The organism is Pseudomonas sp. CC6-YY-74 (assembly GCF_002025205.1).
In the GTDB taxonomy this organism is placed as follows: domain Bacteria; phylum Pseudomonadota; class Gammaproteobacteria; order Pseudomonadales; family Pseudomonadaceae; genus Aquipseudomonas; species Aquipseudomonas paeninsulae.
This window is the reverse complement of sequence record NZ_CP019947.1, coordinates 4407853-4464929: the sequence shown is the minus strand read 5'-3', so window position 1 is coordinate 4464929 and position 57077 is coordinate 4407853. Positions and strand designations below refer to the sequence as shown.

Below are 57077 nucleotides of genomic sequence, written 5' to 3'. Positions count from 1 at the left end.
CGCCGCCGAGATGCTGCACATCTCCCAGCCGGCGGCGACCCGGCTGATCGGCGCGCTGGAGGAGGACATCGGCTTCGCCCTGTTCGAACGGACCAAAGGCCGTCTGCAGCCCACCCCGGAAGCGCTGGTGCTGTACGAAGAAGTGCAGCGCTCGCTGCTGGGGGTGGAGCGCATCGCCCGCACCGCCCGGGAAATCGGCAACCTCACCCGCGGCTCGCTGCATATCGCCTGCGCGCCAGCGTTGGGACTGTCCTTTCTGCCGCGGGCGATCAGCGCTTTTCTCAAAGCGCACGAGCAGGCGCAGATCACCCTGGTGGTGCAGTCGTCACGCGAAGTGGTGGACCTGGTGGTGGGCCAGCGCTGCGACCTGGGTTTTATCGTGCAACCCAATACCTACCCCAGCCCGCGCAGCGAGAAGCTGCTGAAATCGCGCCTGCTGTGCGCCTTGCCGGTCGGTCACCGGCTACAAGACAAGGCACTGATAGTGCCCGAAGACCTGGAGGGTGAAGCCTTCATCTCCTACCCGCAGGCGATTGCCTCGCGCCAGCATATAGACGCGATTTTCGCCGCCCATGACGTGCAGCGTGAACTGCGCCTGGAGACCCAGTTGTCGATCCCCATGTGCATGTTTGTCGAGCAGGGCGCCGGGGTCGCCCTGGTGGATGCCATCAGCGCGCTCGAATACCGGGGAAGCGGCGTGCTGTTTCGTGCCTTCGAGCCGGTGATCGAGATGGATTTCAGCATGCTGATTCCCACCCAAGCTCGGCTGTCTAAATTTCATCAAGGCTTTTTGGAGCATATGCGCCACTTCGTGGCGCTTGAGATACCCGACAGCTACAAAATCCCTTAAGCGGCCTGCCGATCCGGCCAGGCCTCGGCAACTGCTCGCTCGAGAACCGGGCCGTTATGCGCCCTCAAGCCGTCACCTGATTAGCCTGCCTGCTCGGCCCAGGCGCGCACCTCGGCGTAGGGGTAGCTGTCCAACGCGGCGAAGCCGGCAATCCCGCGCGCCTTGAGTTTGCTCAACAGCGGCACGCTGATACCGCAGAGGAAGCGGGTCAGGCATTCGGCGCTCGGTGTGTGGCCTTTCAACTCGGCGTGGCGCTGGATAAAGCTGCCGCACAGGCGTTGCAGGTCATGTTCGGCCAATGCGGGCAGCGGCGGCGGCTCCGGCAGGTGGGCGACCTGGCCATGGCACACCGAGCAGTGACCGCAACGCTCGGGCGCCTGGCGGTCACCGAAGTAGGCGGCCAGGCGCTGACTCAGACAGTGCTCGGTGGCGAACAGTTCGAGCATGGCGTGGATGCGGGTGATTTCACTGCGTTCCTGCTGCTTGAAGTAACCATGCAACTCGGCGCTCAGTGCTTCAGGATCGAAGCCGGCATCGAGCAGCGCGTAGACCTCGGTCATCTGCTTGCTTTCCAGCTCGATCCAGCCCTTTTCCTGGAAGTAGTCCAGCGCCTTGACCACCCGCCCGCGGTCGGCCTGGTGCTGCTGGTAGAGCGTGTCGAAATCCAGGGTGCACCAGGTGCGGGCGCGCTGTGAGCTAGTGAGGATGGCCTCGACGAACTGGCGGCGTTCGCCGTCGAACTTGGCCAGCAGGGCCTCGGGCTCGAGCAGGAGTTTGAAGCGGTATTCGGCGAAGTAGGCGTAGCGCGGGGCGATGATGCCGCGCAGCTCCAATTGCACCAGCAGGGTTTTCAGCGGCAGTTGGCGGATGTTGCTCTGCTCGGACAGAGCATTGAGCAGCAGTTCCCACTGACCGTCCTGGCTGCTGGCCAGCAGTTCGTCGAGCACGCAGCGGATGCCGCCCTGCTCGGGCGTGTCGCCATAGACGAAGTTTTCCAGCACGTTGAGGCTGTCGCGGTTGGCCAGCACTAGGCAGTCGGACGGCTGGCCGTCGCGCCCGGCCCGGCCGATCTCCTGACTGTAGTTCTCGATCGACTTGGGCAGGTCGAAATGCACCACGTTGCGGATGTCGCTCTTGTCGATGCCCATGCCGAAGGCGATGGTGGCGACGATGCAATTGATCTGCCCGCCCATGAACCGGCGCTGGATCGCCTCGCGTGCTTCATGGGCCATGCCGGCGTGATAGGCGCTGGCGGCGATTCCGCGCTGGCTCAGGCGTTCGGCGACCTGCTCGGCGGTCTTCTGCTGGGTGACGTAGACGATGCTCGGCTGCTCGGCCTTGGCCCCCAGCCACTCGACCAACCGGCGCTGCTTGTCGGCGCCACTGACCGGCTCGACCAGCAGGTTGAGGTTGGCCCGGTAGAAGCCGGTGGTGATCACATCCGCCGGCGCGATGGCGAACTTGGCCTGCATGTCGGCGATCACCGGAGGCGTGGCGGTGGCAGTGAGCAGCAGCACCTGGGGAATGCCGAACTGGCGCTGGTAGTCGGGCAACTTGAGATAGTCGGGACGAAAATTGTGGCCCCACTCGGAGATGCAGTGGGCCTCGTCGATCACCAGCAGGGAGATCGGCACCTGGCCGATGAAGTTGCGGAAACGTTCATTCTTCAGGCGTTCGACCGAGATCATCAGGATCTTCAGTTCGCCGGACTTGGCCCGGGCCATCACCGCGCTGGCGTCTTCGCGGCTCTGCGCCGAGTCGATGCTGGCGGCGCTGATGCCGTGGCGGGCGAGAAAAGCCAGCTGATCCTGCATCAGCGCCAGCAATGGCGAGACCACCAGGGTCAGGTGCGGCAGGTGCAGCGCCGACAACTGGTAGCACAGCGACTTGCCCGAACCGGTGGGAAAGATCGCCGCCGCCGAGCGCCCGGCCAGCACGGCGCCGATCGCCGCTTCCTGGCCGGGACGCAGTTGCTTGAAACCGAAAACACGTTCAAGAGTTGTGTACATGAGCTGTCACTCCGTTGACCGCTGGATGGCCTGTGACCATATCGCGGTGAAGGTGCCTTGGGTAGGGTGCGCCGTGCGCACCACAATGCCTGGGGGCAGAAGAATCGGCGGCGGTTTGCTCGCGACCACGCAGCACCTAATCGGCATAACGAAAAAGCCGCCCGAAGGCGGCTCTGTCGCAGGGCGCGCTGCAGCTTAGAGCTGCGGGCCGGCCTGCTTGATGGCGTCGCTGACATCGAACTTCTTGAAGTTTTCGACGAACAGCTTGGCCAGGCCTTTGGCTGCTTCGTCGTAGCCGTTCTGGTCTGCCCAGGTGTTGCGTGGGTTGAGCAGGCTGGTTTCGACGCCCGGTACCGACGTCGGCACGCTGAGGTTGATGATCGGCAGTTGCTCGGTCTCGGTGCCGATCAGCGCGCCGCTCTGGATCGCGGCAATCACGCCACGGGTAGTCGGAATATTGAAGCGCTTGCCGACGCCGTAGCCGCCGCCGGTCCAGCCGGTGTTGACCAGGTAGACCTTGGAGTTGAAGCCGCGAATGCGCTTGATCAGCAATTCGGCGTATTCGCCAGCCGGGCGCGGGAAGAACGGCGCGCCGAAGCAGGTGGAGAAGGTCGACTTGATGCCGCTGCCGCTGCCCATCTCGGTGGAACCGACCAGCGCGGTGTAACCAGACAGGAAGTGGTAGGCCGCCTGCTCTTCGCTGAGGATCGACACTGGCGGCAGCACGCCGGTCAGGTCGCAGGTCAGGAAGATCACCGCGTTCGGCTCGCCGCCGAGGTTCTTCTCGCTGCGCTTCTCGACGAACTCCAGCGGGTAGGCGGCGCGGCTGTTCTGGGTCAGGCTGTCATCGGTGTAATCCGGCACGCGCTCGTCGTCGAGGACGACGTTTTCCAGCACGGTACCGAACTGGATGGCTTTCCAGATTACCGGTTCGTTCTTCTCGGACAGGTCGATGCACTTGGCATAGCAACCGCCCTCGATGTTGAACACCACGCCCTCGCCCCAGCCGTGTTCGTCATCGCCGATCAGGTAGCGCGACTCGTCGGCCGACAGGGTGGTCTTGCCAGTGCCGGACAGGCCGAAGAACAGGGTCACATCGCCCTCTTCGCCGATGTTGGCGGCGCAGTGCATCGGCAGCACGTCTTTTTCCGGGAGCAGGAAGTTCTGCACCGAGAACATGGCTTTCTTCATCTCACCGGCGTAACGCATGCCGGCCAGCAGAACCTTCTTGGCGGCGAAGTTGATGATCACGCAGCCGTCGGAGTTGGTGCCGTCACGCTCGGGCACGCACTCGAAGTTGGCCACGTTGAGCACCGTCCACTCGTCCTTGCCGGCTTGGTTGTAAGTCTCGGGGTTGATGAACAGCTGACGGCCGAACAGGTTCTGCCAGGCCGTGGCGGTGGTCATCTTGACTGCCAGGGAGTGTTCCTCGGCGGAGCCTACATGCACGTGGGAAACGAAGGAGTCCTGATCACGACTGAACGCCTCGACGCGATCCCACAGGGCATCGAACTTGTCGGCTGGGAACGGGCGGTTGATCGCGCCCCAGGCGATTTTCGCCTCGGTGCTCGGCTCCTGCACGATAAAGCGATCAGCCGGCGAACGACCAGTGCGGTGGCCGGTACGGACGACCAGGGCGCCACTGGCAGCCAGTTCGCCCTCACCGCGGCGAATGGCTTCTTCGACCAGTTGTGCAGCGCTGATGTCGGTGTACACGGCGTTGTTAGCTTGCGTCATGAGGGTCCCCGTCGGCCAAAGGGCCGAGTTTCCAAACGGTTTGTAGTAAAAGCAAAGACACTACTACAGCGAGAAAAAAGTGCCGGGATTATGCCAGAAAGCCCGTCCCTTGGCAGCACTCGACCCGCCAAGGGATCGATAGGCGCAAACTATCGGCGTCAATGCAGCGTGTCCGCAGGCCCTGCGCTGCCGCCGCCGATGAATAGCTGGACGATGTCGGCCGCGTCAAACGCGTAGCGCTGGTTGCAGAACTGGCAATCGATCACCACCTGGCCGGCATGTTCGCTCAGCAGCAGCTCGGCATCGGCCTGACCTAAACTGACCAGCGCATTGGCCGAACGTTCACGCGAGCAGCTGCAACGAAACTGCAGCGCACGCGGCTCGAACAGGCGCAGCGACTCTTCATGATAGAGACGGTGCAGCAGGGTTTCATTGTCCAGGCCGAGCAGTTCTTCGTGGGTCAGGGTGCCGGCCAGGGTCGCCGCATGCTGCCAGCTGGCCTCGCGCTCTTCCGGATCGTGCAGTCGATCGGCGGGCAACTGCTGGAGCAGCAGGCCGCGCGCGCGCTGACCGTCGGCACACAGCCAGAAGCGGGTGGCCAGTTGCTCTGACGTGGTGAAATAGTTGGTCAGGCAATCGCTCAACGTGGCGCCGTCCAGGTCGACGATGCCTTGATAGCGCTGCCCCTGGGCGGGGTCGATGGTCATCGCCAGCACACCATCGGGCATCAGCTCGGCCAGGCCGGCATCGGCACTGATCTGTTCGGCCTGGTAGCGGGCGATCCCGCGCAGTTCGCCGGCGCTGGAGCATTCGACCATCAATAACGGCAGCGCACCCGAGGAGCGCGCCTGCAAAATCAGCAGGCCGTCGAACTTCAGGGTGCCAACCAGCAAGGATGCAGCGGCCATCAGCTCGCCAAGCAATTGCGCGACCGGCTGCGGGTATTCATGTTTGGCCAGCACGTGCTGGTAGCTCTCGCCCAGGACGACCAACTCGCCGCGAATGTCGGTGTCGTCGAACAGAAAGCGTTGGGTGAAATCGGGCATAGCGGGCTCGCCTGCAAGGGGAACTGCGAAAATCAGGCGATTTTATGCACAAATGCCGCGCTAACCAAGGACCGCACGCCGAATGACCGCCACGGGCTTGCCGATTGACGATCAATCTTCGGGGGGATTTGCGGCTCAGGTCACATGCAAACCCCAACCAGCTCCCCTACAATGCGCGCCGCCTGGGAAGGCACACCATTATTTCCACCAAGGAGCGGTAGCATGCCCTGCACTTTCGTCAACAGCCAATGGCGCCTGCGCCCCCTGCTGATCTGCCACATTAGCGCCATGCTGCTGCTCGCCAGCTGGCTGTGGCAGCCAACCCGCCAACTGTGGGATCGACTCGACCTGCTACTGTTCGCCCTGCTCAACGAACCGGTGCACGCGGCCGGTCTGTGGGCGCACATCTGGGCCATCGGCAGCATGCGCCCGACGGATATGGGCGTCGGCCTGCTGATGCTGGCAGTGATGCTCAAGGCCGACCTGGTATTCAGCGGTGCCCAGGTGCGCCGAGCGCTGTTCGCCTTTTTCGCCGTCCTGCTGGTAATGCTGCTGATACGCGTCGGTTTCGCCGATCTGGTCAAACTGATGGACTGGCAACGGCCGAGCGCCTCACTGGTGGTAGAAGGCAGCGCGCGCCTGACCGAACTGTTCCCCGCCTGGGCAGAGCGCTGGGACATGAAAGACAGCGCCAGCCGCAGCTTCCCCGGCGACCACGCCTCGGTGCTGCTGCTCTGGGCGCTGTTCATGAGTTTCTTCGCCCGCGGTTGGAAGCTGCTACTGGTCTGGAGCATGGCCGTGCTGTTCATGCTGCCACGCCTGGTCGCTGGCGCCCATTGGGCTTCGGACGCGCTGGTTGGCGGGGTGTTCCTCAGCCTGCTGGCGCTGGCATGGGGCTGCTATACCCCCTTCGCCTGCGCGGCCAGCGCCTGGCTGGAGCGCATCAGTGCACCGCTGAGCCGGCAACTGACGCGCCTGCCGCTGCTGGGGCGAATCAGCGTGATTTCGGGGCGCTGAGAGGCGCCACGCGGCGAAAGCCGGCCTGCCCTGCAGGCCAAAAGTATCGCGCCGAGGTCAACCCGCCGACAAAAGCAGCAGACACTCCCTGTGCGGGCCCCGGCCGCTCGCGCTACAGCAGATGTTCCAGCACGCTGGTCGCCGATTGGAAGGGCAAGCCATGGGCTTCGGCGACGCTGCCGCAGATAATCACACCCTTGGCCACGTTGAGGCCATTGCACAGATGCGGGTCGTCCTCCAGCGCGCGGCGCGTCCCTTTCTCGGCGAGGGCGATGACGAACGGCAGGGTCGCGTTGTTCAGCGCCAGGGTCGAGGTGCGCGCCACCGCGCCGGGCATGTTGGCCACACAGTAATGCACCACCTCATCGACCACATAGGTCGGATTATCGTGGGTGGTGGCCTTGGAGGTCTCGGCACAGCCACCCTGGTCGATCGCCACATCCACCAACACCGAACCGGGCTGCATCTGCCTGACCATCTCGGCGCTGATCAGTTTGGGCGCGGCGGCACCGGGAATCAGCACGCCGCCGATCACCAGGTCGGCCGCCAGAATCTGCTCGCGCAGCGCGGCGCGAGTCGAATAGAGGGTGGTGATGCGGCTGGCGTACTGGGTGTCCAGCCGACGCAGGGCATCGACGCTCTTGTCCAGCACCGTGACATCGGCGCCCAGGCCTACCGCCATGGCCAGGGCATGACTGCCGACCACGCCGCCGCCGAGAATCACTACCTTGCCCGGCGCCACCCCCGGTACGCCGCCGAGCAGCACACCGCGCCCGCCCCTGGCTTTTTCCAGGCAATTGGCCCCGGCCTGGATCGACATGCGCCCCGCCACCTCGGACATCGGCGCCAGCAGCGGCAGCCGGCCGTGACTATCGGTGACGGTTTCGTAGGCGATGCAGGTGGCACCGCTGGCCATCAGCTCGTCGGTCTGCGGCCGGTCCGGCGCCAGGTGCAGGTAGGTGAATAACGTGTGTTCGGGGCGCAGCCGCGCGCGCTCGGCGGTCAGCGGCTCCTTGACCTTGACGATCAACTGCGCCTCGGCGAACACCTGCGCCGCGTCCCCGGCGATCTGCGCGCCGGCCGTCTGGTAGTCGCCGTCGCTGAAGCCGATCGCGGCGCCGGCCAACGTCTCGACCCAGACCTGATGGCCAAGGCTGGTCAGTTCGGCTACCGAATGTGGGGTCAAGCCGACGCGGTACTCATGGTTCTTGATCTCTTTGGGAACACCGATACGCATGATTCTCTCCTTAAGCCGACGAGTAACTTGAAGTGTAGAAGAGCGATGGCGCCGACCTCCCTGTATATCCGCCGCACTTCAGGGGAAAGCCCCGATTCGCTCCCGTGTCACGGCGCGTTCTGCGCAACTTGGCGCAGAACGCGACAGTTTGTCCGCAGCCTGTCAGCTGCGCGGATGCAGCCAGGCCGGCGCCAGGGTGGTCGGATCGATCGCAGGCACCTCAGCCAATTCGACGCCCTGGGCACGCAACAGCGTGGCGAGCCGACCATCGGCATAGGCGCCAAACAGTTCATTGCAGCCCCCGACCAGTTCGCCACCGACGAATATCTGCGGGATGCTGAGCATCCCGCTCTTGCGCCGCAGCGCCACACGCAGGCGGCCGCCGAGGTCGTCCTGCTGGTACTCGACCGAGTCCAGGTCGACCGAGCGGTAGGCCACGCCGAGGGCGTTGAACAGCTTGCGCGCCGACCAGCAGAACTCGCACCATTCCAGGGCAAACATCACCAATGGCTGCTGGCGGTCGGCGAGGATCTGCGCCAGCAACGCCTCGATCTTGGCATCGACTTCTTCGCCGATAGGCTCTGGCTGCGCCGCACTTGGCGTGGCGGGGCTGACGTCGAAGCGGTAGTTGGGCGTCGAGCTGGCCAGCTGCTGTTCCTCCTCGCTCATGTCGACGGCGATGTCGTCGAACAGCGGCGTGGACAAATAGCGCTCGCCGGTGTCCGGCAGCATGCACAGGATGCGGCTGCCGGGGCAGCAGCGGCGGCCACAGCCATGGCGCCAGCGAAGGTGGCGCCGCTCGAAGGCCCGCAGAAGATGCCCTCCTGGCGCGCCAACTGGCGGGCGTAGTGCAGGGCCTGGCTACCGTTGATCGGCACGATCCGGTCGATCAGGCCAAGACGGCGGGCGTCTTCGGTGAGTTTGGGGATGAAATCCGGGGTCCAGCCTTGCATCAGATGGGGCGAAACGCCGGGTGGCTGTTCAGCGGCCGACCGTCGGCGTCACGCGTTTGTTCGATACCGCTACCCAGCAACGGCGAGTTATCCGGCTCGCAGACCACGATGCGGGTTGCCGGACGGTACTCGCGCAACACCCGCGCGTGCCCTTGAGCGTGCCGCCGGTGCCGTAGCCGGTGACGAAGTAGTCGAGCGAGCCATCGGCGAAGGCCTCGAGGATTTCCAGGGCGGTGGTGCGCGTGTGGGCGTCGGCGTTGGCCTCGTTCTCGAACTGGCGCACCAGGAACCAGCCATGCGCCGCCGCCAGTTCCTCGGCCTTGCCGAGCATGCCGCTGCCTTTGAGCGCCGCCGGGGTAAGCACCACTCGGGCGCCAAGAAAACGCAGAATCTTGCGCCGCTCGATGCTGAAGTTCTCGGCCATGGTCACCACCAGCGGATAACCCTTGGCCGCGCAGACCATGGCCAGGCCGATGCCGGTGTTGCCGCTGGTGGCCTCGATCACCGTCTGCCCGGGTTGCAGTGCACCGCTGGCTTCGGCCGCCTCGATCACGCTGAGGGCCATGCGGTCCTTGACCGAGCCCATGGGATTGAAGGCTTCCGCCTTGACGTACAACTCGACGCCAGGCGGCGCCAGGCGATTGATACGGATCACCGGGGTGCGGCCGATGGTGGCCAGAATACTCTCGTAGCGAATGTTCATCGCAGCCTCCGTCAGCAGCCTCGGCCACAGCGCAGAAACTCGCACGCCGCGAGCCCCAGCGCTGTGGCCGGCTAATTATTGCCCTTGCGTTCGGCCATGCCCTGGAGCAGTTCGATCGGCAGCGGAAAGACGATGGTCGAGCTCTTGTCGCCGGCGATATTGCTCAGGGTCTGCATGTAGCGCAGCTGCATGGCGCCTGGTTGGCGGCCAAGCATCTCGGCGGCTTGCATGAGTTTTTCCGAGGCCTGCAATTCACCCTCGGCATGAATCACCTTGGCCCGCCGCTCACGCTCGGCTTCGGCCTGCTTGGCGATGGCGCGGATCATCGATTCGTCGAGGTCGACGTGCTTGATCTCGACATTTGCCACCTTGATGCCCCAGGCGTCGGTTTGTGCATCCAGCACTTGCTGGATATCGACATTCAAGCGCTCGCGCTCGGCGAGTATCTCGTCCAGTTCGTGCTTGCCGAGCACCGCGCGCAGAGTGGTTTGCGACAGCTGGCTGGTGGCCGCGTGGTAATCCTCGACCTGGATGATCGCCTTCTGCGGGTCAAGCACGCGAAAGTAGATCACTGCATTGACCTTGACCGAGACGTTGTCGCGGGAAATCACGTCCTGGGTCGGCACATCCATCACGATGGTGCGCAGGTCGACGCGGACCATCTGCTGGATGCCCGGAATGATGATCACCAGGCCCGGCCCCTTGACCCGCCAGAAGCGCCCCAACTGGAACACCACGCCGCGCTCGTATTCGCGCAGGATACGAAACGCCGAAACCAGCAGCGCCATCAGCAGCACCGCCAGCGTGGCAAAACTCAGTTCAAAACCCATGTCAGTCTCCTTGTGGCGATGTTGCTTCAGTGGTGGCGACGTCCAGCATCGAGCCTTTGCGCGCCAGCACCCGCACCTGCTGGCCGGGTTGCAGCGGCACCTGGCTGACGACCTGCCAGTTCTCGCCTTGCAGTTGCACCCAGCCGCCCAGCGGGTTGCTCGGCTGCACCGCCTGGATCCGCGTCAGACTGCCGATCAGTTCGCTGTCGCCGCCGACCAGGGCGCGACGCCTGGCGCGCAAGGCCATGCTGACGATGGCGAAAATAATCGCTCCCGTGGTCAGGGCCAGGGTCACGATCAACGTCAGGGGAATGCCGAAGCCGGGCACTTCGGTGTCGATCAGAATCAAGGCGCCAAAGACGAAGGCAACCAACCCGCCAATCCCGAGCACACCGAAACTCGGCATGAAGGCCTCGGCCGCGATAAAGGCGATGCCGAGCAGGATCAAGGCCACTCCAGCGTAGTTGACCGGCAACAACTGCAGGGCGTACAGCGCCAGAATCAGACAGATGCCACCGAGCACGCCGCCGACGCCGCTGCCCGGGTTGGAAAATTCGAAGAACAGACCGTAGACACCGATCATCATCAACAGCAGCGCCACACTGGGATTGGTGATCACCGCCAGCAACCGTGCGCGCCAGTCCGGCTCGCGGCTGACCACCACGGCATCGGCGGTCTGCAGCGTCACCTCGACGCCGGCGGCGGTGAAGCGTTTACCGTCCAGCTGTGTGAGCAGATCGGCCAGGTCACGGGCGAGGTAATCGACCACCTTGAGCTCGAGCGCTTCTTCGGCGGACAGGCTGACCGACTCGCGCACCGCCCGCTCGGCCCACTCGGCATTGCGCCCGCGCAGCTGCGCCAGGCCACGGATATAGGCGGAGGCATCGTTGATTTGTTTTTTACTCAGGGTATCGGTCGGTGCGCCGGCCTTCTCGGCCTCGGCGGCGCTGCCGGGCGTGTCACCCTTATCGGCGCTCTGCGGCTTGTCCGGTGCTGGTGACGGCGAACCGGGCGTGCCGCCAATCTGCACCGGGGTGGCCGCGCCGAGGTTGGTGCCCGGCGCCATCGCCGCAATATGGCTGGCATAGAGGATATAGGTGCCGGCACTGGCGGCCCGCGCACCACTGGGTGCAACGAAGCTGGCCACCGGAATCGGGCTGGCGAGAATCGCCTTGATGATCGAGCGCATCGAGGTGTCCAGGCCGCCGGGGGTGTCGATGCTCAGCACCACCAGTACCGCGCCCTCGTTCACCGCGCGGGCCAAGCCGCGCACCACATAGTCGGCGCTGGCCGGGCCAATCGCGCCATCGACGCGCAACTCCACCACCACCGCGGGGGCCGCCGTCAGCCCTGCGGGCAAGAGCAACAGGGCCAGGAGCAGGAGCAGGAGCAAACGCTGTATCGGGAAAACCTTCACGGCCCTCTCCACGACAGCCGTTACGGGTGGCAAAAGACTGGCAAAGTACGGTTGTCTGCTTAGAGGATAGTCCATGCGTTTTCGCGCAGAGTCGGCGTCTTCGCCCCGAGCTGGCAGACCGGCCACAAAAGCTGTCATCAATAGGGTGCCAGACGCCCGCATACTCCGTTAGTCTGCTCACTATTACCGCTGCACAAGGTCGCCCGGATGCCCGCCAGCTCTTTTCGCCACTCCCTGCGCCGCCTGTGGGCGCTGGATAAATTCAGCTACAGCCTGCGGGTGCTCATCGCCCTCAGCGGCAGCCTGTGGCTGTGCTGGGCGCAGGACTGGATGCAGGCGTTGACTCCGCTGTTTCTCGGGGTGATCGCCAGCGCCCTGGCCGAGACCGACGACAGCTGGCAAGGCCGCCTGACCGCACTGCTGGTGACCCTCGGCTGCTTCAGCGCGGCGGCCTACACAGTCGAGTGGCTGTTCCCCTACCCCTGGCTGCTCGTCAGCGCCCTGGCCCTGGCCAGCTTCGCCCTGACCATGCTCGGCGCCCTCGGTGAGCGCTACGCCACCCTGGGCTCGGCCACCCTGATCCTGGCGATCTACAGCATGATCGGTGTGGAGCAGCGCGGCGGCATCGCCGGCCTGTGGCTGGAACCGCTGATAATGGTGGCGGGAGCGGCCTGGTACGGGGTGTTGTCGGTGATCTGGAATGCCCTGTTTGCCAACCAGCCGGTGCAGCACAGCCTGGCCCGGCTGTTCCGCGAACTGGGCCAGTACCTCAAGCTCAAGGCCGCCCTGTTCGAGCCGCTGCGCCAACTCGATGTGGAAGAGCGGCGCCTGGCCCTGGCCAAGCAAAACGGTCGGGTGGTGGCGGCACTGAATGCCGCCAAGGAAATCATCCTGCACCGCGTCGGCGGTGCTCGGCCAGGCAGCAAGGTCAGTCGCTACCTCAAGCTGTACTTCCTCGCCCAGGACATCCACGAGCGCGCCAGTTCCTCGCATTACCCGTACAACGAGCTAGCCGAAGCCTTCTTTCACAGCGATGTGCTGTTCCGCTGCCAGCGCCTGCTGCGCCTGCATGGCGAGGCCTGTCAGCGCCTGGCCCAGGCCATCGAACTGCGCCAGCCGTTCGAGTACCGCGAGCAGTGCAGTCAGGCGTTGGACGACCTACATGCCTCATTGCAGCACCTGGGACGGCAGAGCAACCCGGCCTGGCGCCAGCTGCTGCGCTCGCTAGCCGCCCTGGCCGGCAACCTCGCCGCCCTCGACCAGCTGCTCGGCCACGCCAGCAACCCCAATGCCCTGGCCGAGCAACAGGACAGCAGCCTGCTGGATCGCGAGCCGCACTCGTTCAAGGAGGTCGCGGATCGTCTGCGCCAGCAACTGACCCCGACCTCACTGCTGTTCCGCCACGCCCTGCGCCTGGCCATCGCCCTGGCCGCCGGCTATGGCGTGCTGCACTGGATTCACCCAACCCAGGGTTACTGGATCCTGCTGACCACGGTGTTCGTCTGCCAGCCGAACTACGGCGCCACCCGGCGCAAACTGGTGCAAAGGATCGCCGGCACGGTACTCGGCCTGGTGCTCGGCTGGGCGCTGTTCGACCTGTTCCCCAGCCCACTGATTCAAGCCTTCTTCGCCGTGGCTGCCGGGGTGGCCTTCTTCGCCACCCGCAGCAGCCGCTACACCCTGGCCACCGCGGCAATCACCCTGCTGGTGCTGTTCTGTTTCAACCAGGTCGGCGACGGTTACGGTTTGATCCTGCCGCGCCTGTTCGACACCCTGATCGGCAGCCTGATCGCCGGGCTGGCGGTGTTCCTGATCCTGCCGGAATGGCAGGGCCGCCGGCTCAACCGCATGCTGGCCAACACCCTCAGCTGCAACAGCACCTACCTGCGCCAGATCATCCAGCAGTATGTCAGCGGCAAGCGCGACGACCTGGCCTACCGCCTGGCCCGGCGCAATGCGCACAACGCCGAAGCCGCGCTGTCCACCACCCTCGGCAACATGCTCATGGAACCCGGGCATTTTCGTAAAGAGGCGGACACCGGCTTTCGCTTCCTGGTGCTGTCGCACACCCTGCTCAACTACCTATCGGGCCTTGGCGCGCATCGCGGCGAAATTGTCCTCGGCGACCAGCAGAGCCCGCTGCCGGCGAGCGCCGCACGCCTGGCCGCCAGCCTCGAGGAAATCGCCAAGAGCCTTGCCGAGGAACATGCGGTGGCGATTCAGAGCGATGCCGAAGAGCAACTGGCCGCCGAACTGGAGCAGCACGCCGATACACAGGACGACCAGCAGCGACTGGTGCAGACCCAGCTGGCGCTGATCTGCCGGCAACTGGGGCCATTGCGCACCCTCGCCGCGCACCTGCTCAAGGACCGCAGCAAGCCCTAGGCGGCGCGCCCCGCGGCGAATGCAGCCCGCAGGCCAGGTTGTAGTGTCGGTGCAGGACCCACCGAGGCCGGCGAAGCTGAGTTAACCCGCCAACCGTAGAGGCCACTAGCCAAGCGCTATGCAGCGGGCTGTCGAGCCGTTAGCGCAGCACTGCGGCCATCTCATGGATTACGTCCCAATGCTGGCTGACCAGGGCCAGGCTGCCGTCCGCCGCCACTTCATTGTGTAAGCTATCGAGCTTGGCGTAGGCGGCCAGACTGATCAGCGCCGGCAACTGCGCTTCGCCGTTGGTGTCATGCATGGTGTGGAACAGGCTCAGGTTGACCAGATCGAGCAGCTCGATCTGCCGCTGGCGCTGCAGCGTCCAATTGCCCGCCTCGCGCACGATGTCCACGTAGGCCTCATCCACTGCCCACTTTTTCAGCAGCATCACCCCCAGCGATTTGCTGTAGACCTGGCACAGGCTGTGGTAACGCGCCGGTGTCGGCACCAGATCAGCGCTCTTGAATGCCGAGAGCACCGCGAGCGAGCCCACCTCGCTGAGCAGGCTGGCGAGCACCGCATGATCGGCCTGCACCGTCCCCACCTGGCGTGCGAGAAAGCCGCAGATGCTCGCCTTCAGGGTCAGCCGCTGCCAGGCGTCCATGAACAGCAACTTGTGGCCGACGCTGTGCAGCACGAACAGGCTCTTGACGCTGTGCAGCATCACCACCCGATCCACCTGCTGCATGCCGAGCACGCGCAACACGTCCTGCAGGGTTTTCGGTGCCAGGCGGGTGCGCAGCAAGGCGCTGGAGGCGTACTTCATCAGCAACGCACTGAGCGCCGGATCCTTGCTGATCAGGCTGACCAGCAGGGTCATGCTGACCTCTGGCCTGGCCAGCGCCCGGCGGATTTCCAGGGTCAACATCGGCAGGCTGGGCAGCTGCTCCTGGTCATTCATCAGTTGAGTGACTACCTGTCGATAAATCGAGTAGTCCGACTGTGTCGTCTCCATCATGGCCTCCCGCCGCAGATGGAGCGCAGTGTAGCCAAGGCCGTGATCTATTGCGCCAATTTGATGGCAGATTGCCGTCCGAGCAATCAGGCGATGCTCGCCTGGCTGGCCTGAGCGCGACGACGAATGGTCAGATCGACCTTGAGGCAGATCGCCGCCAGCACCATGAAGCCGGCGCCGAGGTTGCCCCGGCTGATTTGCACACCGAACAGACCGCTCAACCATTCGGCAATCGGCCCTGGGTAGTTGGCCAGCAAGGCGCCCAGCGGCACCAGCAGAAACAGGAAGAAAAACCCCATCGACCGCATCATGTTCATTCCCACACCCTCACTTTTAGTAGCAACCCGTGCACAATGCCGCCTTCGGTAGCCATGGCGACACTAGACTTTGGTGCATAGACCGAGATTTTTCCTGCCGACCCTGCGAGTGACCGTTGAACAAAGCTCTGCTCCAGCAACTGATTCTCGACAAGCTGCACAGCGACCTGGCACTGGCCCAGCAAGCGGCGTTGACTGCCTATGAAGCGGCCACCCATGAAGAGAATATTGCCGAGAACAAGTACGATACCCTGGGCCTGGAGGCCTCTTATCTGGCCGCCGGGCAGGCGCGCCGGGTCGAGGAGATTCGCCAGGCCCTGAGCGCCTGGGAAAAACTTAGACTGCGGCCCTTCGATGCGCAACTGGGCATTCAGCTCAGCGCCTTGGTGTGGTTGGCCGATGCCCAGGGCGCTGAGCAGTGCCTGTTCCTCGGCCCGGACGGTGCCGGCCTGAAGCTGCTGCTGGAAGGTCAGGAGGTACGGGTGATCAGCCCACGAGCACCGCTTGGACAACGCCTGATCGGCTGCGCTGAAGGTGATCAGGTGGAGCTGCGCATGGGCAGCAGCAGCCAGCGGTTCGAGGTGCTGCGGGTCTGCTGAACGCCCGCACTCAGTGGGCTTCAGCCCACCTCCATCAAATTGAGCCGTTGCTGGCCGGCCCTACGCTCACCCTCAGAAAATAATTGCTGCATAGCCGTTCTCATGGAATATCTACCTGCCACTGGGCCGCCAGCCGGGCTAGTTGCCCACGCCCGACCAACTGCCGAAAGCCCTCGTCGAAATCCTCGCGCAGACGTGCATGGCTGCGCTGCAGAGGGAAGGCGAAGTAACCGTCCTGGAAATCGATAGGGGGTTCGAGCGGGCTGATTTCATCGCCCAAGCCTAGCGCCTGTAACACCGGCTGGGTGTTGCGCTGATTGCTGGCGAGCAACTCGAGGCGTCCGACGCTGAGCATTTTCAGGCCGTTGGCGACCCCCTCCACGGTGACCAGGTCTAGCCCTCGCGCACGCTATCGAAACGCTCCCCGTAGGCCCAGGCACGCACCACGCCAATGCGCTGGCCGTCCAGTTGGCGGAAATCGCCGAACCAAGCAAACGGCTTGTCGCTGCGGCGATAAAAGACGATCCGGTCGCGATAGAAAGCCGGCCCGACAAACGCGAAACGCGCCTCGCGCGCAGGACTGCGATAGGGGCCGATAAGGATGTCGGCTTGACCCAACTCGACCATGCGCTGCGCGCGGGCCCAGGGGTAAGACGCGAAGCGCAGGCTGTAGCCACGCGGCTCAAGCACCTGGCGCAGGACGTCAGGGCCGAGCCCCCGGTATTCGCCCGCCGCCGTGCGCTCGAAAACCCGCGAAAAATCGCTGCCGACCGCCAGCAACTCGCGCGCCAGCGCCAACGGAGGAAGCAGCAGCGCAAGGCTGGCCACCACCGCGAACAACCTGCGCGAAAACCCTGAAGGCATGCTGCCACCTCGAGCCCCTGAAAAACCTGCCTGCATGCAGGCCTCGGCGGTCTGCATCCTGCGGCCGGTATTTGTCGATATACGCTAGGCTGTAAGGGCGAGTCCACTCTCCAGAGGAGCACATCATGGAAAGCCCTACCCACGGTCTTTCGGCGCTGTTTAAGCAGCTCGGTTTGCCTGCCGAACAAGCCAGCATCGAGCGCTTCATCACCACCCATTCGCCGCTGCCGGAAACCTGCAAACTGGCTGATGCGCCCTTCTGGAGCGCCGCCCAGGCCAGCTTTCTGCGCGAGGAGATCCTCGAGGACGCCGACTGGGCGGAAGTGGTCGATCAGCTCAATCTGCTGCTGCGCGGCTGACAAGCAACTCGGTGACTGACCCCGAGCATTGATTGCCGGCCGCCCGCGAACTCAGGCCGGGCTACGCCCCTGCAGCTCGCGCCAAGTCAAGTACACACGCAGATCGAACTCCACCTGATGATAGTCGGGCAGCATGTATTCGCAGAGTTTGTAGAACGCCTTGTTGTGCTCGGCCTCTTTCAGGTGGGCCAGTTCGTGCACCACGATCATCTGCAAAAACTCCGGCGCGGCGTCCTTGAACAAGGCGGCGACGCGAATCTCCTTCTTCGCCTTGAGCTTGCCGCCCTGCACCCGGGAAATCGCGGTGTGCAGGCCGAGGGCGCGATGGGTCAGGTCGAGGCGGTTGTCGAACAGCACCTTGTCGATCGCCGGCGCATTGCGCAAATGCTCCTGTTTCAACGCCACGATATAGGCGTACAGCGCCTTGTCGCTCTGCACACCGTGCTTGCCGCTGTAGCGCTGGGCCAGGTAGTCGCCCAGGCGCTGCTCGTCGATCAGCTGGCGGATCTGCTCTTGCAGCTGGAGCGGGTAGCCCTGGAGGAATTTCAGTGGGGTCATGGACAGTACCGGGCGATTCTCGTGGGCCTGGGTTGCGCAGTATGCCGCAACCCGGCGATCGGGCAACCCGCCGCCGCCAGTCTGTGGACGCTCGGGGGGCCTGTCCCCAGCCGCTGGAAAACCCGCTGCTGTCACCGACAGCGCGCCAGATCATGGTGCCCTCGCCGGCAATCCCCCAGGACCAATTATCGCCATCTGGAGCATCCAGGCATCGCGCTCGGCTGCCAGGCGAAGCAGATACGGCGCCGGGCCTGTGTCGGCAATGTTTTGACGCCAACAAACCGACCGGCGGCCCTCATCTCCCCGAGCAGCCTGCCGCTATAATGACGACCGCATCCCGCGGCCAATGGCAGCCCCTGCCCCAACCTCTTCCAGTTCGCGTGTGCCACCCGCAGGAATGCCAAGTAAGCCGTTACTGACTCAAGGATGAGATGTGCCCCCGACTGAAGTCATTTCTCTTCTAGGAGAATCAGTCATGATCGATCTTGCCACCTGGAATCTGAGCATTCCCGTCGGTATCCCCGCCACCACCATCGACACCCCCCTGTTGGCCGGCGGCTATCAGGATCACTACTTCCAGTCGAAAGACGGCGCGATCTTCTTCTGGGCCCCGGTCAACGGCAGCACCACCAAAAATGCCAAATACCCGCGTAGCGAGCTGCGCGAGACCTCCGCCGACGGCAAGCGGCACAACTGGACCTACCCCAGCGCCGACAATTTCCTGCGTGCCTCCCTGAAAATCAGCCAGGTACCCTCGACCGGCAAGCTGGTGATCGGCCAGATCCACGCCCACCAGAGCAGCGCACCGCTGCTCAAGCTGGAGTACCAATACAAGGAGTATTTGGCTGGCGGCAATATCGTGGCCAAGGTGCGCCTCAAGCCCGACGCACCGATTCAGGTCATCACTATCGCCAGCCACATCGAACTGAATCAGCGCTTCACCTACAGCATCCACCTGACCCCGGGCGGCACGCTGTCGATCAACCTCAATAACAACAACTGGAATACCCGGCTCGATTCGGCTTGGGCGGCGAAATCCTTGTACTTCAAGGCCGGGGCCTACCCCCAGGACAACAGTGGCTACGAGACCGAAGCCGGCGCCGCGACCTTCTTCAAGCTGGACATCGAGCATCGGCCGCTGACCAGCTCCACGCCATAACGCAAAAAAACGCTCGAGGCAGGCGGTGTGAAAACGTAGCGGGCGAAGGCAAGGCAAGGCAAAAACAGGCGAGAAAGCGCAGTTCACGAGCTGTAAATGAGCATGTTGTCGGGGACGCCTAGCCGGGGCTCGCATTCGAGCCTGCTTTTAACGCAGCATGCTGCCGAACGGCTTCAGTTCAATAACGCCTCGAGGCGTGCATGACCTCGCCGCCAGTCGGCGAACCAGCCCCCACAGGGAGTGGTCTAACCAAACGCAGGGATCGCAACCGTGAGCGGGACTATGCTGCTTAGGTGCAGGTAAGTTCATTCGCTCTCTGATGGTGCGAGTCCATGCCAGGGTAAGGCCTCTGGTTCGCCGCAAGCGCCTTGGCGGCTTCGCTTTTGCGTCTGCTTCGAAGCAACCGATCTCGTATCGCCTTCCTTGCGCTGCACTCAACATCATGAGGAGATTAACCGATGGTTACTCACTACAAGGTCGCGGGTCATCTCGCCTGCGGCAGCCACGGCAGCAGCCTTGCCTCCAGCAGCAAACTTAATCAGGTGAAATGCCATAACTGTCGCAATACGGACGTGTACAAGGAGGCTCGGAAAGCCGAACGGAATGCGGCGCGCAGAGCAGCGCGAAGATCCAAGGCCGCTCATGTGTCGAGTGACTGGCGCGCCGCGTGGCGGGAGAAACTCTCCGCCATGCCGGGGCGGCAGCGACTCCCGAGAGGGTTTGGTGGCCAACCCTACGTCTAACGAGGCGAAAGGGCACTGAGCGAATAACCGTCGGTTCAGACGGTATATCGGCGATTGCAGCCACTCGCGTTGAGCCTGTGTGCAAGAGCCGTCTCATCATGCAAGCACAGGTACCGCCGTCAGAGCGGCGGCACCCTGAACCACGAAAAAGCCCGCTAATTAGCGGGCTTTTTCGTTGCAGCCGAGGCTTAGTTGACCTTGGCGGCCAGCTCACCCTTGGCGTAACGCTGGAACATGGCTTCCAGGGAGATCGGCTTGATCTTCGAGGCGTTGCCGGCGGTGCCGAAGGCTTCGTAGCGGGCGATGCAGATGTCGCGCATGGCCGTCACGGTGGCACCGAAGAACTTACGCGGATCGAACTCGCTCGGGTTGCTCGCCATCAGGCGACGCATGGCGCCGGTGGACGCCAGGCGCAGGTCGGTGTCGATGTTGACCTTGCGCACGCCGTACTTGATGCCTTCGACGATTTCTTCGACTGGCACGCCGTAGGTTTCTTTGATGTCGCCGCCGTACTGGTTGATGATCGCCAGCCACTCCTGCGGTACCGAAGAAGAACCGTGCATCACCAGGTGGGTGTCGGGGATGCGCGCGTGGATCGCCTTGATCCGATCGATGGCGAGGATGTCACCGGTCGGCGGCTTGGTGAACTTGTAGGCGCCGTGGCTGGTACCGATGGCGATGGCCAGGGCATCGACCTGGGTACGCTTGACGAAGTCGGCGGCTTCTTCCGGATCGGTGAGCATCTGGCTGTGGTCGAGCACGCCTTCGGCGCCAACGCCGTCTTCTTCGCCGGCCATGCCGGTTTCCAGGCTGCCCAGGCAACCCAGCTCACCTTCCACCGACACGCCACAGGCGTGGGCGAAGGCCACGGTTTGCTGGGTCACGGCGACGTTGTAGTCGTAGTCGGCCGGAGTCTTGCCGTCTTCTTTCAGCGAGCCGTCCATCATCACCGAGCTGAAGCCCAGCTGGATCGAGCGCTGGCACACGTCCGGGCTGGTGCCGTGGTCCTGGTGCATGCACACCGGGATATGCGGGAATTCTTCGATAGCCGCCAGGATCAGGTGACGCAGGAACGGCGCACCGGCGTATTTGCGCGCACCGGCGGAGGCCTGGACGATCACCGGGGAATCGGTCTTGTCGGCCGCTTCCATGATCGCGCGCATCTGCTCGAGATTGTTGACGTTGAAAGCCGGCACGCCGTAGCCGAATTCGGCGGCGTGGTCGAGCATCTGGCGCATGCTGATAAGTGCCATGGTGTTCTTTCTCCCGGAGGGACTCGTTAATCGTGCAAGCCTGCCGCAGGGGCAGGCGCTATTCAAGTATTCAGGGACAAGGGGTCAGCTCGTCCGCCCCTGGCGCACCAGGGGATGAAATTCGTCGCCCGGAGTGCATCCGGACAAACCCGCCAAGGTGGCCGAGCAAATCATCGGTACCGATCCAGTAGACCAGCTCTTCTTCGCTCTTGCGCTGGAAGGATAGTCGGCCCACGCCGCGAGCATGGCAATCGACAACCCGCAGGGAGCCGGGTTCAACCTTGCCGCGGCCTTCCCGACCAACAGGGGCTAGCCCTTGGCGCGCTGCTCCAGCACTTCCACGGCCGGCAGCACCTTGCCCTCGACGAACTCGAGGAAGGCGCCGCCGCCAGTGGAAATATAGGAAATCTTGTCCGCCACGGCGTATTTGTCGATGGCCGCCAGGGTGTCGCCACCACCGGCAATCGAGAACGCCGGGCTGGCGGCAATGGCTTCGGCCAGCACCTTGGTGCCGTTGCCGAACTGGTCGAATTCGAACACCCCGACCGGACCGTTCCACAGAATGGTCTTCGACGACTGCAGCAGCTCGGCGAAGTGCCGCGCGGTCTGCGGGCCGATATCGAGGATCATGTCGTCCTCACTCACATCGGCGACCAGTTTGACGGTGGCGGTGGCGGATTCGGCGAATTCCTTGGCCACCACCACATCCACCGGCAGCGGCACGCTGACCTTGGCGGCGATGGCTTTGGCGGTATCCAGCAGATCGGCCTCGTACAGCGACTTGCCGACCGGGAAACCGGCGGCAGCGAGGAAGGTGTTGGCAATCCCGCCGCCGACGATCAGCTGGTCGCAGATCTGGCTCAGGCTGGTCAGGACATCGAGCTTGGTCGACACCTTGGAGCCGGCGACGATGGCCGCCATCGGCTTGGCCGGATTGCCCAGCGCCTTGCCCAGGGCATCCAGCTCAGCCGCCAGCAACGGGCCGGCGCAGGCCACCTGGGCAAACTTGGCCACGCCATGGGTCGAGCCCTGAGCGCGGTGGGCGGTGCCGAAGGCGTCCATGACGAACACATCGCAGAGCGCGGCGTATTGCCGGGCCAGCTCATCGGTATTGTTCTTCTCGCCCGCGTTGAAGCGCACGTTTTCCAGCAACAGCAACTCGCCAGGCTTGACCTCGACGCCGTCGAGATAATCGCGCACCAGCGGCACTTCACGGCCGAGCGCCTGGCTCAGGTAGTCGGCGACCGGCTTGAGGCTGTTTTCTGCGGAGTATTCACCTTCGTTCGGCCGCCCCAGGTGCGAGCAGATCATTACCGCCGCCCCCTTTTCCAGGGCCAGCTTGATGGTCGGCAGCGCGGCGAGGATGCGCGCGTCGCTCGTCACCGCGCCGTCTTTTACCGGCACGTTGAGGTCTTCGCGGATCAACACGCGCTTACCTTGGAGATCGAGGTCGGTCATCTTCAGAACGGTCATGGAATCAGTCCTTCATGGGGGCTGGTTGAATGGATACAGGAGACACGGCGAGAAAGTGTTCAGCCACGTCGAGCATGCGATTGGCAAACCCCCACTCGTTGTCGAACCAGGCCAGCAGATTGACCAGGCGCGGCCCGGAAACCCGAGTCTGACTGCCATCGACTATGGCCGAGTGCGGATCGTGGTTGAAATCGCAACTGGCATGGGGCAACTCGGTGTAGGCGATCAAGCCCTGCAGCGGGCCACTTTCGGCGGCCTGACGCAGTACCTGATTGATTTCATCGGCGCTGGTGTCACGCGCGGTCTGCAAGGTGATGTCCAGGCAGGACACGTTTACCGTCGGTACGCGTATGGCTTTGGCCTGAATCCGCCCGGTTAGTTCCGGCAGCAGCCGTTCGATACCCCGCGCCAGGCCGGTGGACACCGGAATCACCGACTGGAAGGCCGAGCGCGTGCGGCGCAGGTCTTCATGATGGTAGGCGTCGATCACCGGCTGATCGTTCATCGCCGAGTGAATGGTGGTGATGGAGACGTACTCCAGGCCCACCGCCTCGTTGAGCAACTTGAGCAGCGGCACCCCGCAATTGGTGGTGCAGGAGGCGTTGGACAGCAGCGTCTCCTCGCCGGTCAGACAGTGCTGATTGACCCCGAAGACGATGGTGGCATCGACCGCCTCTTCGCTGGCCATCGGCTGGGAGAACAGCACCCGCGGCGCACCGGCCGCGAGGAAACGCTGAGCGTCGGCGCGGGTGTGATACGCGCCGGAGCACTCCAGCAACAGGTCGATATCCAGCGCCGCCCAGTCGATGCCTTCCGGCGTCGCCTGGCGCAGCACCTGCACGCAGTCACCATTGATATGCAGGCAGTCGCCATCGACTCTCACCTCACCGGGAAAACGCCCGTGGGTGGAGTCGAAGCGAGTCAGGTATTCGATGCTGGCCTGATCGGCCAGATCATTCAGCGCGACTATTTCCAGGCGCGCCCCGGCACCGCGCTCATGCAGCGCGCGCAGCACGCAGCGACCGATGCGGCCGTAGCCGTTGAGGGCGATTCTGTAGGGGCGATTGGACATGGTGATCTCGATGGGAAAGCGACCGTAGGATGGGGTGAGGCGCGTAGCCTGAGCGAAGCGCTACCCATCAAATCCGCAACTATGGGTAGCGCTCCGCTCAACCCATCCTACAGGCGATCAGTCTTCCAGCAGTTCGGCGGCGGTTTCCAGCAGGTTCTCGACGGTGAAGCCGAAGTGCTCGAACAGCGCTGGCGCGGGGGCCGACTCACCGAAGGTGGTCATGCCGATGACGCGACCTTCCAGGCCGACATACTTGTACCAGTAGTCGGCGTGGGACGCCTCGATGGCAATCCGCGCGCTTACCTGCAGCGGCAATACCGCCTGCTTGTAGCCGGCATCCTGCGCATCGAACACGCTGGTTGACGGCATCGACACTACGCGCACCTGCCGACCCTGGGCGCTCAACTGCTCGTAAGCGGCGACAGCCAGGCCGATTTCCGAACCGGTGGCGATCAGGATCAGCTCCGGCTCGCCGGCGCAGTCTTTCAGCACGTAGCCACCGCGGGCGATGTCGGCCAACTGCTGGGCATCGCGGCCCTGGTGCGGCAGGTTCTGCCGACTGAAGATCAGGGCGCTGGGGCCGTCGTTGCGCTCGATCGCGTACTTCCAGGCCACCGCCGATTCCACCGCGTCGCACGGACGCCAGGTGTCGAGGTTGGGCGTGCAGCGCAGACTGGCCAACTGCTCGATCGGCTGGTGGGTCGGGCCGTCTTCGCCGAGACCGATAGAGTCGTGGGTGAACACGTAAAGCACGCGCTTTTTCATCAACGCCGACATGCGCACGGCATTGCGCGCATATTCCATGAAGATCAGGAAGGTCGCGCCGTACGGCACGAAGCCGCCATGCAGGGCGACGCCGTTCATGATCGCGCTCATGCCGAACTCGCGCACACCGTAGAACATGTAGTTGCCGGAAGCGTCTTCAGCCGAGACGCCCTGACAGCCTTTCCACAGGGTCAGGTTGGAGCCGGCCAGGTCGGCCGAGCCGCCGAGAAATTCCGGCAGCAGCGGGCCAAAAGCGTTCAGCGCGTTCTGGCTGGCCTTGCGGCTGGCGATGGTTTCGCCTTTTAACGCGACTTCCTGAATATAGGCGGCCGCCTTCTCGGCGAAATCGGCCGGCAGCTCGCCACTGATGCGCCGCTTGAACTCGGCGGCCAGTTCCGGGTAGGCAGCGGTGTAGGCGGCGAAGCGCTGATCCCACGCGGCTTCGGCGACGGCACCGGCCTCTTTGGCGTCCCACTCGGCGTAGATGTCGGCCGGGATCTCGAACGGACCGTGGTTCCAGCCCAGGGCGGCGCGAGTCAGGGCGATCTCGTCAACGCCCAGCGGTGCGCCGTGGCAGTCTTCCTTGCCCTGCTTGTTCGGCGAACCGAAGCCGATGGTGGTCTTGCAGCAGATCAGGGTCGGCTGCTCGCTCTTGCGCGCGGTGTCGATGGCGATCTTGATTTCTTCGGCGTCATGGCCGTCGACATTGCGGATCACCTGCCAGCCGTAGGCCTCGAAGCGCTTCGGCGTGTCGTCGGTGAACCAGCCTTCGACTTCGCCGTCGATGGAAATGCCGTTGTCGTCGTAGAAGGCGATCAGCTTGCCCAGGCCCAGGGTCCCGGCCAGCGAGCTGACCTCATGGCTGATGCCTTCCATCATGCAACCGTCGCCGAGGAAGGCGTAGGTGAAGTGGTTGACGATCTGGTGGCCGTCGCGGTTGAACTGGGCGCCCAGCACCTTCTCGGCGAGGGCGAAACCCACGGCATTGGCCAGGCCCTGGCCGAGCGGGCCGGTGGTGGTCTCGACGCCCGGGGTATAGCCGTACTCCGGGTGGCCGGGGGTGCGGCTGCCCATCTGGCGGAATTGCTTGAGGTCTTCGATGCCCAGGTCGTAGCCGGTCAGGTGCAGCAGCGAATAGACCAGCATCGAGCCATGGCCGTTGGACAGCACGAAGCGGTCGCGGTCGGCGAACTCCGGGTTGCTCGGGTTGTGCTTGAGGTAGTCGCGCCAGAGGACTTCGGCGATGTCCGCCATGCCCATAGGGGCACCGGGGTGGCCGCTGTTGGCTTTCTGCACGGCATCCATGCTCAGGGCACGAATGGCATTGGCACGCTCACGACGGCTGGGCATCACTGAATCTCCTGCGAGGGCTGCTTTACAACAGCGGGTCGAAAAAAGGGGGCCATTTTCGCCCAGCGGAGCCCACTGGGGCAATGACAGATAGTCGCAGAGCCAATGTTTTCTGGCTTCTTCGCCAGCAATACCAATATCAAAACTTTTTGATATTGGTATTGCTGGATGAAAAATGACCGACTAAACTGCTCGACCTATGAATATGCGCGCCTCACTTCTGGCCTTCCAACCCGTCGACGTCCTCGCTGCCCTGTGCAAGGCCAGCGGTGATCCGTTGCGCCTGAACGTGCTGCGCGCCCTGGCCAACGACTCCTTCGGCGTACTGGAACTGGCGCAGATCTTCGCCATTGGCCAGTCGGGCATCAGCCACCACTTGAAGGTACTGGCCCAGGCCGGCCTGGTGGCCACCCGCCGCGAAGGCAACGCGATCTTCTACCGGCGCGCCCTGGCCCATGGCGAACAGCTGGGCGGCACCCTGCACGCGGCCCTGCTCGACGAAGTGGATAGCCTGCAGTTGCCCGCCGAAGTGCAGGGCCGAATTGCCGAGGTCCACAACCAGCGCGCCGCCGCCAGCCAGGATTTTTTCGCCCGTACCGCGGCCAGCTTCCAGGCCCAGCAGGATCTGATCGCCGGCTTGCCGCAGTACCGCGACAGCCTGCTGGCGCTGCTCGATGCCCTGGGTTTTACCGGCGCGGCGACGGCATTGGAAATCGGCCCCGGCGACGGTGCTTTTTTGCCCGAACTGGCGCGCCGCTTCAGCCAGGTCACGGCGCTGGACAACAGCCCGGCGATGCTCGAGCTGGCCCGCACGCGCTGTACAGCAGAAGGCTTGGGCAACGTCGAGCTGCAACTCGCCGATGCCCTGAACGATGACTACCCGGCCGCCGACTGCGTGGTGCTGAACATGGTCCTGCACCATTTCGCCGCCCCCGCCGAGGCGCTGAAACAGCTGGCCCGGCAGGTGAACAGCGGCGGCAGCCTGCTGATCACCGAGCTGTGCAGCCACAACCAGAGTTGGGCCAGGCAAGCCTGCGGCGATCTCTGGCTGGGCTTCGAGCAGGATGACCTGGCCCGCTGGGCGGTCGCCGCCGGACTCACACCGGGCGAAAGCCTGTACGTGGGTTTGCGCAATGGTTTCCAGATTCAGGTGCGGCACTTTGCCAAGCCAGATCAACACAACGGCCCAAGCGCGGGCTCACGCATATGAACGGGCTCACGCGGCCCCTCTCACCCACCGGTAACAATAGGAAAACCGATCGATGAGCGACTACTCCCTCTTCACCTCCGAGTCCGTCTCCGAAGGCCATCCAGACAAGATCGCCGACCAGATCTCCGATGCGGTGCTCGACGCCATCATCGCCCAGGACAAACACGCCCGCGTGGCCTGTGAAACCCTGGTCAAGACTGGTGTGGCTATCGTCGCCGGTGAAGTCACCACCAGCGCCTGGGTCGACCTCGAGCAGATCGTCCGCGACGTCATCTGCGACATCGGCTACACCAGCTCCGACGTCGGTTTCGACGGCGCCACCTGCGGCGTGCTGAACATCATTGGCAAGCAATCCCCGGACATCAACCAGGGTGTCGACCGGGTCAAGCCGGAAGACCAGGGCGCCGGCGACCAGGGCCTGATGTTTGGCTACGCCAGCAACGAAACCGACGTGCTGATGCCCGCGCCTATCGTGTTCAGCCACCGCCTGGTCGAGCGCCAGGCCGAAGCGCGCAAGTCCGGCCTGCTGCCGTGGCTGCGTCCGGACGCCAAATCCCAGGTCACCTGCCGCTATGAAGACGGCAAGGTGGTCGGCATCGACGCGGTGGTGCTGTCGACCCAGCACAACCCGGAAATCAGCCAGGCCGACCTGCAGGAAGCGGTCATGGAACTGATCGTCAAGTACACCCTGCCAGCCGAATTGCTGCACAAGGGCACCCAGTACCACATCAACCCGACCGGCAAGTTCGTCATCGGCGGCCCCGTGGGCGACTGCGGCCTGACCGGGCGCAAGATCATCGTCGACACCTACGGCGGCATGGCCCGTCACGGCGGCGGCGCCTTCTCCGGCAAGGATCCATCCAAGGTCGACCGTTCGGCGGCTTACGCCGGTCGTTACGTGGCGAAGAACATTGTCGCCGCAGGCTTGGCCGAACGTTGCGAGATCCAGGTGTCCTACGCCATCGGCGTGGCCCAACCGACCTCGATCTCGCTCAACACCTTTGGCAGCGGCAAGATCAGCGACGACAAGATCATTCAACTGGTGCGCGAACACTTCGATCTGCGTCCGTACGCGATCACCAAGATGCTCGACCTGCTGCACCCGATGTACCAGGCGACCGCGGCCTATGGCCACTTCGGTCGCACCCCGGTCGAGATGACTGTTGGCGACGACAGCTTCACCTCCTTCACCTGGGAAAAAACCGACAAGGCCGCCGAACTGCGCGCGGCTGGCGGCTTGTAAGCCCCTCGGGAAAACCCTAAAGCCCCGCCTGGTGCGGGGCTTTTTGTTGTCCGGAGAAAACCGACTAGGCTGTAAAGCCTAGTCCCCGAGCAAGGATGCTCACGATGACAACCCGTCTCGCGCCTCTACTCATCACTCTTCTCGCCCTCGATGCTTGGGCCGGCCCTTGCCCCGATTGGCCTACCGCGCAGGCCGAGCGTGAAGTCAGCGCACTCGGCGAGCAGATCGCCACCTGGGACGATGCCTACCACCGCCAGGGCGTGTCGCTGGTGGCCGACGAACTCTACGACCAGGCGCGCGTCCAGCTGGAACAGTGGCACCGCTGCTTTACCGAGTTCGGCACCGCGCCGGCCGACCCGTTGGCCAGCAGCGCCGGGCGTATTGCTCATCCGGTGGCGCACACCGGGTTGCGCAAGCTGGCGGATAATGCGGCGGTGCGCGACTGGATCGCGAGCCGCGAAGACCTGTGGATCCAGCCCAAGGTCGATGGCGTGGCGATCACCCTGGTCTACCGTGGCGGGCACTTGCAGCAGGCCATCAGCCGGGGTGACGGCCACAGCGGCCAGGATTGGACGGCCCAGGCACAGCGCCTGCCGGCGATTCCGCAACGCCTGCCGACGCCGCTTGACCTGACCCTGCAGGGCGAACTCTATTGGCGCCTGCCCCAGCATGTGCAAGTCGAGGCCGGTGGCCGCGGCGCGCGCGGCCGGATCGCCGGACTGCTGGCGCGGCACAACCTCGACGATGAAGACGCCGCCGGCATCGGCCTGTTCGTCTGGGACTGGCCGGACGGCCCGCCCGAGATGCGCGAGCGCCTGCAGCGCCTCGACGCCATGGGCTTTGTCGACAGCCGGCGCCTCAGTCAGCCGATCGGCGACTTCAACCAGGCCAGGCACTGGCGCGAGCAGTGGTACCGTAGCGCGCTGCCCTTTGCCAGCGACGGCGTGGTGCTGCGCCAGGGCACCCGACCGCCAGCGCAGCGCTGGCAAGCCGAACCACCGCACTGGGCGGCGGCCTGGAAATACCCGCTGAGTCAGGCGCTCGCGGTGGTGCAGGCGGTGGATTTCCGGATTGGTCGCAGCGGACGCATCACCCCGGTGCTGCGTTTGCAGCCGATCAAACTCGACGAGCGCAGGATCGAATATGTCAGCCTCGGTTCGCTGCAGCGCTGGCAAACCCTGGACATAGGTCCAGGCGACCAAGTCGCCATCCAGCTGGCCGGGCTGACCATTCCCAAACTGGACAGTGTGGTCTGGCGCAGCCAGCAACGTCCCGGGGTCAAGGCTCCGCAACCCGGCGACTACCATCCGCTGAGCTGCTGGCGGGCGACGCCGGCCTGCACCAGCCAATTCCGCGCCCGCCTGGCCTGGCTCAGTGGCAAACAGGGTTTGGCACTACCCGGGGTCGGCCCCGGCACCTGGGACAAGCTGCTGCAGACGCAGCAACTCGACGGCCTGCTCGACTGGCTGACCCTCTCCGCCGCGCAATTGGCCGAAGTCCCCGGTCTAGGCCCGCGCAGCGCCAGCAAGCTCGAACAGAGTTTTACCCTGGCCCGGCAACGCCCCTTTGCCGACTGGCTGCACGCGCTCGGCCTGCCGCCCAGCGGCGCAGCGCCGCTGGCGGACAACTGGGATGACCTGGCGCACCGCAGCCGCGCGCAGTGGCAGCGCCAGCCGGGCATCGGCCCGACCCATGCGGCGCAGCTGCAGGCCTTCTTTCAACATCCTGAAGTGCGCGCCTTGCGCGAACAACTGCGTGCAGCGCGGGTCGAGGGGTTTTAAGCGGGCACGCTGACCAGCGCAATCAGGCTGCGCCGCGCGCACCGCGTAAATGCCGCGACCTGACCTGCCGTTATGCCGCGAGACAATCGGCTAGCAGGCCGTTTAAAAATGTAGGCGAGGCCGCCGAGACAAGGCAAAAACAGGCGAGGAAGCGGAGTTTACGAGCTGTAAATGAGCATTCCGACTGGGCTCACACCCGAGCCTGTTTTTAACGCCGTATCGGCAACGTAGGTAGTTTTTCAACGGCCTGCTAGAACGCGCGAAACTCCTCGTGGCAAGCCTTGCAGCTGTCCTCGACGCGTTGCACGGGCGCGCCCAGATCGGCACTTTTCAGCGGCAGGGCGGCGCTCGCGACAACCAGCGCGGCCGTGCTTGCTTCCAATTCGCGCGCCAGTTGCTGAAAACGCTCCTGGCGTTGCCAGACGTCATCCTTGGCGCGGGTCTCACCGCCCTCTTCCTTGACCTGGGGAAAGTGCTGCCAAGGCGTACGGACCAGTTGATCGAGTTCGGTCGCACCGCTGACGAAACGCTGCTCCTTGAAGGCAATCCGCCCACGCAACATACCGCCGAGGTCTTCACTGACCTTGAGCATCTGTTTGAAGATGCCCTGGCGCAGGCCCTGCGGTGAATTCGGATCGACACCCCACAAGCAGTCAGGGTCAGGGCAAGCACAACGAGGAACAGGCTTTTCAACTTCATAACACCTTCACGACAAACAGCTTGGGCTAACAGGCCGTTGAAAAACGTAGGCGAGGCAGCCGAGACAAGGACTAGGCGTCGCCGCAAAAACAGGCGAGAAACGCAGCGCAGCGAAGTAAACAGCCAACAGCTGGCCCGTAGGGTGAGCGCAGCGAATCAAGCGGAGTTTACGAGCTGTAAATGAGCATTCCGACTGGACTCGCACCCGAGCCTGTTTTTAACGCCCCTCTCTTTGATCAAGAGGGGCAACGTAGGTAGTTTTTCAACGGCCTGCTAAAGGAACGGCCGACAGTATCGCCATACATTACCAGCGGGCCAAGCGTGGTGTTTTGCCGCAGCGATCAACGGCTCACGCCGAGACCACAAACAGGCTGATGATCAGGCCCATGCCGACGAACCACACCAGCGAGCGCACAGGCGCCCAATCGGCCAGGTAGCAGAGCCAATACAGCACGCGGCTGATCACAAAGGCGATGGCCAACTGATCGAGCAAGCCCTGCTCGGCGCCGCCAGCCAGGTGGGCGATGATCACTGCCGCGGCGAACGCCGGGGTGACCTCGAAGCTGTTGAGTTGGGCATTGTTGGCGCGGCGGCCGAGGCCTTCGAGACTGGCGAGCAAGGCGCGCGGGTCATGGTTGTGCCTGGGGCTGAAGCCACCGCCGGCGATCTTGGCTGTAACAGTGGAGAGGTAAGGCAGAAACAGCGCGACCAGCACGCACCAGTAGGCAGTTGTCATGGGCACTCCATAGCTTGGGGACAGCGGGCCCCAAGTTTGGACTGCCGACCGGCGGTCGTCCATGACCCAACCGCCGCTCTTCGATGGCGAATCGGCCAATCAGTCCGTCAGTTTTCCTGTGCCGATGGCCGCCGACGCGGCCAGCATCGCGCGCAGCAGCACCGCGCAACCTGCGGCCAGATCGGCCGGGGCGGCGTTCTCGATCTCGTTGTGGCTGATGCCACCCTCGCAGGGCACGAAGATCATTCCGGCCGGGCCCAGTTCGGCGAGGAAGATCGCGTCATGCCCGGCGCCGCTGACGATATCCATATGGGTCAGCCCCAGGCTCTGCGCCGCGCCGCGTACCGCCTCGACACAGTTTTGGTCGAAATACAGCGGCGGGAAATCGGCGGTAGGAGTCAGCTCGAAACTCAAGCCATGCTTGGCACAGGTCGCGTCGATCACGCCGCGCACCTCTTTGATCATCGAATCCAGGCGCGCCGGCTCGAGGTGACGAAAATCCAGGGTCATGCGCACCTCGCCGGGGATCACGTTGCGCGAACCGGGATAGGCCTGCAGGCAACCGACCGTGCCGCAGGCGTGCGGCTGGTGCTCCAGGGCCACCCGATTGACTGCCGCTACGATTGCGGCGGCGCCGACCAGGGCGTCCTTGCGCAGGTGCATCGGGGTCGGCCCGGCATGCGCCTCGACGCCCTTGAGATTGAGGTCGAACCACTTCTGCCCGAGCGCGCCGAGCACCACGCCGATGGTCTTGTGTTGATCCTCGAGGATCGGTCCCTGCTCGATATGCGCCTCGAAATAGGCGCCCACCGCATGCCCGCTGACCTCACGGCTGCCGGCATAGCCGATGGCATTCAACGCCTCGCCCACCGTGACGCCCTCGGCATCGCGCTTGGCCAGGGTTTCGGCCAGGGTGAATTTCTCGGCGAACACCCCGGAGCCCATCATGCACGGGGCGAAGCGCGAGCCTTCCTCGTTGGTCCAGACCACCACCTCCAGCGGCGCCTCGGTCTGTACGCCCAGGTCATTCAGGGTGCGCAGCACCTCGACCCCGGCCAGCACGCCGAAGCAGCCGTCGAACTTGCCGCCGGTGGGCTGGGTGTCGATATGGCTGCCGGTCATCACCGGCGCCAGCGCGGGGTTACGCCCGGGGCGGCGCGCGAAGATATTGCCGACCGCATCGACCGTCACGCTGCAGCCGGCCTCTTCGCACCAGCGCACGAACAGGTCGCGGGCCTGGCGATCGAGGTCGGTCAGGGCCAGGCGGCAGACCCCGCCCTTGGCCGTGGCGCCGAGTTGGGCCAACTCCATGAGCGACTGCCACAGGCGTTCGCTGTTGATATGCGGCTGGCTGGACTGCAGAACGTCGACGGCAGCATTCATGATGATCTCCTCGGGCTTTCTGGTTGTCTGAGCGAACCCGTCCCGTGGGGCGCAGGGTTCGCGGTAGGTCTGTTGGATCGCCTCACAGCGGCGCCTTGGCCACCAGCGGCTGTGCGCTGCGCAGGCTACACAAACCGAAATAGATCAGCCCACCGAGGAACGAACCGGTGAACCAGCCGTAGTCGTAGAACCAGCTAAAGGCACTGCTGCCCAGCGACAGCAGGGTCAGCGCCACCGGCACGCCAAAGGCGACAAAGCCGATCCAGTTCCACGCCGGGTAGACGTCGTCGCGGTACAGCCCGGCCAGGTCGAGTTGCTGTTTCTTGATCAGGAAGTAGTCCACCACCATGATCCCGGCGATCGGCCCGAGCAGGCTCGAATAGCCCAGCAGCCAGTTGGAATAGACGCTTTCCAGGCTCAGGTCAGAGACCAGCAGGCCGAGCTTCTTCAGCAGTTCGTGAGCCATCAGGCCGAGACCGACGAAACCGGTGAGCCATACCGCCTTGGTGCGGTTGATCAGCTTGGGCGCGATGTTCTGGAAGTCGTTGGTTGGCGAGACAATGTTCGCCGCGGTGTTGGTCGACAGGGTCGCGACTATGATCAACGCCATGGCCAGGGCGACCCAGCCGGGGCTCTGGATGTGGCCGATCAGACTGACCGGGTCGGACACGGTTTCACCGACCAGCGAGGCGGATGCTGCGGTCAGCACCACCCCGAGGGAGGCGAACAGGAACATGGTCAACGGCAGACCGATGATCTGCCCGATGATCTGATCCTTCTGGCTCTTGGCGTAGCGGCTGAAGTCCGGGATGTTCAGCGACAGGGTGGCCCAGAAGCCGACCATGGCGGTCAGGCCGGCGAAAAAGTAACCGGTCACACTGGCACCCTCCGGTCGCTTGGGGGCTGCGCCAGCAACTCGCTCATCGACACGTTAGGCATCGCCCACACCAACAGGCCGGCGCCGACCAGCACCAGCAGCGGTGCGGAGAGGGTCTCCAGCCACTTGATCGACTCGGCGCCACGCAGCACCACCCACAGGTTGAGGGTCCAGAAGATCATGAAGCCGATCACCTCGCCGGTGCCGCCAAGCTCCTTCCAGCCCTCGAAGATCGAGCCGAGAAACAGGTGGATGGCCAGGCCGCCGAACATGGTCTGGATGCCGAACCAGCCACAGGCGACCACCGCCCGGATCAGACAGGGCACGTTGGAGCCGATCACGCCGAAGGAGGAACGCAGCAGCACCGGGAAGGGAATGCCGTACTTGGTGCCGGGAAAGGCATTCAGGGTCAGCGGCACCAGCACCAGGATATTGGCCAGCAGGATCGCCAGCAGCGCCTCGCCGACCGACAGGCCGAAGTAGGCGGTCAGCACCCCGCCGAGGGTGTAGGTCGGCACGCAAATCGACATGCCGACCCAGAGCGCGGTGATGTGCCACTTGTTCCAGGTGCGCTCATGCACCTTGGTCGGGGCGATGTCGTGGTTGTAGCGCGGGCTGTCGAGTACGTCGGGGCCAGCGGCCAGTTCGTACAAGCCATCGCGCTCGGTCACTTGCGATCTGCTCTGTTGCATGGGGCCTCTCCAGGAATTGTTCTGATTGTTCGCTCATCGGGATGAACCGATGGCCGGAGTATTTTTGTGTCTCAGCGCCGGCCAACTCGGTAGCGGCAACACTCAATAAGCGTGCCGAAACTCTCACCTGCCTTGCTGAAACTAGCTAACCATATGATCTGTAAAACTTTACCGAACTGCTTGCGCTCCTCGCGGGGTTATTCCCCGCTCCTCGGCAGCCGTCCACGCATGCCTGTCCACATAGTCAGGATTCAAACTGGTGCAGGCAAACTTTTTTGCACCGTCGCGTACCGGTCACGAACCCGACTCAAACGCTTGAATTTCCACTGCAAATCTCGACCATATTTCAATCTTGTCAAGTGCGTCAAAATGCTTAGTCCCCGCAACTTTTTGCTGATTTATATATTTAATCGTTATATTTCAATAATTTAATAAATAAATAAATAGCTGTAAAAATAATCTTGCTCAATCGCCAGGCTAGTACTAGATTAATTCCTGTCACACCTGACAGGATTAATGATTCCGTCAGGCTGACCCGCCATAACATCAAGAACCGGCACACACCGGTCAGCCTGTGAGGAACTCGGCATGTCTCTGTTGATCCGCGGCGCCACCCTGGTCACCCATGAAGAAAGTTACTGCGCCGACCTACTCTGCGCAGACGGCCTGATCCAGGCCATCGGTCATAACCTGGATGCGCCGGCCGGCTGCGAGCTGCTCGACGGCAGCGGCCAGTACCTGATGCCCGGCGGCATCGACCCGCACACCCACATGCAACTGCCCTTCATGGGCACGGTGGCCAGCGAGGACTTCTTCAGCGGCACCGCCGCGGGCCTGGCCGGTGGCACCACCTCGATCATCGACTTCGTCATCCCCAACCCGCAGCAGTCGCTGCTCGAAGCCTTCCACACCTGGCGCGGCTGGGCGGAGAAGTCTGCCTCCGACTATGGCTTCCACGTCGCCATCACCTGGTGGAGCGAGCAGGTCGCCGCCGAAATGGGCGAGTTGGTGGCTAAGTTCGGCATCAACAGCTTCAAACACTTCATGGCCTACAAGAACGCCATCATGGCCGCCGACGACACCCTGGTGGCCAGCTTCGAGCGCTGCCTGCAACTGGGCGCGGTGCCCACGGTGCATGCGGAAAACGGCGAGTTGGTCTATCACCTGCAGAACAAACTGCTCGCCCAGGGCATGACCGGACCCGAGGCGCATCCGCTGTCGCGCCCCTCCCAGGTCGAGGGCGAGGCCGCCAGCCGCGCCATTCGCATCGCCGAAACCCTGGGTACGCCGCTGTACCTGGTGCACGTCTCGACCAAGGAAGCCCTGGATGAGATCACCTACGCCCGGGCCAAGGGCCAGCCGGTGTACGGCGAGGTACTGGCCGGCCATCTGCTGCTCGACGACAGCGTCTACCGCCACCCGGACTGGCAGACCGCCGCCGGCTACGTAATGAGCCCGCCGTTCCGCCCGCGCGGCCATCAGGACGCCCTCTGGCACGGTCTGCAGTCGGGCAACCTGCACACCACCGCCACCGACCACTGTTGCTTTTGCGCCGACCAGAAAGCCGCCGGCCGCGACGACTTCAGCAAGATCCCCAACGGCACCGCCGGCATCGAAGACCGCATGGCCGTGCTCTGGGACGAAGGGGTCAACAGCGGCCGCCTGTCGATGAATGAGTTCGTCGCCCTGACCAGCACCAACACCGCGAAGATCTTCAACCTGTTCCCGCGCAAGGGCGCACTGCGCGTCGGCGCCGATGCCGACCTGGTGCTCTGGGACCCGCAGGGCACCCGGACGATCTCGGCCAAGACCCACCACCAGCAGGTCGACTTCAACATCTTCGAGGGCAAGACCGTGCGCGGCGTGCCCAGCCACACCATCAGCCAGGGCAAGCTGGTCTGGACCAATGGCGAGCTGCGCGCCGAGCGCGGGGCCGGGCGCTATGTCGAGCGCCCGGCTTACCCGGCGGTGTTCGACCTGCTGAGCAAACGCGCCGAGCTGAATCGGCCGATTGCCGTCGAGCGCTGAGCCTGGTGTCGATTGTGGGAGGGGCTTTAGCCGCGAAGGGTGTTGAGCACCTGAGACCTTTCGCGGCTAAAGCCCCTCCTACAAAAAAACCGTCGCAATCCATTTCGCCGCACCGGCCCACAGAGGCCGGACGGCCGCTTATTCGCTGTTCACTGCCCAATAAAAGCCACAAAATCGGGAGACAACAACCGTGATAGACACCCTCAGCCACCTGCCGCGGCCGGATGCCGGCGCGGCCGCACTGGCCGATCGCTTCGCCGATCTGGCCCCGCCGCTCACCGCCCGCCAGGCCGCCCTGGAAAGCGCGCGCTGCCTGTATTGCTACGATGCGCCCTGCATTAACGCCTGCCCGAGCGAGATCGACATCCCCTCGTTCATCCGCAATATCAGCCACGAAAACGTCCAGGGCGCGGCCGAGAAAATCCTCTCGGCGAATATCCTCGGCGGCAGTTGCGCCCGCGTCTGCCCCACCGAAATCCTCTGCCAGCAAGCCTGCGTGCGCAACAATGCGCAGGAATGCGCGCCGGTACTGATCGGCCTGCTGCAACGCTACGCCATCGATAACGCCCAGTTCAGCGAACACCCGTTCCAGCGCGCCCCGGCCAGCGGCCAGCGCATCGCCGTGGTCGGTGCCGGCCCGGCGGGCCTGTCCTGCGCCCATCGGCTGGCCATGCACGGCCACGAGGTGGTGATCTTCGAGGCCCGCGAGAAAGCCGGCGGCCTCAACGAATACGGCATCGCCAAGTACAAGCTGGTGGACGACTTTGCCCAGCGCGAACTGGAGTTCCTCCTGCAGATCGGCGGCATCGAGATCCGCCATGGTCACAAACTGGGCGACGACCTCAGCCTGGCCGAGCTGCACCAGCAGTTCGATGCGGTATTCCTCGGCATCGGCCTGGCTGCCAGCAAGCGCCTCGGTCTGGCCGACGACGACGCGCCGGGCCTGCTCGCCGCCACCGACTACATCCGTGAACTGCGCCAGACCGACGACCTCAGCCAGTTGCCGCTGGCCAAGCGCTGCATCGTCCTCGGCGCCGGTAACACCGCCATCGACATGGCGGTGCAGATGAGCAAGCTCGGCGCCGACGACGTCAATCTGGTGTATCGCCGCGGCCTCAGCGAGATGGGCGCCACCGAACACGAACAGGCCATCGCCAAGGACAACCAAGTCCGCCTGCTGACCTGGGCACAACCCGAGCAGGTGCTGCTCGACGACCAAGGTCAGGTGCGCGGCATGCGCTTCGCCCGCACCCGCCTGGACAACGGCCGCCTGCAGTCCACCGGCGAGACCTTCGAGCTGGCCGCCGACGCCATCTTCACCGCCATCGGCCAGGCCTTCGACGGCGCAGCCCTGGTTGATCCGCTGGCCCGCGAACTGCAACGCGAGGGCCAGCGCATCTGGGTCGACCAGAGCCTGCAGACCAGCGTGCCCGGCATCTATGCCGGCGGCGACTGCACGGCGCTGGGCCAGGACCTCACCGTCCAGGCCGTACAACACGGCAAGCTGGCCGCCGAGGCCATCCACGCCCACCTCATGCTCACCGTGGAGGCCGCATAAATGGCTGATCTATCCATCGAATTCGCCGGCATCAAAGCACCCAACCCGTTCTGGCTGGCCAGCGCGCCGCCCACCGACAAGGCCTACAACGTGGTCCGCGCCTTCGAGGCCGGCTGGGGCGGGGTGGTCTGGAAGACCCTCGGCGAAGACCCGGCGGCGGTCAACGTGTCGTCGCGCTATTCGGCGCACTTCGGCGCTAACCGCGAGGTGCTCGGCTTCAACAATATCGAGCTGATCACCGACCGCTCGCTGGAGATCAACCTGCGCGAAATCACCCAGGTGAAGAAGGACTGGCCGGACCGCGCAATGATCGTCTCGTTGATGGTGCCCTGCGTCGAGGAATCCTGGAAGGCTATCCTGCCGCTGGTGGAAGCTACCGGCTGCGACGGCATCGAACTGAACTTCGGCTGCCCCCACGGCATGCCCGAGCGCGGTATGGGCGCGGCGGTCGGCCAGGTACCGGAATACGTCGAACGGGTCACCCGCTGGTGCAAGACCTACTGCTCACTGCCGGTGATCGTCAAACTCACGCCGAACATCACCGACGTGCGCCTGGCCGCCCGCGCCGCCTATCGCGGCGGCGCCGATGCGGTGTCGCTGATCAACACCATCAACTCGATCACCAGCGTCGACCTGGAGCGCATGGTCGCCAACCCGATCGTCGGCAGCCAGAGCACCCACGGCGGCTACTGTGGTTCGGCGGTCAAGCCGATCGCCCTGAACATGGTCGCCGAGATCGCCCGCGACCCCGAGACCCGCGGTCTGCCGATCTGCGGCATCGGCGGCATCGGCAGCTGGCGTGACGCGGCCGAGTTCGTCGCGCTGGGCTGCGGCGCGGTACAGGTGTGCACCGCCGCCATGCTGCACGGCTTTCGCATCGTCGAGGAAATGCAGGACGGCCTGTCGCGCTGGATGGACAGCCAGGGCTATGCCAGCCTCAAGGATTTCTCCGGCCGCGCGGTGGGCAACACTACCGACTGGAAGTACCTGGACATCAACTACCAGGTGATCGCCAAGATCGACCAGGACGCCTGCATCGGCTGCGGCCGCTGCCACATCGCCTGCGAAGACACCGCGCACCAGGCCATCGCCAGCCTCAAGCAGGCCGACGGCACTCACAAATACGAAGTGATCGACGACGAATGCGTGGGCTGCAACCTGTGTCAGATCACCTGCCCGGTGCAGGACTGCATCGAAATGGTGGCGCAGGACACCGGCAAGCCGTTCCTCGACTGGCTGCACGATCCGCGCAATCCGTATCGCGAAGCCTCCTAGCCGTCGTGCAGAGGGCGAGGATTCCAGCCACATGCGGCTATAATTCGCGCCTTCGAACTCCACCCAGGCACAGAGACCGTGATGAACCAGGATCAACTCAAGCAAGCAGTCGCCCAGGCTGCTGTCGACTTCATCCTCCCCAAGCTCGACGCCAAGAGCGTCGTCGGGATCGGCACCGGCTCCACGGCCAACTGCTTTATCGATGCATTGGCCCAACACAAGGCCGAGTTCGACGGCGCCGTGGCCAGCTCCGAAGCCACCGCCGCGCGCCTGAAAAGCCACGGCATTCCGGTCTATGAACTGAATGTCGTTAGCGATCTGGAGTTCTATGTCGATGGCGCCGATGAAAGCGACGAGCACCTCAACCTGATCAAGGGTGGCGGCGCCGCCCTGACCCGCGAGAAGATTGTCGCCGCCGTGGCCAAGACTTTTATCTGTATCGCCGACGCCAGCAAGCTGGTGCCAGTACTCGGCGCCTTCCCACTGCCGGTGGAAGTGATTCCGATGGCGCGCAGCCATGTCGCCCGCGAACTGGTCAAGCTCGGTGGCGACCCGGTGTACCGCGAGGGCGTGAGCACCGACAATGGCAACCAGATCCTCGACGTCTACAACCTGTCCATCGTCAACCCGCGCGAGCTGGAAGCGCAGATCAACAACATCGTCGGCGTGGTCACCAATGGCCTGTTCGCCGCCCGTCCGGCGGACTTGTTGCTACTGGGCACGGCCGACGGGGTGAAAACCCTGACCCGCTGAACACTCGGCGATCTGGCCGGATACGTAAGGGGAGCTAGATTTGCCCCGCGCCGCTCAACCACAGTGCACCGCCTGCGGGTAGGGCGGCTTCGGAGCGCAGCGACAACCCGCCAGGATTTGTGCCGCGCCGATCAACCACGGGGCATTGCCTGCGGCGAGTGGCAGCCTACGGATTGTGGGTTGTTCAATTGCGTCGGGACGCTTAATCGACCTGCCTGGGCAGCACCACCGGCGCGTCCTTGCTGAACACATAGAGCAGGTTGGGTTCGCCGACGATGTAGATATTGCCCGCCGCATCCATGGTCACGCCTTCGGCCTGCTTGATGCTCTGGTGCAAACCATTCAAACCGCCGATCAGGCTGATGAAGCTGACTGGCTGACCCTGGCTATCCAGTTCCAGCAGCAGACGCGACTCGTCGGAAAGCACCAGGGTGTGACCGCTGCGCGCATCGAAACTCAACGAAGAAATGTCGCGCACGAACGCGCGCTTCGAGGGCAACGCCTGCAGCGTCCCGGCGGCGCCGTCTGCGCCGGCTAACGACAAGCTGAACAGTCCCAGCGGACCGCGCTCCTTGCCGAGCAGCACGCGCTGATTGAGCGAGTCCCAGGCAATCCCCTCGAAGCCCTTGTTGCCGGCATCGGCAAAGCCCAGGTCGAACGACGGATAATCCCCGGCATCGAGGTTCTGCGTGTCGTCGTCGATACTGAACACCGTCATGCTGCGCCGGCGCTCATCGATGATTGCCAAGCGGCCACCGGAGATGACTTCGACACCTTCGGGGTCGGAAAAGCCAGTGAGCGGGATACGCCGCAGCACCTCGCCGTCCAGGGACAACTCGACCAGTTGCGGGTGCTTGCCGGTCACGGTGAACAGCGTGTCGCTGGCGGGGTTGTAGGTCAGCCCTGAGGTTTCATCCCGTTCCAGGCCGGCCAGCGACTTGCCCTGCACGACGGCCCGATAGCCCGGCAGCCAGATGCTCGCCTGCTGCTCGGCAACACTCAGGCGGCCTTCCTCGAGCCAGAACCAGGCCCGCTCATCCAGCCGCAGGAAATTGATCAGCCACGCCGTGACGACAACCAGCAACAGCAGGAGCAACCGGCGCGGGCGCATGAAACGAAAGAGCGGGGCAGGCATTGGGCACGACTCGAGATAAGCATGACCATCAGACTAGCGAGCAAGGCTTGAGGTTCGATTACCATAGGGGCGCCTCCAGGCGCCCCGTATATACATAGTCCGTTACAGCACGCGACTGGCAAAGCGCGCGTGACCGACCAGCTCGAGCACCAGCTCGTCGCCCTTGTGCAACGGGCCGACCCCGACCGGCGTACCGGTGAGGATCACGTCGCCCGGTTGCAGGCTGAAGTGACCGGCGATGTGCTGGATCATCGGCAGAATCGGGTTGAGCATATCGCGACTGTTGCCGTCCTGACGCACTTCGCCGTTGATGCTCAGGCGGATACCGATGTCGCTCAGGTCTTCCACGGCATCGCCCGGCACGAAGGGCGCCAGCACGCAGGCACCGTCGAAGGATTTGGCGATTTCCCAGGGGTAGCCCTGCTCCTTGAGCTTGGCCTGCAAGTCGCGCAGGGTCAGGTCGAGGGCCGGGGCGAAGCCGGATATGGCGTCCAGCACTTCTTCGGCATTCGGTGTGCGCGACAGCGGCTTGCCGATCAGCACGGCAATTTCCGCCTCGTAATGCACCGCGCCGCGCTCGTCGGCAATGACAAACCCCTCATCCAGCGGTACCACGCAGCTGCCGGCCTTGATGAACAGCAAGGGCTCGCTCGGCAGCGGGTTGTTCAGTTCCTTGGCGTGTTCGGCGTAGTTGCGGCCGATGCACACCACCTTGCCCATGGGGAAATGGATATGGGTGCCGTCGACGTACTGGTGCTGGTAACTCATGGGCGACTCCTTATGGGAATGTGGTGCGCGGCTCTTTGTGGGAGCGTGCGTGTAGGGCGGGCCATCGCTGCGACCAAAGATCTCATCAGCTAGCTGAAAGTGTCGCGAGCGAAGGCCAGGCAAGGCGGTGTATCCGGAAAAAAGCAGAGTTGGCTGCTGCCAATGAGCATTTTTTCCGGGTACGCCAACGCAGCATGGTCGAGCGCAGCAGCTTTCAGGGGAAGATCTTGCCGGGGTTCATAATGCCATTGGGATCGAATACCGCCTTGATCGCCTTCATGTAACCGATCTCCGCCTCGGAGCGGCTGTAGTGCAGGTAGTCGCGCTTGGTCATGCCGACGCCGTGTTCGGCGCTGATCGAGCCGTTGTACTTCTGCACGGTCTCGAACACCCACTTGTTCACCGTCGCGCACTTGGCGAAGAACTCGTCCTTGGACAGATTCTCCGGCTTGAGGATATTCAGGTGCAGATTGCCGTCGCCGATGTGGCCGAACCAGACGATCTCGAAGTCCGGGTAGTGCTCAGCGACGATGGCGTCGATCTCATGCAGGAAGGCCGGCACTTTCGACACGGTGACCGAGATGTCGTTCTTGTACGGGGTCCAGTGGCTGATGGTCTCGGAGATGTATTCGCGCAGCTTCCACAGATTTTGCAGTTGCTGCTCACTCTGGCTCATCACCCCGTCGAGCACCCAGCCCTGCTCGACGCAATGCTCGAAGGTGGCGAGAGCGGCATCGGCCACTGCCTCGGTGCTGGCTTCGAACTCCAGCAGCGCATAGAACGGACAGTCGGTCTCGAACGGCGCCGGCACGTCGCCACGGCCCATGACCTTGGCCAGGGCCTTGTCGGAGAAGAACTCGAAGGCGGTCAGATCCAGCTTGTTCTGGAAGGCGTGCAGCACCGGCATGATCGAATCGAAGTCGGCGGCGCCGAGGACCATGGCGGTGAGGCTCTGCGGCGCGCGATCGAGGCGCATGGTGGCCTCGACCACGAAGCCCAGGGTGCCTTCGGCGCCGATAAACAGCTGGCGCAGGTCGTAGCCGGTGGCGTTCTTGATCAGGTCCTTGTTCAGCTCCAGCAGCTCGCCGGTACCGGTGACCACCTTGAGGCCGGCCACCCAGTTGCGGGTCATGCCGTAGCGAATCACCTTGATCCCGCCGGCATTGGTGCCGATATTGCCGCCCAGCTGGCTCGATCCGCTGGAAGCGAAATCGACCGGGTAGTACAGCCCCTGCTCTTCAGCGAACAGCTGCAACTGCTTGGTCACCACGCCCGGCTGACAGACCACGCTGCGGTCGAATTCGTTGAAAGCGAGAATCTGGTTCATATAGTCGAAGGCCACCACCACTTCGCCGTTGGCCGCGACGGCAGCGGCCGACAGCCCGGTGCGGCCACCCGAGGGCACCAGGGCGACCCTGTGCTGGTTGGCCCAACGGACGATGGCCTGGACCTGCTCGATGCTCTTGGGAAAGACGATGGCGCAAGGGGCCGGGGCGAAGTGCTTGGTCCAATCCTTGCCGTAGGCGTTGAGGGAATCGGCGTCGGTCAGCACCTTGCCAGGCTCAACCAGGGTCTTCAGCTCTTCGATCAGCGCAGGGTTGGTCATCTATCGAACTCTCAAACGATTCATGGTCACCCTGAGCACGCTTCATCTGCCAGGGGTGGGTGTTTCGCGGGGCTCGTATGCTAGCATACGCCCCCCGTGAATCGTGCTCCTGCGCCGATCTACGAGCTGCGGCCGGCTGCGCCCGGCCTCTTTCCCTGACACCATTATGTGGGACAACAGGTACTCCGATGAGCAAGACCTCTCTCGACAAGAGCAAGATCAAGTTCCTTCTTCTCGAAGGCGTCCACCAGAATGCCGTGGACACCCTGAAGGCTGCCGGCTACACCAACATCGAGTACCACAAGGGCGCACTGTCAGACGACGAGCTGAAAGAAAAGATCGCCGACGCGCACTTCATCGGCATTCGCTCGCGCACCCAGCTGACCGCCGATGTCTTCGATTGCGCCAGTCGCCTGGTAGCGGTTGGCTGCTTCTGCATCGGCACCAACCAGGTCAATCTCGACGCCGCCCGTGAACGCGGTATCGCGGTCTTCAACGCGCCCTACTCGAACACCCGCTCGGTGGCCGAACTGGTGTTGGCCCAGGCCATCCTGCTGCTGCGCGGCATCCCGGAAAAGAACGCCTCCTGCCACCGTGGCGGCTGGATCAAGAGCGCAGCCAACTCCTTCGAAATCCGCGGCAAGAAGCTCGGCATCGTCGGCTACGGCTCGATCGGCACCCAGCTCTCGGTCCTGGCCGAAGCTCTGGGCATGCAGGTGTTCTTCTACGACACCGTGACCAAGCTGCCGCTGGGCAACGCCACCCAGATTGCCAAGCTGCACGACCTGCTGGGCATGTGCGACATCATTTCCCTGCACGTGCCGGAGCTGCCATCCACCCAGTGGATGATCGGCGAGCGGGAAATCCGCGCCATGAAGAAGGGCGGCATCCTGATCAACGCCGCTCGCGGCACCGTGGTTAAGCTGGATCACCTGGCCGCCGCGATCAGGGACGAGCACCTGATCGGCGCCGCCATCGACGTGTTCCCGGTCGAGCCGAAATCCAACGACGAAGAGTTCGAGAGCCCGCTGCGCGGCCTCGATCGAGTGATCCTGACCCCGCACATCGGCGGTTCCACCGCCGAGGCCCAGGCCAACATCGGCCTGGAAGTGGCGGAGAAACTGGTCAAGTACAGTGACAACGGTACCTCGGTGTCCTCGGTCAACTTCCCCGAAGTCGCCCTGCCGGCGCATCCGGGCAAGCACCGTCTGCTGCACATTCACCAGAACGTGCCGGGCGTGATGAGCGAGATCAACAAGGTGTTCGCCGAAAACGGCATCAACATCTCCGGTCAGTTCCTGCAGACCAACGCCAAGGTTGGCTATGTGGTGATCGACGTCGACGCCGACTACTCCGACCTGGCGCTGGAGAAGCTGCAACACGTCAACGGCACCATCCGTAGCCGCGTGTTGTTCTAAGCGCCGCCGGGTAACGAAAAAGGGAGGCCATTTGGCCTCCCTTTTTCATGCGCGCGATGCTACTGCACAGTCACCGTGATTTTCTTCGAGATCACCGGCGGGACCAGCGGCACATGGTTGTTGTCGCCCACCAGCAATTGCAAGGTGTGTGTCCCAGGCGGCAGGCTGAGTTCGGTCTCGGTCTGGCCCTTGCCGAAATGACGCAGGCTGTCGGTCATCGCCAGCGGCTGGTTCATCGCCGGGGCGTCCTCCAGGTCGATCAGCAGGTGATGGTGCCCGGTGGCCGGCGCGTCAATACCTGCCGGCGCCACCCCCATGCCCTTGAGGCCGAACTTGACGGTGAATGTTTGGCCGAGCGTAGCGCCGTCGGCAAGCTCGATAAAGTACACCGCCGCTCCGCTGGGCGCCGCAGTGTGCGGCACCGCCGCCAGGGCTAAGCCCGAGGCGCTTAGCAGCGCAGCGGCAAGTCCGAAGCCAGTGCGTAATGTTTTCATAGTAGATCCCTCAGGTAACAAGTCCCTGAAGTCGACCTTGGCCTGACTCGATCGTTCCTCCGTCAGCACTTTCCAACCTCGCCAGGGCCAACGCTGCAGCGGGTAACTGCTCCTCGCTGAATACCTGCACGCCCGCACGCTTGAGCAGGGCCGCCGTGACGCCTTCGCCTGCAACCTTGCGGCCGCTGAAACTGCCGTCGTAGTTTTCCAGGTTGCCGCACGACGGGCTGCGCGCCTTGAGCAGCGCCAGGCGGATGCCGTGCTGCTGGACCAGCGCCAGCGCCTGTTCGGCGCCGGCGACGAAGGCCGCCGTGACGTCCTGGCCATCGATAGTCAGTACCGGCAGCAGGCCGTCGAGCACCTGCGCGCCCTGGCCTGAGGGGATTTCCGCCGCGGGTCGTGGCGTCGGCAAACCGCCGGCGACTTCCGGGCAGAGCGCGACCACCCGCCCCTCGGCCTGCCAGCGCTGGAGCAGATCGAAGGGGCCGTGGGCGCCGCCGTCATAACGCACGCGGTGGCCAAGCAGACAGCGACTGACCAGAATCTTTTGCATACATCCTCCTGGGGGCGGTGCTTGAAAGGCGCAAGCCAGCCATCACTGGCGCTACAGCGGGTCGTCGCCGCGGCGACGGAACCAGCCGGTCAGCGACAAGCGCTCGCGGGTCGCCGGCAACACTTCATGGGGCATGTCGGCGGAAAGGAACACCAGCAGGCTGCCAGCCTCTGGCGGCACATCGCGCGTCGTCGCATCAGGTAGGTACAGCCGCAAGGCGCCTCCCTGCTCGGGCTGCCAATCCGGGTTGAGATAGAACACCGCCGACACCGCACGGCGGTCGTCACTGCGGAAGCGATCGAGATGTTTCTGATAGAAAGCGCCAGGCGGGTACGAGGCGAAGTGGCACTCGTAATCTTCCAGGCCCAGATAGAGCTCACGGTTGAGCGCCTGACGCAGCCCGTCCATCAGTGCCAGATAATGGTCGCAAGCCGACGACAAGCCGGCATCCAGCCATTGAATACGATCGCCGCGCACCCCTTCGCGTATCTCCTGGCCAGTGCCGCGGCCAATGCTGGCGGGGGTCAAATCACCCCGTGCAGCACGTTTGCGGCACTCATCGGCCAGTTCGAGGGTCAGAGACTGAGGAGCGAAAATGGGTTGTAACGACCAGCCTTGTTCGGCCAGATCGTCAACGATGCGCGCTAACAGCGCAGAATGAGTTGAAATAGACATGCCGGCGAGTCTATCAGTCTGCCGGCTATGCCTCGACAAGCACCGCCAAGCCATCGAAAATAGCTGCCCGCTAGACAGGAGTCTGTATGCGCGTCCTATCCATAGTTTTACTGTTGTTCCTCAGCCTCCCCAGCCTGGCAGATGCGCAAGTTCAGCTCTACCAGGCAGCCGGCTGGCCGCAGCAACGCGTGCACTTCAACGATGCCCTGAGTGCCGCGCAGGCGCGCTATCGCAGCAGCCTGCCGCCGGCGGTCTATGAGGCACTGGTGAACAACAGCAATCAGCGCTTTGCCCCGCTGGCGATCGATCAACGTGCGCAGCAGAGCCTGGGGCAAAACCTCGCCGACCCGCTGCCTGCCCTGCGGTTTTTCCAGTCGGCACTGGGTCGCAAGGTGGTCGCCGCCGAACAACTCGCCACCCGCCGTGACCAGTTGGCACTGTATGCCGAGGGTTTGCCGCGCATTCAGGCCAGCGCCACTCGGCGCCTGCTGATCCGCCACCTGGCCCAGGCGCTGCCGGCCAAGGAGGCTGGCGCCGAAGTCAGCCTGGCCCTGGCCGGGGTCGCGGCCGACAGCCTCAGCCAGATGCTCCCCGGCCTGTTCGGCGGCGATAGTGCACAGTCCTTGCTCAACACCCAGCGCCAGCGCCTGATGGAACAGATTGGCGCGGATCTGGACAACACCCTGCTGCACGTCTACCGCGAGCTGTCCGATCCGGAGCTGGAAGAATTCGTCAGCTTCGCCCAATCGGCAGAAGGCCAGGCCTACTACCAGGCCGCCTTGGCGGCAATCCGCGCCGGCCTGGCGGTAGGCCAGAGCAGCTCCAACCTGGCACCACCGCCGCAGGGAATCTGACGGAGGGCGCGGCTGATGACCTTGCGTTGGCTGACGCGACGTTCACTCGCTGCGGCGCCTGCCAAACAGATGCATGCGCCGCTAACCCAACCGGCGGTGCTCCGCCCCGCAGATCAGGCCAGCCGCTCGCGCAGAAAATTGAAATAGTGCTGACGCAGAGCCACTGATTCGTTGGCCAGGTGATGGCGGGCCTCGGCCAGACGCAAAATCTCCGGCGCGGCGAACTTGTCCTGCAATAGCTTGAGGTTGTGCTGCCAGTCCACGGTCCTGTCCGCTTCGCCCTGGATGATCAGCGGGCTGCGCGTGCTGCGTGGCGCCCCCTCGATCCGTGGCACCCATTGGCTCAAGGCACCGACCCAGGCGGTTGGCAGGCTGCGCGGTTGCAACGGATCGCGGTTGTGCACAAAGTCGATAAACTCGGGGTCACTCGAGTTGTCGCTGAAGCGCCGTGGAATCTCGCGGATGAAGGGCTTCAGCAGGCGATAGCTCAACTGCGACCAGGCCCAGGCCCGCGGCCGCACCAGCGGCGCCAGCAGAATCGTTTCGCCGACCTCTGGTCCGGGTTTGCCGGTCAACAGATAGTCGATCAGGATCGCGCCGCCGGTACTTTGCCCGCACAGGTGCCAGGGCTGCGGCAGGTCAAGGGCGGCGGCCTGCTCCAGCGCGCCCTGCAGCACCAGCTGATACTCGGCGAAGTCGCCGATGCTGGCGCGCGCACCGCTGGACAGGCCGTGCCCCGGCAGGTCGATCGCCAGCACGGCAAAGCCCAGGCCAAGCGCCCACTCGATCACATGGCGATACAGACCGCTGTGGTCGTAATAGCCATGGATTAACAGCAAGGTGGCGCGCGGAGCCTGCGGCAACCAGACCTGAGCGGCAATCCGGTAGGCGCCGACCTGAAAATAGCCGAGCAGGCTGCCCTCGGTCGGCAACTGCTCGAAACCGTAGAAGCGCCGGTACGCCTGCTCATGCGGCAAAGCCATGGTCGCGGCGGCCAAGGGGCGCAAATTGGCGACCAGGTCTGCGGGCTGAAAACGTTCTGGCATAAAGCTTTCCATCAAATCAGGCGGTCTAGCCGCGGGACATATGCAGCAGGCCGTGGAAAAACGCGGGTTTCGCGTAGGCCGTACTCGTGAAGCGGTACGCCGTCTTCCAGCAAGCGGCGGACTGTTAAAGATATTCTGCTGCCCGGCAGGCCGTGGCAAGCTATGCGTCCTTTCACCTGCCGATCGTGCCATGTCCCGCCCCAGCCGCAAGACCCTGCTTGCCAGCCTCATCGCACTGCTCTGGATAGCCGCCATGCTCGCCGCCTTCTGGTGGTTCGAGGCGCGCTATGTGCGCCCGTTCGACCAGCAAACCGCACTGTTCGCCGGCGCCGAACTGCGCCTGCCCGCCGAACTGGCCGGCCCCGGGCCGATTCGCCTGGTGCATTTCTGGGATCCGGCCTGCCCGTGCAACGTCGGCAATCAGCAACACCTGGGCGAACTGATCGAGCACTTCGGCCCCCTGGGCGTGAGCTTCCATGCCGTGCAAAAGCCTGGCAGCAAGGGCCAGTTACCGGCCACCCTCAGCGCCATGCAAGCCCTTGCCCCGCTCCCCGGCAGCGCCGGCATACCGGCCAGCCCGGCGGTGGCGATCTGGGACAAACAGGGCCAGCTGGCCTATTTCGGCCCCTACAGCGAAGGCCTCACCTGCAATTCGAGCAACAGCTTTATCGAGCCGATCCTCGAGGCCCTAGCCGCAGGCCGTCCGGTCAACGCCAGCAACACCATGGCGGTCGGTTGCTTCTGCCAGTGGCCGACGGAGACCGTCGACTGACTCAAAGCCGCACGACAACACCTTGGCGCCACCCGCGCTGCAGTGGTCAAGGGGCAACGCCTCAGTGGGGTTTAAGAGTAGAGGCAACCGATTCGAAGCAACGCGGCCTGGATCTTCCAGCGCAAAGACACGGCCCAAGTTGAACTGCGGGGTAGTGCAGGCTTTAATCGAACTGAAGTCGGGGTTGCCAGCAGGAACACTATTGCGGCCTGCCCCGAGAATTCCTAGTCCGAGCAGGGCCGCCGCGCCAGCAAGGAGCATCCATGCACGACCTCAAGTGGTCCGCAGCCGAGAAGAAACTCGCGCACCGCGTGTTCGAGGCGGCGCTCACAGCCGAGTTGGCCGAAATCATGGCTGACTTCAAAGCAAGAGCCACCGCCGTAACGGTGCCGCACGAGATGTGGCCGATCGAGGCGTACCTGGAGCGCAAACGCCGCGAGATCGACCGCAAATACGACTATCGCTACTCGCAGTTGCTCCTGGTGTTCGCTCGACTGCTGCGCGAAGGACGCATCCAGGAGGCACAGCTGACGGGCCTGTCGGAAGAGAAGCTGGCGTACATTCGGCGCAGCGCATCGCGCTGAGGAGAAGGCCATGCACGCGGTCTCACAGCCTGAATTAAGCCGCGCCGCGAAGCGGCGGCGGCTTGAATTGTTAGGCCGGCGTTGCCATTTTCAGACCAATAATGCCTGCAAGAATGAGTGCGAGACTCACTAGCCGCCCTGCGTTCGCGGGCTCGCCAAGCAAGACAATCCCCAGCAACGCTGTGCCGACCGCACCGACGCCAACCCATATTGCATAGGCGGTGCCCACGGGGAGCGACTTCATGGCAATACCTAGTAGCCCAAGGCTAATCACCATCGCGAGTACAGTGCCAACCGTTGGCCAAAGGCGCGTAAAGCCATCGGTGTATTTAAGTCCTATAGCCCAACCGATTTCAAACAACCCAGCAAGAATAAGAATGAGCCAGTTCATGGCGATACCTTATCGAATTACGGGTCGTCCCGGAGGTGAGATACGAAATGAGGTCGTCCTCAGATCGCAAGAGGCCTAACTGTAATTAGACGGACTTCCGTATTCTCGCATATTAATGAATTCTAGATAACGTCACTCCAATGGCTTTGTCATTTATAAAAAACTAACAAATTCAACAGCTTTCTAGCACCTCCATCACCCCGCCCGGTAATCGCGGGCCTGCTCAACTTGGCTCAACCTGCGGGGCGTCGAAAGACAATAGGGAACAAACCACGGTTGGTGTTTTGAACAGCGACCTGAATTAGTTGTGGTCTGTTCGCCGCGGCCGATTACCCGCTCACTCCCGCCCAACCGGCTTGCCACCCCGCTTACTCCCTACCGTCGCCTTGCGCTTGGCGGTCTTGCGTTTGCCCTTCCAGGGCGTGGCGGCAGCCGGGCTGGCGGGGCCGCTGATGGTCAGGCGCAGGCCGGCGCAGCGTTGCACCTGCTTGCTCATCCAGGCCGACTGTTTGGCGACGAATTCGTCCAGGCTCATCTCGCCGCTCTGCACCATGTCCAGCGCCTGCTCCCAGATTGCCGTGGTGCCGGGGTCGGCGATGGCGCGGGGGACGGCGTCGATCAGGCTGCAGGCGGCCGGGGTAGCGGCCAGGGCCTTGCCCTGTTTGAGCAGGTAGCCGCGATCGAGCAGGCCCTGGATGATGCCGGCGCGGGTCGCTTCGGTGCCGATGCCGGTGGTGTCCTTGAGTTTCTGTTTGAGCCGCGGGTCGTCGACCAACTTGGCGACGTTCTTCATCGCCTTGATCAGGTCGCCCTCGGTGAAGGGTTTCGGTGGCTGGGTCCAGAGGTCCTTGAGGGTCACGTCCACCACCGCGCAGTCCTGTCCTTCGCGCAGGGCCGGCAGTGCTTGTGCGGGGGGCGCTTCGCGGCCCTTGGCCGGCGTCAGGGCTTCGGGCAACGCACGGCGCCAGCCGGGTTCGACGATTACCTTGCCGACCGCGCGCAGGGCCTGGCCGGCGCAGTCGAGGTCGGCCTGGGTGCGGTCGTATTCATGGTTGGCCAGGAACTGCGCCAGGTAGCGCGCGCGGATCAGGCTATAGACCGCCCGTTGCTTGCCGACCAGGCGTTCCAGGTTCAGCGCCGCGGCGGTCGGGATGATGCCGTGGTGGGCGCTGACTTTGCCGTCGTTCCAGGCCCGCGAGCGGCGTTGCGGCTCTAGATGCTCAAGCAGGCCGGCCAGGCCTGGATCGGCCCGGCCCAGCGCGGCGAGGATGGCCGGCGCCTCGGCGTGCTGGCTGAGCGGCAGGTAGCCGCAATCGCTGCGCGGGTAGGTGATGAGCTTGTGGGTTTCGTAGAGTGCCTGGGCGATATCCAGGGTTTCCTGGGCGCCGAGGCCGAGCTTCTTGGAGCAGACTTCCTGCAGGGTGCCCAGATCGAACAACAGCGGCGGCGCTTCGCGATTGCGCTCGGTGCGCAGCTTCACCACCCGCGCGCTGCCAGCATTACCCATGGCGGTCGCCGCTGCCTGCGCCAACACCTGATTGAGGCAACGGCCCTGCTCGTCGCAGACATCCGCCGCGGCGCGCCACTGAGCGCTAAACGCGGTGCCGTCGGCCAGCAGCGCCAGCTCGATAGCCCAGTAGGGTAGCGGCACGAAAGCGCCGATGCTGCGGTCGCGATCGACCACCAGGCGCAGGGTCGGGGTCTGCACCCGGCCCACCGGCAGCACGCCCTGATAACCGGACTGCTGGCCGAGCAGGGTGAACAGCCGGCTCATGTTCATGCCGATCAGCCAGTCGGCGCGCGAGCGGCCCAGCGCCGAATGGTAGAGGCTGAAGGTCTCGGCGCCAGGCTTGAGCGCGCCCAGGGCCTTGCGGATCGAGGCATCGTCCAGGGCCGACAGCCACAGGCGCTGGATCGGCCCGCGATAGCGACAATGCTCGACCAGCTCGCGGGCGATCATCTCGCCCTCGCGGTCGGCGTCGGTGGCGATCACCAGCTCGTCGGCTTCGCCGAGCAGGCGCTTGACCGCCTTGAACTGGCCGGCGGTCTTGGGTTTTACCAGCATCTTCCAGCGCTCGGGGATGATCGGCAGGTCACTCAGCACCCAGCGTTTGTAGCGCGCGTCGTAGGCATCCGGCGGCGCGGTTTCCAGCAGGTGGCCGATGCACCAAGTCACCGTCAGGTTACTGCCCAGCCAGCAGCCATCGCCACGCCGGGTGGCCCCGAGCACCTTGGCGATGTCTTTGGCCTGGGAAGGTTTTTCACAGAGGAAGAGCCGCATGGCCGCCATCATTGATTCCTTGTCGCGATGACGCACAGCATGCGCAGTGGCGCGGGTTCAGGCAACCTCAATCTGTATGGATGTACAGTTAATGTCGCTACGCGCCGAACGCAACGTTGCCCGGGCGACATCGGCGAGGTAAGCCCTAGGGCGCTACTCGCCGCAGGCAGTGCGCCGTGGTTGGGCGGTGCGGCGCAATCTGGCGGACTGTCGCTGGACGGCGAGGCATGTCCGGCGGGCTGTCGCTGCGCTCCGAACGGATCGCCGCCCGAGCCGCCCTGCACCCGCGTCGTACGCAAATTACCCACAAAAAAGGGTCACCGCAGTGACCCTTGTTTGTTTACCCCTACAACTGTCTAGGCGGACGCTTGCACCTGCGACGGATCGCGGCGACTGTCCGGGCCCTGCTGCTCGCGGATGCCCGTGGTTTCGTCCATGGCTTGCTGTACGGCCTTCTTGCGCCTGACCTCGGCCCGGCGGGCGAAGAACCAGATGATGAAGGTCATCAGCGACACCGACAACAGGATCAGGCTGGCGATCGCGTTGATCTCCGGCTTCACGCCCAGGCGCACGGCGGAGAACACCTCCATCGGCAGGGTGGTGGAACCGGGACCGGAAACGAAACTGGCCAGCACCAGGTCGTCCAGCGACAGGGCGAAGGACATCATGCCGCCGGCCGCCAAGGACGGCGCGATCATCGGAATGGTGATCAGGAAGAACACCTTAAACGGCTTGGCGCCCAGGTCCATGGCCGCCTCCTCGATGGACAGGTCCAGTTCACGCAGACGCGAGGACACCACCACCGACACGTAGGCGGTGCAAAAGGTGGTGTGGGCGATCCAGATGGTCAGGATGCCGCGCTCGGCCGGCCAGCCGATCAACTGGGCCATGGCCACGAACAGCAGCAACAGCGACAGACCGGTGATCACTTCCGGCATCACCAACGGCGCCGTGACCAGCCCGCCGAACACGGTGCGACCCTTGAAGCGGGTCACCCGGGTCAGCACGAAGGCGGCCATGGTGCCGAGGATAACCGCGGCAATCGCGGTGTAGCAGGCGATTTCCAGGGAGCGCATCACCGCGTTCATCAGCTGGGTGTTGTCGAGCAGGCCGACGTACCACTTGATCGACCAACCGCCCCAGACTGTGACCAGACGGGAGCTGTTGAACGAGTAGATCACCAGGATCAGCATCGGCAGGTAGATGAACGCGAAGCCCGCCCACAACATGAAGCGGGAGAAACTGAAACCTTTCATGCGCGGCCCTCCATTTCCTTAGCCAGCTGTTGCTTATGCAGAGGGTTGAACAGAATGGTCGGCACAATCCGAGGGAACGTCATCATGCTCTGCCCTCCATTTCTTTGGCCTGGCTACGGTTGAACAGAATGATCGGAATGATCAGCACCGCCAGCATCACCACCGCCAAGGCGGAAGCCACCGGCCAGTCACGGTTATTGAAGAACTCTTGCCAGAGTATCTTGCCGATCATCAGCGTCTCCGGGCCACCGAGCAGTTCAGGAATCACAAACTCGCCGACCACCGGAATGAACACCAGCATGCAGCCGGCGATGATGCCGTTCTTCGACAGCGGCACGGTGATTTTCCAGAAGCTGTTGTAGGTGCTCGATCCCAGGTCCGAAGCGGCCTCCAGCAGGCTCTGATCGTGCTTGACCAGGTTGGCGTAGAGCGGCAACACCATAAACGGCAGATACGAATAGACGATACCGATATACACCGCGATGTTGGTGTTGAGGATGCGGATCGGATCGTCGATCAGACCCAGGCTCAGCAGCAGGCTGTTGAGCAGGCCGTTGCTGCTGAGGATGCCCATCCAGGCATACACGCGGATCAGGATCGCCGTCCAGGTCGGCATCATGATCAGCAGCAGGAACACCATCTGCATGTCCTTATCGGCACGGGCAATGGCATAGGCCATCGGATAACCGATCAGCACACACAGCAGGGTGCTGAAGAAAGCCATCTGCAACGAGCCGAGGTAGGCGGCCAGATACAGGTCGTCTTCGCTGAGGAAGATGTAGTTGCTCAGGTTGATGACAATCGACAGCTGCTGTTCCGCCCAGGCGTAGATCTCGGTATAGGGTGGAATGGCCACGTCGGCTTCGGCAAAGCTGATCTTCAACACGATGATGAAGGGCAGCAGGAAGAACATGAACAGCCAAAGGAACGGCACTCCGATGACGAAGTGCCGGCCTTTGGGCATCCGGCGACTGATGCTTCGGGAAATGTTCATGAGCGCAATGCCACCCCGCTGTCATCCTCCCACCAGACATAGACTTCATCATCCCAGGTCGGCCGCGCGCCGCGGCGTTCGGCGTTGGCGACGAAGGACTGGACGATCTTGCCGCTCGGCAACTCGACATGGAACACCGAATGGCCACCCAGGTAGGCAATGTCGTGCACGGTGCCGCGCGACCAGTTGTACTCACAGTCGGGCTTTTGCGTGGTGACCAGCAACTTCTCCGGGCGAATCGCGTAGGTGATGCTCTTGTCCTGCACCGAGGTGCTGACGCCGTGACCGACGAAGATATTGCGCTCCAGGTCCGGGCTGTCGATCAGCGCATGACCTTCGGCGTCTTCCACCACCTGGCCTTCGAACAGATTGACGTTGCCGACGAACTCGCAGACCAGGCGACTGGTCGGGGTCTCGTAGATATCCACCGGGCTACCGATCTGGGCGATCCAGCCCTGATGCATGATGGCCACGCGCTGGGCCATGGTCATGGCCTCTTCCTGGTCGTGGGTCACCATTACGCAGGTCACACCGACTCGCTCGATGATCTCCACCAGTTCCAACTGCATCTGCGAGCGCAGCTTCTTGTCCAGCGCGCCCATCGGCTCGTCGAGCAGCAGCAGTTTCGGGCTTTTGGCCAGCGAACGGGCCAGGGCCACGCGCTGACGCTGGCCACCGGACAGCTGGTGCGGTTTGCGCCTGGCGTACTCGCTCATCTGTACCAGCTTGAGCATTTCCTCGACCCGGGCCTCGATCTCGGCCTTGGACTTTTTGTCCTGCTTGAGGCCGAAGGCGATGTTGTCGGCCACGCTCATATGCGGGAACAGCGCATAGGACTGGAACATCATGTTGATCGGCCGCTCGTACGGCGGCATATCGGTGATGTCTTCGCCATCGAGGTAGATGCGCCCGTCGGTCGGCCGCTCGAAGCCGGCGAGCATGCGCAGCAGGGTGGATTTACCCGAGCCAGAGCCGCCGAGCAGGGCGAAGATTTCGCCTTTGTTGATGGTCAGAGAGACATCATCGACGGCGACCGCCTCGTCGAACTTCTTCGTCACACGATCGATTTTGACCAACACCTCTTTGGGTTGCTGATCGCCCTCGAGAACCTTTTTATAGGCACTAGAAGCAACTGCCATTACCAAAACTCCTGGAAAAATTGCGCCCGACCCCGGCGGTCAGACGTTTTAAATTACCGGCCTGATTTGACCCTGGTCCAGCTACGGGTCATCCGCCGCTGCACTTTTTTCGGCAACTCCGCCGAGATGTACAACTTGTCCAAAACTGCTTGCGGCGGGTACACCGCCTCGTCGTGGCGCACGTCCTGATCCATCAACTCACCGGCTTTGGGGTTGGGATTGGCATAGCCGACGTAATCGCTGATCCCGGCAATTACCGCCGGTTCCAGCAGGTAGTTGATGAAGGCGTGGGCCTCCTTGACGTTCGCCGCATCGACCGGAATGGCCAGCATGTCGAACCACAGGTTGGCGCCCTCTTGAGGAATCGCATAAGCGATCTCGATGCCCTTGCCAGCCTCTTCGGCGCGGCCGGCCGCTTGCAGCATGTCGCCGGAGAAGCCAACGGCTACGCAAATATTGCCGTTGGCCAGGTCGCCGATGTACTTGGAGGAGTGGAAGTAGGTGACATAGGGCCGCACGGCCAGCAACTTGGCTTCGGCCTGCTTGTAGTCATCCGGGTTGCGGCTGTTGGGATCGAGGCCCAGGTAGTTGAGCACCGCCGGGATCATCTCGTCGGCCGAGTCGAGGAAACTCACGCCACAGCTGGCAAGCTTGTGCATATTTTCCGGCTCGAAGACCGTGGCCCAGGAGTCGATCTTGTCGACCCCGAGTGCAGCCTTGACCTTCTCGGCGTTGTAGCCGATGCCATTGGTGCCCCACAGGTAAGGCACCGCATACTGGTTGCCCGGATCGTTAGCCTGCAGCTGCTTGAGCAGCGCCGGGTCGAGGTTCTGCCAATTCGGCAGCTGGCCGCGGTCAAGCTTCTGAAAGGCACCGGCCTTGATCTGTTTGCCGAGGAAATGGTTGGAAGGCACCACCACGTCATAGCCGGAACGCCCGGCGAGCAGTTTGCCTTCAAGGGTTTCGTTGGAGTCGAAGACGTCGTAGAGCGGTTTGATGCCCGTCGCCTGCTGGAACTCGGCGAGGGTGTTTTCACCGATGTAATCGCTCCAGTTGTAGATATGTACGGTCGACTCAGCCTGGGCAGTGGCCGCCAAGCCAAGCGCCAGGGCGCTGGCTGTCAGGGTTGTCGCGAAGGGAGTACGCATGCGGGAATCCTCTTTTATCGGGCAGCCCCGGAGGG

The 57077-nt window shown here is 63.7% G+C and carries 50 protein-coding genes and 2 pseudogenes (1 of these 52 running past the window's edge); 18 read left to right on the top strand and 34 right to left on the bottom strand.

The genetic code is table 11. The features are described 5' to 3' along the window. On the top strand, positions 1-850 hold the 3' portion of the coding sequence (locus B2D37_RS20205) for a LysR substrate-binding domain-containing protein (protein ID WP_079204388.1). Its footprint begins 59 nt before the window's first position; only the last 850 of its 909 coding nucleotides appear in the window; its start codon lies off the left edge, out of view; its stop codon occupies positions 848-850. A gap of 80 nt (positions 851-930) precedes the next feature. On the opposite strand, the gene B2D37_RS20200 is transcribed toward B2D37_RS20205, so the two are convergent. The 3 genes from B2D37_RS20200 to hslO form a co-directional block, all read right to left on the bottom strand. Next, entirely contained in the window at positions 931-2859 is a 1929-nt protein-coding gene (locus B2D37_RS20200) for an ATP-dependent DNA helicase RecQ (RefSeq protein WP_079204387.1), read from the bottom strand. Between the two features lie 195 nt (positions 2860-3054). After that, a complete protein-coding gene (locus tag B2D37_RS20195) occupies positions 3055-4596 on the bottom strand; it encodes a phosphoenolpyruvate carboxykinase (RefSeq protein ID WP_079204386.1) in 1542 nt (513 codons plus the stop codon). 158 nt (positions 4597-4754) lie between these two features. Then, positions 4755-5642, bottom strand: coding sequence for an Hsp33 family molecular chaperone HslO (hslO, locus tag B2D37_RS20190; RefSeq protein WP_079204385.1), 888 nt, complete (start codon positions 5640-5642; stop codon positions 4755-4757). Between the two features lie 222 nt (positions 5643-5864). Here hslO and B2D37_RS20185 point away from each other — a divergent pair, with 222 nt between their 5' ends. After that, positions 5865-6659, top strand: coding sequence for a phosphatase PAP2 family protein (locus tag B2D37_RS20185; RefSeq protein ID WP_079204384.1), 795 nt, complete (start codon positions 5865-5867; stop codon positions 6657-6659). 112 nt (positions 6660-6771) lie between these two features. Here B2D37_RS20185 and ald read toward each other — a convergent pair whose 3' ends face one another. From ald to B2D37_RS20165, 5 genes are all read right to left on the bottom strand, one after another. Continuing rightward, complete coding sequence (ald, locus tag B2D37_RS20180; RefSeq protein WP_079204383.1) at positions 6772-7896, bottom strand: alanine dehydrogenase; 1125 nt, start codon at positions 7894-7896, stop codon at positions 6772-6774. 162 nt (positions 7897-8058) lie between these two features. Beyond that, positions 8059-8628 carry a glutaredoxin domain-containing protein gene (locus B2D37_RS23460; protein WP_218190341.1) on the bottom strand — a complete coding sequence of 190 codons (570 nt, stop codon included), beginning with the start codon at positions 8626-8628 and terminating at the stop codon, positions 8059-8061. A gap of 249 nt (positions 8629-8877) precedes the next feature. After that, on the bottom strand, positions 8878-9552 hold the full coding sequence (locus B2D37_RS23455; RefSeq protein WP_218190340.1) for a PLP-dependent cysteine synthase family protein: 675 nt from the start codon (positions 9550-9552) through the stop codon (positions 8878-8880). A 71-nt stretch (positions 9553-9623) separates the two neighbouring features. Further along, the gene (locus B2D37_RS20170; RefSeq protein WP_079204382.1) at positions 9624-10382 is read right to left on the bottom strand and encodes a slipin family protein; all 759 of its coding nucleotides are present in this window, start codon (positions 10380-10382) and stop codon (positions 9624-9626) included. Between the two features lies 1 nt (position 10383). After that, on the bottom strand, positions 10384-11799 hold the full coding sequence (locus B2D37_RS20165; protein ID WP_256573104.1) for a nodulation protein NfeD: 1416 nt from the start codon (positions 11797-11799) through the stop codon (positions 10384-10386). A gap of 207 nt (positions 11800-12006) precedes the next feature. Here B2D37_RS20165 and yccS point away from each other — a divergent pair, with 207 nt between their 5' ends. Next, the gene (gene yccS / locus B2D37_RS20160; protein ID WP_079204380.1) at positions 12007-14184 is read left to right on the top strand and encodes a YccS family putative transporter; all 2178 of its coding nucleotides are present in this window, start codon (positions 12007-12009) and stop codon (positions 14182-14184) included. Positions 14185-14323: 139 nt separating this feature from the next. Here yccS and B2D37_RS20155 read toward each other — a convergent pair whose 3' ends face one another. Continuing rightward, on the bottom strand, positions 14324-15184 hold the full coding sequence (locus B2D37_RS20155) for an HDOD domain-containing protein (protein ID WP_256573103.1): 861 nt from the start codon (positions 15182-15184) through the stop codon (positions 14324-14326). Positions 15185-15267: 83 nt separating this feature from the next. Then, on the bottom strand, positions 15268-15498 hold the full coding sequence (locus B2D37_RS20150) for a hypothetical protein (protein WP_079204378.1): 231 nt from the start codon (positions 15496-15498) through the stop codon (positions 15268-15270). Positions 15499-15614: 116 nt separating this feature from the next. Here B2D37_RS20150 and B2D37_RS20145 point away from each other — a divergent pair, with 116 nt between their 5' ends. Next, a complete protein-coding gene (locus tag B2D37_RS20145) occupies positions 15615-16097 on the top strand; it encodes a GreA/GreB family elongation factor (protein WP_079204377.1) in 483 nt (160 codons plus the stop codon). A gap of 100 nt (positions 16098-16197) precedes the next feature. On the opposite strand, the gene B2D37_RS20140 is transcribed toward B2D37_RS20145, so the two are convergent. Together B2D37_RS20140 and B2D37_RS20135 are read right to left on the bottom strand one after the other, a co-directional pair. Continuing rightward, the gene (locus B2D37_RS20140) at positions 16198-16479 is read right to left on the bottom strand and encodes a hypothetical protein (RefSeq protein WP_154067130.1); all 282 of its coding nucleotides are present in this window, start codon (positions 16477-16479) and stop codon (positions 16198-16200) included. Between the two features lie 11 nt (positions 16480-16490). After that, a complete protein-coding gene (locus B2D37_RS20135; protein ID WP_177345251.1) occupies positions 16491-16961 on the bottom strand; it encodes an ABC transporter substrate-binding protein in 471 nt (156 codons plus the stop codon). A gap of 125 nt (positions 16962-17086) precedes the next feature. Between B2D37_RS20135 and B2D37_RS20130 the strand changes: the two genes are divergently transcribed. Beyond that, the gene (locus tag B2D37_RS20130; protein ID WP_079204374.1) at positions 17087-17320 is read left to right on the top strand and encodes a DUF2789 domain-containing protein; all 234 of its coding nucleotides are present in this window, start codon (positions 17087-17089) and stop codon (positions 17318-17320) included. Positions 17321-17371: 51 nt separating this feature from the next. Here B2D37_RS20130 and B2D37_RS20125 read toward each other — a convergent pair whose 3' ends face one another. Next, on the bottom strand, positions 17372-17878 hold the full coding sequence (locus B2D37_RS20125; protein ID WP_079204373.1) for a M48 family metallopeptidase: 507 nt from the start codon (positions 17876-17878) through the stop codon (positions 17372-17374). 475 nt (positions 17879-18353) lie between these two features. On the opposite strand from B2D37_RS20125, the gene B2D37_RS20120 reads away from it, so the two are divergent. Next, on the top strand, positions 18354-19037 hold the full coding sequence (locus B2D37_RS20120; protein ID WP_079204372.1) for a polysaccharide lyase family 7 protein: 684 nt from the start codon (positions 18354-18356) through the stop codon (positions 19035-19037). A gap of 458 nt (positions 19038-19495) precedes the next feature. Next, the gene (locus tag B2D37_RS23880; RefSeq protein WP_079204371.1) at positions 19496-19780 is read left to right on the top strand and encodes a hypothetical protein; all 285 of its coding nucleotides are present in this window, start codon (positions 19496-19498) and stop codon (positions 19778-19780) included. 188 nt (positions 19781-19968) lie between these two features. Here the strand turns inward: B2D37_RS23880 and fba are convergent, their stop codons facing one another. From fba to tkt, 4 genes are all read right to left on the bottom strand, one after another. Continuing rightward, complete coding sequence (fba, locus tag B2D37_RS20110; RefSeq protein WP_079204370.1) at positions 19969-21033, bottom strand: class II fructose-bisphosphate aldolase; 1065 nt, start codon at positions 21031-21033, stop codon at positions 19969-19971. A 309-nt stretch (positions 21034-21342) separates the two neighbouring features. Beyond that, positions 21343-22506 (bottom strand): phosphoglycerate kinase, encoded by a 1164-nt coding sequence (locus B2D37_RS20105; RefSeq protein ID WP_079204369.1) that lies wholly within the window; start codon positions 22504-22506, stop codon positions 21343-21345. Positions 22507-22510: 4 nt separating this feature from the next. Continuing rightward, entirely contained in the window at positions 22511-23578 is a 1068-nt protein-coding gene (epd, locus tag B2D37_RS20100) for an erythrose-4-phosphate dehydrogenase (RefSeq protein ID WP_079204368.1), read from the bottom strand. Positions 23579-23695: 117 nt separating this feature from the next. After that, positions 23696-25693, bottom strand: coding sequence for a transketolase (gene tkt / locus B2D37_RS20095; protein ID WP_079204367.1), 1998 nt, complete (start codon positions 25691-25693; stop codon positions 23696-23698). Between the two features lie 199 nt (positions 25694-25892). Here tkt and B2D37_RS20090 point away from each other — a divergent pair, with 199 nt between their 5' ends. The 3 genes from B2D37_RS20090 to ligB all read left to right on the top strand — a co-directional run bounded on the left by B2D37_RS20090 (position 25893) and on the right by ligB (position 29927). Beyond that, positions 25893-26903, top strand: a complete 1011-nt coding sequence (locus B2D37_RS20090) for a metalloregulator ArsR/SmtB family transcription factor (protein WP_079204366.1) — start codon at positions 25893-25895, stop codon at positions 26901-26903. A 52-nt stretch (positions 26904-26955) separates the two neighbouring features. Continuing rightward, a complete protein-coding gene (gene metK / locus B2D37_RS20085) occupies positions 26956-28146 on the top strand; it encodes a methionine adenosyltransferase (RefSeq protein ID WP_079204365.1) in 1191 nt (396 codons plus the stop codon). Positions 28147-28250: 104 nt separating this feature from the next. Next, on the top strand, positions 28251-29927 hold the full coding sequence (gene ligB / locus B2D37_RS20080) for an NAD-dependent DNA ligase LigB (protein ID WP_079204364.1): 1677 nt from the start codon (positions 28251-28253) through the stop codon (positions 29925-29927). Between the two features lie 250 nt (positions 29928-30177). Here ligB and B2D37_RS20075 read toward each other — a convergent pair. The 4 genes and pseudogenes from B2D37_RS20075 to B2D37_RS20060 all read right to left on the bottom strand — a co-directional run bounded on the left by B2D37_RS20075 (position 30178) and on the right by B2D37_RS20060 (position 34314). After that, positions 30178-30626, bottom strand: a pseudogene (locus B2D37_RS20075) (cytochrome c). Between the two features lie 349 nt (positions 30627-30975). Continuing rightward, a complete protein-coding gene (locus B2D37_RS20070) occupies positions 30976-31362 on the bottom strand; it encodes an MAPEG family protein (protein ID WP_079204363.1) in 387 nt (128 codons plus the stop codon). Between the two features lie 99 nt (positions 31363-31461). Then, the gene (locus B2D37_RS20065; protein WP_079204362.1) at positions 31462-32745 is read right to left on the bottom strand and encodes a Zn-dependent hydrolase; all 1284 of its coding nucleotides are present in this window, start codon (positions 32743-32745) and stop codon (positions 31462-31464) included. An 82-nt stretch (positions 32746-32827) separates the two neighbouring features. Next, positions 32828-34314 (bottom strand): annotated as a pseudogene (locus tag B2D37_RS20060) (NCS1 family nucleobase:cation symporter-1). Positions 34315-34902: 588 nt separating this feature from the next. Here B2D37_RS20060 and hydA point away from each other — a divergent pair. The 4 genes from hydA to rpiA all read left to right on the top strand — a co-directional run bounded on the left by hydA (position 34903) and on the right by rpiA (position 39928). Then, complete coding sequence (gene hydA / locus B2D37_RS20055; RefSeq protein WP_079204361.1) at positions 34903-36342, top strand: dihydropyrimidinase; 1440 nt, start codon at positions 34903-34905, stop codon at positions 36340-36342. A gap of 190 nt (positions 36343-36532) precedes the next feature. After that, the gene (locus B2D37_RS20050) at positions 36533-37900 is read left to right on the top strand and encodes an NAD(P)-dependent oxidoreductase (RefSeq protein WP_079204360.1); all 1368 of its coding nucleotides are present in this window, start codon (positions 36533-36535) and stop codon (positions 37898-37900) included. Then, positions 37901-39175 (top strand): NAD-dependent dihydropyrimidine dehydrogenase subunit PreA, encoded by a 1275-nt coding sequence (gene preA, locus B2D37_RS20045; RefSeq protein WP_079204359.1) that lies wholly within the window; start codon positions 37901-37903, stop codon positions 39173-39175. A gap of 81 nt (positions 39176-39256) precedes the next feature. After that, positions 39257-39928 carry a ribose-5-phosphate isomerase RpiA gene (gene rpiA, locus B2D37_RS20040; RefSeq protein WP_079204358.1) on the top strand — a complete coding sequence of 224 codons (672 nt, stop codon included), beginning with the start codon at positions 39257-39259 and terminating at the stop codon, positions 39926-39928. Between the two features lie 202 nt (positions 39929-40130). Here rpiA and B2D37_RS20035 read toward each other — a convergent pair whose 3' ends face one another. The 3 genes from B2D37_RS20035 to B2D37_RS20025 form a co-directional block, all read right to left on the bottom strand. Continuing rightward, entirely contained in the window at positions 40131-41063 is a 933-nt protein-coding gene (locus tag B2D37_RS20035) for an SdiA-regulated domain-containing protein (RefSeq protein ID WP_079204357.1), read from the bottom strand. 102 nt (positions 41064-41165) lie between these two features. Then, entirely contained in the window at positions 41166-41831 is a 666-nt protein-coding gene (locus B2D37_RS20030; RefSeq protein WP_079204356.1) for a fumarylacetoacetate hydrolase family protein, read from the bottom strand. A 214-nt stretch (positions 41832-42045) separates the two neighbouring features. Continuing rightward, entirely contained in the window at positions 42046-43437 is a 1392-nt protein-coding gene (locus B2D37_RS20025) for an FAD-binding oxidoreductase (protein WP_079204355.1), read from the bottom strand. A gap of 188 nt (positions 43438-43625) precedes the next feature. Between B2D37_RS20025 and serA the strand changes: the two genes are divergently transcribed. Beyond that, complete coding sequence (gene serA / locus B2D37_RS20020; protein WP_079204354.1) at positions 43626-44855, top strand: phosphoglycerate dehydrogenase; 1230 nt, start codon at positions 43626-43628, stop codon at positions 44853-44855. Positions 44856-44914: 59 nt separating this feature from the next. Here the strand turns inward: serA and B2D37_RS20015 are convergent, their stop codons facing one another. Genes B2D37_RS20015 through B2D37_RS20005 form a run of 3 tightly spaced genes read right to left on the bottom strand, consistent with a single transcriptional unit; the run spans position 44915 to position 46577 of the window. Further along, positions 44915-45349: a DUF4399 domain-containing protein gene (locus B2D37_RS20015; RefSeq protein WP_079204353.1), complete on the bottom strand. Its 435-nt coding sequence runs from the start codon at positions 45347-45349 to the stop codon at positions 44915-44917. Between the two features lie 10 nt (positions 45350-45359). After that, positions 45360-45902 (bottom strand): DUF523 domain-containing protein, encoded by a 543-nt coding sequence (locus tag B2D37_RS20010; RefSeq protein WP_079204352.1) that lies wholly within the window; start codon positions 45900-45902, stop codon positions 45360-45362. Between the two features lie 51 nt (positions 45903-45953). Continuing rightward, on the bottom strand, positions 45954-46577 hold the full coding sequence (locus B2D37_RS20005; RefSeq protein WP_079204351.1) for a 2OG-Fe(II) oxygenase: 624 nt from the start codon (positions 46575-46577) through the stop codon (positions 45954-45956). 86 nt (positions 46578-46663) lie between these two features. On the opposite strand from B2D37_RS20005, the gene B2D37_RS20000 reads away from it, so the two are divergent. Next, positions 46664-47431 (top strand): hypothetical protein, encoded by a 768-nt coding sequence (locus B2D37_RS20000; protein WP_079204350.1) that lies wholly within the window; start codon positions 46664-46666, stop codon positions 47429-47431. Positions 47432-47544: 113 nt separating this feature from the next. On the opposite strand, the gene B2D37_RS19995 is transcribed toward B2D37_RS20000, so the two are convergent. Then, positions 47545-48477 (bottom strand): alpha/beta hydrolase, encoded by a 933-nt coding sequence (locus B2D37_RS19995; protein ID WP_079204349.1) that lies wholly within the window; start codon positions 48475-48477, stop codon positions 47545-47547. Positions 48478-48667: 190 nt separating this feature from the next. Between B2D37_RS19995 and B2D37_RS19990 the strand changes: the two genes are divergently transcribed. Together B2D37_RS19990 and B2D37_RS19985 are read left to right on the top strand one after the other, a co-directional pair. Further along, positions 48668-49249 (top strand): DUF6436 domain-containing protein, encoded by a 582-nt coding sequence (locus B2D37_RS19990; RefSeq protein ID WP_079204348.1) that lies wholly within the window; start codon positions 48668-48670, stop codon positions 49247-49249. A 263-nt stretch (positions 49250-49512) separates the two neighbouring features. Beyond that, positions 49513-49833, top strand: coding sequence for a hypothetical protein (locus B2D37_RS19985; RefSeq protein ID WP_079204347.1), 321 nt, complete (start codon positions 49513-49515; stop codon positions 49831-49833). Positions 49834-49903: 70 nt separating this feature from the next. Here B2D37_RS19985 and sugE read toward each other — a convergent pair whose 3' ends face one another. The 6 genes from sugE to B2D37_RS19955 form a co-directional block, all read right to left on the bottom strand. Next, entirely contained in the window at positions 49904-50224 is a 321-nt protein-coding gene (gene sugE / locus B2D37_RS19980; RefSeq protein WP_079204346.1) for a quaternary ammonium compound efflux SMR transporter SugE, read from the bottom strand. A gap of 337 nt (positions 50225-50561) precedes the next feature. After that, positions 50562-52505 carry a DNA topoisomerase III gene (locus B2D37_RS19975; protein ID WP_079205051.1) on the bottom strand — a complete coding sequence of 648 codons (1944 nt, stop codon included), beginning with the start codon at positions 52503-52505 and terminating at the stop codon, positions 50562-50564. A gap of 356 nt (positions 52506-52861) precedes the next feature. Then, a complete protein-coding gene (locus B2D37_RS19970; protein ID WP_079204345.1) occupies positions 52862-53761 on the bottom strand; it encodes an ABC transporter permease subunit in 900 nt (299 codons plus the stop codon). 82 nt (positions 53762-53843) lie between these two features. After that, positions 53844-54725 carry an ABC transporter permease subunit gene (locus B2D37_RS19965; RefSeq protein WP_177345294.1) on the bottom strand — a complete coding sequence of 294 codons (882 nt, stop codon included), beginning with the start codon at positions 54723-54725 and terminating at the stop codon, positions 53844-53846. Between the two features lie 26 nt (positions 54726-54751). After that, positions 54752-55894: an ABC transporter ATP-binding protein gene (locus tag B2D37_RS19960; RefSeq protein WP_079204343.1), complete on the bottom strand. Its 1143-nt coding sequence runs from the start codon at positions 55892-55894 to the stop codon at positions 54752-54754. A 53-nt stretch (positions 55895-55947) separates the two neighbouring features. Continuing rightward, on the bottom strand, positions 55948-57042 hold the full coding sequence (locus tag B2D37_RS19955) for a polyamine ABC transporter substrate-binding protein (protein ID WP_079204342.1): 1095 nt from the start codon (positions 57040-57042) through the stop codon (positions 55948-55950). Between the last annotated feature and the right edge of the window lie 35 nt (positions 57043-57077).

Excerpts from the sequence above, each read along its gene's own strand:
- B2D37_RS20200 (WP_079204387.1), bottom strand. The coding sequence starts at position 2,859 with ATGTACACAACTCTTGAACGTGTTTTCGGTTTCAAGCAACTGCGTCCC.
- B2D37_RS20195 (WP_079204386.1), bottom strand. The coding sequence starts at position 4,596 with ATGACGCAAGCTAACAACGCCGTGTACACCGACATCAGCGCTGCACAA.
- hslO (WP_079204385.1), bottom strand. The coding sequence starts at position 5,642 with ATGCCCGATTTCACCCAACGCTTTCTGTTCGACGACACCGACATTCGC.
- B2D37_RS20185 (WP_079204384.1), top strand. The coding sequence starts at position 5,865 with ATGCCCTGCACTTTCGTCAACAGCCAATGGCGCCTGCGCCCCCTGCTG.
- ald (WP_079204383.1), bottom strand. The coding sequence starts at position 7,896 with ATGCGTATCGGTGTTCCCAAAGAGATCAAGAACCATGAGTACCGCGTC.
- B2D37_RS23460 (WP_218190341.1), bottom strand. The coding sequence starts at position 8,628 with ATGCTGCCGGACACCGGCGAGCGCTATTTGTCCACGCCGCTGTTCGAC.
- B2D37_RS23455 (WP_218190340.1), bottom strand. The coding sequence starts at position 9,552 with ATGAACATTCGCTACGAGAGTATTCTGGCCACCATCGGCCGCACCCCG.
- B2D37_RS20170 (WP_079204382.1), bottom strand. The coding sequence starts at position 10,382 with ATGGGTTTTGAACTGAGTTTTGCCACGCTGGCGGTGCTGCTGATGGCG.
- yccS (WP_079204380.1), top strand. The coding sequence starts at position 12,007 with ATGCCCGCCAGCTCTTTTCGCCACTCCCTGCGCCGCCTGTGGGCGCTG.
- B2D37_RS20155 (WP_256573103.1), bottom strand. The coding sequence starts at position 15,184 with ATGATGGAGACGACACAGTCGGACTACTCGATTTATCGACAGGTAGTC.
- B2D37_RS20150 (WP_079204378.1), bottom strand. The coding sequence starts at position 15,498 with ATGAACATGATGCGGTCGATGGGGTTTTTCTTCCTGTTTCTGCTGGTG.
- B2D37_RS20135 (WP_177345251.1), bottom strand. The coding sequence starts at position 16,961 with ATGCCTTCAGGGTTTTCGCGCAGGTTGTTCGCGGTGGTGGCCAGCCTT.
- B2D37_RS20130 (WP_079204374.1), top strand. The coding sequence starts at position 17,087 with ATGGAAAGCCCTACCCACGGTCTTTCGGCGCTGTTTAAGCAGCTCGGT.
- B2D37_RS20125 (WP_079204373.1), bottom strand. The coding sequence starts at position 17,878 with ATGACCCCACTGAAATTCCTCCAGGGCTACCCGCTCCAGCTGCAAGAG.
- B2D37_RS20120 (WP_079204372.1), top strand. The coding sequence starts at position 18,354 with ATGATCGATCTTGCCACCTGGAATCTGAGCATTCCCGTCGGTATCCCC.
- B2D37_RS23880 (WP_079204371.1), top strand. The coding sequence starts at position 19,496 with ATGGTTACTCACTACAAGGTCGCGGGTCATCTCGCCTGCGGCAGCCAC.
- fba (WP_079204370.1), bottom strand. The coding sequence starts at position 21,033 with ATGGCACTTATCAGCATGCGCCAGATGCTCGACCACGCCGCCGAATTC.
- B2D37_RS20105 (WP_079204369.1), bottom strand. The coding sequence starts at position 22,506 with ATGACCGTTCTGAAGATGACCGACCTCGATCTCCAAGGTAAGCGCGTG.
- epd (WP_079204368.1), bottom strand. The coding sequence starts at position 23,578 with ATGTCCAATCGCCCCTACAGAATCGCCCTCAACGGCTACGGCCGCATC.
- tkt (WP_079204367.1), bottom strand. The coding sequence starts at position 25,693 with ATGCCCAGCCGTCGTGAGCGTGCCAATGCCATTCGTGCCCTGAGCATG.
- B2D37_RS20090 (WP_079204366.1), top strand. The coding sequence starts at position 25,893 with ATGAATATGCGCGCCTCACTTCTGGCCTTCCAACCCGTCGACGTCCTC.
- metK (WP_079204365.1), top strand. The coding sequence starts at position 26,956 with ATGAGCGACTACTCCCTCTTCACCTCCGAGTCCGTCTCCGAAGGCCAT.
- ligB (WP_079204364.1), top strand. The coding sequence starts at position 28,251 with ATGACAACCCGTCTCGCGCCTCTACTCATCACTCTTCTCGCCCTCGAT.
- B2D37_RS20070 (WP_079204363.1), bottom strand. The coding sequence starts at position 31,362 with ATGACAACTGCCTACTGGTGCGTGCTGGTCGCGCTGTTTCTGCCTTAC.
- B2D37_RS20065 (WP_079204362.1), bottom strand. The coding sequence starts at position 32,745 with ATGAATGCTGCCGTCGACGTTCTGCAGTCCAGCCAGCCGCATATCAAC.
- hydA (WP_079204361.1), top strand. The coding sequence starts at position 34,903 with ATGTCTCTGTTGATCCGCGGCGCCACCCTGGTCACCCATGAAGAAAGT.
- preA (WP_079204359.1), top strand. The coding sequence starts at position 37,901 with ATGGCTGATCTATCCATCGAATTCGCCGGCATCAAAGCACCCAACCCG.
- rpiA (WP_079204358.1), top strand. The coding sequence starts at position 39,257 with ATGAACCAGGATCAACTCAAGCAAGCAGTCGCCCAGGCTGCTGTCGAC.
- B2D37_RS20035 (WP_079204357.1), bottom strand. The coding sequence starts at position 41,063 with ATGCCTGCCCCGCTCTTTCGTTTCATGCGCCCGCGCCGGTTGCTCCTG.
- B2D37_RS20030 (WP_079204356.1), bottom strand. The coding sequence starts at position 41,831 with ATGAGTTACCAGCACCAGTACGTCGACGGCACCCATATCCATTTCCCC.
- B2D37_RS20025 (WP_079204355.1), bottom strand. The coding sequence starts at position 43,437 with ATGACCAACCCTGCGCTGATCGAAGAGCTGAAGACCCTGGTTGAGCCT.
- serA (WP_079204354.1), top strand. The coding sequence starts at position 43,626 with ATGAGCAAGACCTCTCTCGACAAGAGCAAGATCAAGTTCCTTCTTCTC.
- B2D37_RS20015 (WP_079204353.1), bottom strand. The coding sequence starts at position 45,349 with ATGAAAACATTACGCACTGGCTTCGGACTTGCCGCTGCGCTGCTAAGC.
- B2D37_RS20010 (WP_079204352.1), bottom strand. The coding sequence starts at position 45,902 with ATGCAAAAGATTCTGGTCAGTCGCTGTCTGCTTGGCCACCGCGTGCGT.
- B2D37_RS20005 (WP_079204351.1), bottom strand. The coding sequence starts at position 46,577 with ATGTCTATTTCAACTCATTCTGCGCTGTTAGCGCGCATCGTTGACGAT.
- B2D37_RS20000 (WP_079204350.1), top strand. The coding sequence starts at position 46,664 with ATGCGCGTCCTATCCATAGTTTTACTGTTGTTCCTCAGCCTCCCCAGC.
- B2D37_RS19995 (WP_079204349.1), bottom strand. The coding sequence starts at position 48,477 with ATGCCAGAACGTTTTCAGCCCGCAGACCTGGTCGCCAATTTGCGCCCC.
- B2D37_RS19990 (WP_079204348.1), top strand. The coding sequence starts at position 48,668 with ATGTCCCGCCCCAGCCGCAAGACCCTGCTTGCCAGCCTCATCGCACTG.
- B2D37_RS19985 (WP_079204347.1), top strand. The coding sequence starts at position 49,513 with ATGCACGACCTCAAGTGGTCCGCAGCCGAGAAGAAACTCGCGCACCGC.
- sugE (WP_079204346.1), bottom strand. The coding sequence starts at position 50,224 with ATGAACTGGCTCATTCTTATTCTTGCTGGGTTGTTTGAAATCGGTTGG.
- B2D37_RS19975 (WP_079205051.1), bottom strand. The coding sequence starts at position 52,505 with ATGCGGCTCTTCCTCTGTGAAAAACCTTCCCAGGCCAAAGACATCGCC.
- B2D37_RS19970 (WP_079204345.1), bottom strand. The coding sequence starts at position 53,761 with ATGAAAGGTTTCAGTTTCTCCCGCTTCATGTTGTGGGCGGGCTTCGCG.
- B2D37_RS19965 (WP_177345294.1), bottom strand. The coding sequence starts at position 54,725 with ATGCCCAAAGGCCGGCACTTCGTCATCGGAGTGCCGTTCCTTTGGCTG.
- B2D37_RS19960 (WP_079204343.1), bottom strand. The coding sequence starts at position 55,894 with ATGGCAGTTGCTTCTAGTGCCTATAAAAAGGTTCTCGAGGGCGATCAG.
- B2D37_RS19955 (WP_079204342.1), bottom strand. The coding sequence starts at position 57,042 with ATGCGTACTCCCTTCGCGACAACCCTGACAGCCAGCGCCCTGGCGCTT.